Here is a 56,751-nt window from a genome sequence, read left to right on the forward strand (position 1 = left end):
GGCCGTGTAGAGCGTGGTATCGTTAAAGCCGGTGAAGAGATCGAGATCGTTGGTATTCGTGCGACGACCAAGACGACTTGTACCGGTGTTGAGATGTTCCGCAAACTGCTGGACGAAGGTCGTGCAGGTGAGAACATTGGTGCGCTGCTGCGTGGTACCAAGCGTGATGAAGTTGAGCGTGGTCAGGTACTGTGTAAGCCGGGTTCAATCAAGCCGCACACCAAGTTTGAAGGCGAAGTGTACGTGCTGAGCAAAGAAGAAGGTGGTCGTCATACACCATTCTTCAAAGGCTACCGTCCACAGTTCTACTTCCGTACCACTGACATCACTGGCGCGTGTGAGCTGCCAGAAGGTGTTGAGATGGTGATGCCGGGTGACAACGTACAGATGACTGTTACGCTGATCAACCCGATCGCGATGGAAGAAGGTCTGCGTTTTGCGATCCGTGAAGGCGGTCGTACTGTAGGTGCAGGCGTTGTTTCCAAAATCATCGAATAATTGATTTGATCAATTGATGACAGAAAACCCTCTTCGGAGGGTTTTTGCATTTTTGGCAGTAGTGAAAATGACTGGTTATTATTTGTACCGACAGGGTTGAACTCACTTGACTCAGTAAGTATAATTTGCGTCCCCTCATGTAAGGGGAGGTCGGCTATTGCCGTAACAAAATCAACAGGAAATGCGTGATCAGAATGCAGAACCAAAAAATCAGAATTCGTCTGAAGGCTTTTGATCATCGCCTGATCGACTCGTCCGCGCAGGAAATCGTAGAAACTGCAAAGCGTACGGGCGCACAGGTGCATGGTCCGATCCCACTTCCTACTCGCAAAGAGCGTTTTACCGTTCTGATTTCACCTCACGTGAACAAAGATGCACGTGATCAGTATGAAATCCGTACGCATAAGCGTGTTCTGGACATCGTTGAGCCAACTGAAAAAACAGTTGACGCACTGATGAAGCTGGACCTCGCTGCGGGTGTAGAAGTGCAGATCAGCCTGGGCTAATCAAGCTGCGCAGAATTAATAACGTTTAATGAAGCGCTATTTGAGGAATGCTCTGTAATGGGCAGCCATAGTGGGTGACAGCCCCGTACTCAACTGGCAAGAGGTATTAAAATGTCTGTAGGACTTATCGGACGTAAAGCGGGCATGACCCGTGTCTTCACAGAAGATGGCGTGTCCGTGCCAGTCACTGTCATCGAGGTGGATCCGAACCGCGTGACGTGCGTTAAAACCATTGAAACTGATGGTTACGCTGCTATCCAGGTGACAACCGGTACTAAGAAGGCTAATCGCCTGACTAAGCCGGAAGCCGGCAACTTCGCGAAAGCTGGAGTTGAAGCAGGTCGCGGTTTGTGGGAGTTCCGTCTCTCCGGTGATGAAGAAATCAATGTCGGCGATTCGTTGACAGTTGAGCGCTTCGAAGCAGGTCAGAAAATTGATGTGACCGGTCGTAGCAAGGGTAAGGGTTTTCAGGGCGGTGTTAAGCGCTGGAACTTCCGTACTCAGGATGCGACTCACGGTAACTCACTTTCTCACCGTGCTCCGGGCTCCATTGGTCAGTGTCAGACTCCGGGGCGTGTGTTCAAGGGCAAAAAGATGGCAGGTCACATGGGTGATGAGCGTTGCACAGTGCAGACTCTTGAAGTCGTGCGTGTAGATGCTGAACGCAACCTGCTGCTGGTCAAAGGTGCTGTTCCTGGCGCGACCGGCGGTGACGTCATCGTTAAACCTGCTGTAAAAGCACGCGGCTGAAGGGGTTAACATGAATATAAATCTGACAGGAGCCAACGGTTCGGTCGAAGTATCCGAGCTGATTTTTGGCAAAGAGTTTAACGAGTCCCTGGTGCACCAGGTGGTTACTGCTTACATGGCAGGTGGCCGTCAGGGTAGCAAGGCTCAAAAAAATCGTTCCGCAGTATCTGGTGGTGGCGCCAAGCCATTCCGTCAGAAGGGAACTGGTCGTGCCCGTGCGGGTACAATCCGTTCACCGCTGTGGCGCTCCGGTGGTGTGACCTTCGCTGCAAGTCCACGTGACTATTCGCAGAAGGTTAACAAGAAGATGTATCGCGCTGCCATGCGCTGCATCCTTTCTGAGCTGGTTCGTCAGGATCGTTTGGTGGTTGTTGAAGGTTTCCAGATGGATGCCCCGAAAACCAAGCAGTTCATCGCCAAGATGAAAGAGCTTGAGTTGAGCAATGCACTGCTGATCACTGAAGAAGTTGAAGCAAACCTGTATCTGGCTGCTCGTAACGTGCCACACGTTGATGTGCGTGACGTTGCTGCGATCGACCCGGTCAGCCTGATTGGCTTTGACAAAGTGGTTGTGACCGCTGCTGCTCTGAACAAAATCAATGAGGTGCTGGCATGAATCCGGAACGCATTTATAAAGTGTTGTTGGGTCCGCACATCTCTGAGAAAGCAACTATTGTTGCTGACGGATCACAGCAGGTCGTATTTCGTGTAGCGCCTGATGCTACCAAGCCCGAAATCAAAAAAGCCGTCGAGCAGTTGTTCAACGTAAAAGTTGAAGGCGTCAATGTGCTGAATATCAAAGGTAAGACCAAGCGTACAGCGCGTGGCCTGGGCAAGCGCAATGATGTGCGTAAAGCCTATGTTCGTCTGGCGGATGGCTCTGAAATTGATTTCATGGCTGGCGAATAAGAAGGGGTTAGATCATGGCAATCGTTAAATCAAAGCCGACCTCTGCCGGACGTCGTCACGTCGTTAAGGTAGTCAGTGCTGATCTGCATAAGGGTAAACCTTTTGCGGCACTGGTCGAAAAGAAGAGCAAGTCCGGTGGTCGTAACAACAATGGCCGTATCACTACGCGTCATATCGGTGGTGGTCACAAGCACCATTACCGTGTTATCGACTTCCGTCGTAACAAGGATGGTATTCAGGGTACTGTAGAACGTATCGAATACGATCCAAACCGTACTGCGCACATCGCTCTGATCAAGTATGCAGATGGTGAGCGTCGTTACATCATTGCACCGAAAGGTCTGCAGGCAGGTGCTGTTATCGTTTCTGGTGAAGCTGTCGATATCAAAGTCGGCAACACCATGACTCTGCGTAACATCCCCCTGGGTAGTACCGTACACTGTATCGAACTGAAGCCTGGTAAAGGCGCTCAGATGGCACGTTCTGCGGGTGCTTCTGCACAGCTGGTTGCGCGTGAAGGGGCTTATGCCACTCTGCGTCTGCGTTCCGGTGAAGTGCGTAAAGTGCTGGTAGAATGCCGTGCCACACTGGGCGAAGTCAGCAACTCCGAGCATTCCCTGCGTCAGCTGGGTAAAGCGGGTGCTAAGCGCTGGCGTGGTGTGCGCCCGACAGTTCGTGGTGTAGCAATGAACCCGGTCGATCACCCACATGGTGGTGGTGAAGGTCGTACCTCTGGTGGCCGTCACCCGGTTACTCCATGGGGCGTCCCGACTAAAGGTCATAAAACACGCAAGAACAAGCGTACCAATAAACTCATTGTACGCCGTCGTAGCGCTAAATAAGGGGATACAGCTGTGCCACGTTCACTGAAGAAAGGTCCATTTATCGACCTTCACCTGTTGAAGAAGGTAGAGGCTGCGATTGAAGCAAACGAAAAACGTCCGATCAAAACCTGGTCGCGTCGTTCCACAATTTTTCCGAACTTTGTGGGTTTGACAATTGCAGTACATAACGGCCGCCAGCACGTTCCAGTGTTTGTCACTGAGGACATGGTCGGTCATAAATTAGGTGAGTTTGCTGCTACACGTACATTCCGCGGTCATGCAGCCGACAAGAAGGCCAAGAAGAAGTAAGGGAGGATAGATGATGGAAGTAGTCGCCAAACATATCGGCGCCCGCATCTCCGCCCAGAAGGCCCGTCTGGTCGCTGATCAGATCCGTGGTAAGTCTGTGGGAGAAGCTCTCGATATCCTGACGTTCAGCAACAAGAAAGGTGCTGATCTGGTCAAGAAAGTGCTTAACTCTGCGATTGCAAATGCAGAGCACAATGAAGGTGCTGACGTAGATGAACTGCGTGTATCGGCCATCTTCGTTGATGAAGGTATGACCATGAAACGCATTCGGCCACGTGCCAAAGGTCGCGCAGACAGAATTCTGAAGCGCACCTCGCACATCACTATCAAAGTGGCTGACTAAGAAGCTGACGGCTAGGAGATTTCGAAATGGGTCAGAAAGTTAACCCAACCGGTATACGTCTCGGCATCGTCAAAGATCATACTTCTGTATGGTACGCTGACAAGTCAGACTATGCTGGTAAGCTGCTGAATGACCTCAAGGTGCGTAGTTTCCTTGAGGGCAAGCTGAAGAATGCGTCTGTAAGTCGCATTGATATTGAGCGTCCAGCTCAGAACGCCAAAATTACTATCCACACTGCTCGTCCCGGTATCGTGATTGGCAAGAAAGGTGAGGATGTTGAGGTGCTGCGCTCTGCGATTTCTGAAATGATGGGTGTGCCTGTGCACATCAACATTGAAGAAGTACGTAAGCCAGATCTGGATGCCAAACTGATCGCGCAGAGCGTTGCCAGCCAGCTGGAGCGCCGTGTTATGTTCCGTCGCGCCATGAAGCGTGCGGTACAGAACTCCATGCGTATCGGTGCCAAAGGTATCAAAATCCAGGTGAGCGGTCGTCTTGGCGGTGCCGAGATTGCGCGTACTGAGTGGTATCGTGAAGGTCGTGTACCTCTGCATACCCTGCGTGCTGACATTGACTACGCAACCTACGAGGCGCACACAACTTACGGTGTGATTGGCGTTAAAGTCTGGGTCTTCAAAGGTGAGATTTTCGGCGGTATCGAACAGGTACGTGCTGAGAAGAATGCGCCCAAGAAGAAAGGAACTAAGTGAGGTAAACGTCAATGCTGCAACCAAAACGACTTAAGTACCGCAAGGTGATGAAAGGCCGTAACCGCGGCCTGGCGCAGCGTGGCAGCAAGGTCAGCTTTGGTGAGTACGCGCTGAAAGCGACCGGTCGCGGTCGTATTACAGCGCGTCAGATCGAAGCGGCTCGTCGTACCATGACGCGTCATGTAAAGCGTGGTGGTAAGATCTGGATCCGGGTATTCCCGGACAAGCCGATCACGACTAAGCCCCTTGAAGTACGTATGGGTAAAGGTAAGGGTAACGTAGAATACTGGGTCGCTCAGATCCAGCCAGGTAAGGTGCTGTTTGAAATCAGCGGCGTCAACGAACAGTTGGTGTCTGAAGCCTTCGCTCTGGCTGCTGCAAAGCTGCCTGTAACTACAACCATAGTTAAACGGACGGTGATGTAATGAAAGCGACTGAACTGCGCGAAAAATCCGCAGAAGAGCTTCAGCAGACACTGCTGGATCTGTTGAAGGACCAGTTTAATCTGCGCATGCAAAAAGCGACCGGTCAGCTGGCTCAAAATCACCTTTTAGGCCAGGTGCGTCGTGATATTGCTCGCGTCAAAACTGTTCTTAAGCAAAAGGCAGGTGCATAAATGAGCGCAGAAAAACGTATTCGTACTGTGACCGGTAAGGTCGTCAGTGACAAGATGGATAAAACCATCACGGTGTTGGTAGAACGTAAAGAGAAGCATCCAATTTATGGGAAGTTCGTACGTCGTTCGACCAAGCTGCATGCTCATGATGCTGATAATGCTTGCCGTATCGGCGACCTGGTAACCATCCAGGAATCACGTCCTCTGTCTAAATCCAAGACATGGGTACTGGTTCGGATCGAAGAACAGGCAAATAAAGCATTAATGGCAGTTGAAGAGCCTGCCGCAGAGGTGTAAACTAGTGCGCCTTTGCTCCATTACGCCAGCTGTCATTAGATGGCTGGTTTAACAGTTTTGTGGGGTAGACCATGATTCAAACTGAATCGATGCTTGATGTTGCTGATAACAGCGGCGCCAAGCGCGTGATGTGTATTAAGGTCCTCGGCGGTTCTCACCGTCGCTACGCCGGAGTTGGTGATATCATCAAGGTGACCGTTAAGGAAGCCATTCCGCGTGGTAAAGTGAAGAAAGGTCAGGTTCTTAAAGCTGTCGTAGTACGTACCCGTAAAGGTGTTCGTCGTGCGGATGGTTCCATTATCCGCTTTGATGTGAATTCAGCAGTGCTGCTGAACAACAACGGCGCGCCAATTGGTACTCGTATCTTCGGCCCAGTAACGCGTGAGCTTCGTACTGAGAAGTTCATGAAGATCATTTCCCTGGCGCCTGAAGTGCTCTGATCTGACTGCTTTTTTGCGGTTGAATCTTCAAAACGCCATGCCCGTGAGGGTTTGGCGTTTTTGAGCATGAGAGGGTAGTAGGAAAGGAAGGTAACTAATGCGTAAAATTCGTCGCGACGATGAAGTCATCGTGATCGCAGGTAAAGATAAGGGCAAGCGTGGCAAAGTAATGCGCGTTCTGTCTGACGATCGCCTGATCGTATCCGGCATAAACATGATCAAGAAGCATGTTAAGCCAAACCCGATGCTGGGTCAGCAGGGTGGTATTGTTGAGAAGGAAGCAGCGATTGCCACTTCCAATGTCGCCATTTTTAATCCTGCTACCGGCAAGGGTGATCGTGTAGGCTTCAAGAAGCTTGAAGACGGCACCAAGGTACGCTTCTACAAGTCTAACGGCGAAGTCGTCGTTGGTGATAAGTAAGAGAGGTTGGTGCAATGTCTAGATTGAAAGCGCTGTACGAGAACGAACTGAAGCAGAGCCTGAAAGAAGAGTTGAACAGTCCTAACATCATGGCTGTTCCACGTGTCACCAAAATCACTCTGAACATGGGTGTAGGTGAAGCTCTGGGTGATAAAAAGCAGCTGGAAAACGCTGTTGCTGATCTGACTGCGATTGCAGGTCAGAAGCCTGTTGTTACCAAGGCACGTAAATCCATTGCGGGTTTTAAAGTCCGTGAAGGCTGGCCGATCGGTTGTAAAGTCACACTGCGCGGTGAGCGTATGTGGGAATTCCTTGATCGTCTGGTTGATGTATCTATCCCGCGTATCCGCGACTTCCGTGGTTTGAATCCGAAGTCATTCGATGGTCGTGGAAACTACAGCATGGGTGTTAAAGAGCAGATTATTTTCCCTGAAATCGATTACGATAAAGTGGATAAGCTGCGTGGTCTGGATATCACGATCACTACTACCGCCCAGACTAATGACGAAGGACGTGCACTGCTGACCGCTCTGCAGTTCCCGTTCCGTAAATAATCAGGGGTAGAAGATGGCTAAAATTTCAATGAAAAACCGTGAAGCGAAGCGTGAAAAGCTGGCTGCAAAATATGCTGCCAAGCGTGCTGAGCTGAAGGCAATCATCGTTAACCCAGAGAGCTCTGAAGAAGCGCGTTGGGATGCACAGGTCGCTTTGCAAAAGCTGCCGCGTGATGCCAGTCCGATTCGTCAGCAGCGTCGTTGCCAGGTAACAGGTCGTCCGCACGGTGTATACCGTAAGTTCGGTTTGTCACGCATCAAACTGCGTGAAGCTGCAATGCGCGGTGATGTTCCGGGTCTGAAAAAAGCAAGCTGGTAATCAGCTTGTCAATGGTAAGCACAGCGGTCTGGGCAGGAAACGGTTCCTGCTACCGCGCTGCGCTGCACAACTGAGGAAATAAGCATGAGTATGCAAGATACCCTCGCGGATATGTTTACCCGTATCCGTAACGGTAATATGGCTGAAAAGCCTGCTGTCTCCATGCCGTCTTCCAAGCACAAAGTGGCAATCGCCAAGGTGCTGAAAGAAGAAGGCTATATCACTGACTACAGTGTTGAAGGTGAAAGCAAGCCGGTACTGACTATCGAACTGAAGTATTTCGAAGGCAAGCCGGTTATTGAAGAGATCAAGCGTGTAAGCAAGCCTAGTTTGCGTATTTACCGCCATGTTGCAAAACTGCCAAAAGTTTCTGATGGCCTGGGTATTGCAATTATCTCTACCAGTAAAGGTGTCATGACCGATCGCGCCGCTCGTCAGGCTGGTATCGGTGGTGAAGTCATCTGTACGGTATTCTAAGGGGAGTTCTGATGTCACGTATAGCTAAGAATCCCGTTGTTGTACCTGCAGGTGTTGAGGTTAAAATCCAGGGGCAGCAAGTTGCTGTCAAGGGTAGCAACGGTCAGTTGAGTCTGGATGTACATCCTTCAGTTGTTGTTGAGCTGAATGATGGCAAGGTTACGTTTGTTGCTCGTGATGGCAGCAAGCAGGCTGTTGCCCTGTCCGGTACGACTCGTGCACTGGTTAACAACATGGTGACAGGTGTCAGCACTGGTTTTCAGAAAACCATGCAGCTGATCGGTGTTGGTTACCGTGCTGCTGTTAAAGGCGATGTTGTCAACCTGACGCTGGGTTTCTCACACCCGATCGATTACCAACTGCCTAACGGTGTTAAAGCAGAAGCTCCGAATAACACGACAATCATCCTGTCTGGTGCTGACAAGCAGCAGGTTGGTCAGGTTGCCGCTGAAATTCGTGCGTTCCGTCCACCTGAGCCTTACAAGGGTAAAGGTGTTCGCTATGCAGATGAGTTTGTACGCCGTAAAGAGGCTAAGAAGAAGTAAGGCTGGGTCATGAACGAAAAAAATCAAGCTCGAATTCGTCGTGCGCGCCGCTCTCGCCTTAAAATGCGTGAACTGGGTGCAGTACGTCTGTGCGTCAACCGCACACCACGTCACATTTATGCGCAAATCATTTCCGCTGATGGCGCAACAGTGCTTGCTTCTGCATCAACTGTTGAAAAAGATTTGCGTGCTGGTGCAACCGGCAACGTTGAAGCTGCCAAGAAAGTGGGTGCACTGATCGCAGATCGTGCCAAAGCAGCAGGCATTTCACAGGTGGCGTTTGATCGCTCCGGTTATAAATATCACGGCAGAGTCCAGGCTCTGGCTGATGCGGCCCGCGAAGGCGGACTGGAATTCTAAAGGTTTCTAATATGGCAAATCACGAACAGAAAGACGGTGAACTCCAGGAGAGACTGGTCCAGGTAAACCGCGTCGCTAAAGTGGTGAAAGGTGGCCGTATCTTCGGTTTTACTGCGCTGACAGTTGTTGGCGATGGTAATGGCCGTATCGGTTTTGGCCGTGGTAAGGCACGTGAAGTGCCCGTTGCAATTCAAAAGGCAATGGAGCAGGCGCGTCGTAACATGGTCAGCGTTTCACTGAACGCCCATACACTGCAGTATCCTGTTAAAGCTCAGCATGGCGCGTCTCGCGTTTACATGCAGCCTGCATCTGAAGGTACCGGTATCATCGCCGGTGGTGCGATGCGTGCGGTTCTTGAGCTGGCAGGTGTACAGAACGTACTGGCGAAGTGTTACGGCTCCACTAATCCGGTTAACGTTGTGCGTGCAACTGTTAAGGGTCTTGCGTCCATGAACGCGCCTGAAGACGTTGCTGCCAAGCGCGGCAAGACCGTTGAAGAGATCCTGGGGAACTAAGCGATGTCAAATACGATTAAAGTGACCCTGACCCGCAGCACTATCGGCACTCTGCCGAAGCACAAGCTGTGTGTCAAAGGGCTCGGACTGCGCCGCATCGGCCACGTTGTTGAAGTGGAAGATACTCCTGCAGTGCGTGGTATGATTAATAAAGTCAACTACATGGTCCGTGTGGTTGGTGAATAAAAGGAGTCACCCAATGCGTCTGAATACATTACGCCCGGGTGCCGGATCCAAACAGGCTCCCAAGCGTGTGGGTCGTGGTATCGGCTCCGGTCTGGGCAAAACCTGTGGCCGTGGTCACAAGGGTCTGAAATCCCGCTCCGGCGGAAGCGTGAATCCGGGTTTTGAAGGCGGTCAGATGCCTATCCAGCGTCGTCTGCCAAAATTCGGTTTCACATCACGTAAGTCGCGTTATGTTGCTGAGATTCGTTTGAACGAAATCAGCAAGATTACCGCTGACGTGGTTGATCTTGAAGCGTTAAAAAATGCTGACATCATCCGCGAGGAAATCAAAGTCGCGCGTGTGATCCTGTCAGGTGAAATCACAAAGCCTGTTACTGTTAAAGGTCTTAAAGTGACCAAAGGTGCTCAGGCGGCGATTGAAGCTGCTGGCGGTAAAGTCGAGGCATAAATGGCTAAGGTAGGACAAGTACCGGCAAGACAAAACGGACTGGGCGAGCTTTGGGCTCGTCTGCGTTTCGTTCTGATCGCGATCATTGTATACCGTATCGGTGCGCATATACCGGTACCGGGTATCAACCCTGATCGCCTTGCTGCACTGTTTGAGCAGAACCAGGGCACAATCCTGAGTCTGTTCAATATGTTTTCAGGTGGCGCACTTGAGCGTATGAGTATTCTTGCGCTGGGTGTTATGCCGTATATCTCTGCATCGATTATTATGCAGTTGATGACGGCGGTCAGTCCGCATCTGGAACAGCTGAAGAAGGAAGGTGAAGCGGGTCGTCGCAAAATCAATCAGTACACCCGTTATGGAACGGTGGTGCTGGCGACGATTCAGGCATTTGGTATGTCCGTAGGTCTTGCAAGTCAAGGCGTTGCGTTCGCAGCTGATGCCAGTTTCTATTTCGTTGCGGTTGTGACCTTTGTTGCAGGCGCGGTATTCCTGATGTGGTTGGGCGAGCAGGTAACAGAGCGCGGTATCGGTAATGGTATCTCCATTCTGATCTTCGCCGGTATTGTCGCAGGTCTTCCTGGAGCTATCGGTCAGTCCTTTGAGGCTGCCCGTCAGGGAGATCTGAATATCCTGGCATTGCTACTGATTGCTGTACTGGCCATGGCTACTGTCGGATTCGTTGTGTTTATGGAGCGCGGTCAACGCCGTATCACCATCAACTATGCGAAACGTCAACAGGGGCGCCGGGTCTATGCGGCTCAGAGCAGTCATCTGCCGCTGAAAGTAAATATGGCCGGTGTTATTCCGCCCATCTTTGCTTCCAGTATTCTGCTGTTCCCTGCTTCCATGGGACAGTGGTTCGGGCAGAGTGAAGGTCTCGACTGGCTTCAGGATATGGCACTGGCATTAGGCCCAGGTCAGCCGTTGCATATTCTGCTGTTCGGTATCGCTATCGTGTTCTTCTGCTACTTCTACACAGCGCTGATGTTTAATCCGCGTGAAGTGGCGGACAATTTGAAAAAATCTGGTGCGTTCATTCCGGGTATTCGACCCGGTGAGCAATCTGCCCGATACATCGACACTGTATTGTCGCGTTTGACACTGTTCGGCGCGCTCTATATTACGGCTGTATCACTGATGCCACAATTTCTGGTTGTGGCCTGGAACATTCCGTTCTACTTCGGTGGTACCTCTCTGTTGATCGTCGTGGTGGTTGTGATGGACTTTATGGCGCAGGTGCAATCACATCTGATGTCCCATCAATATGAATCACTGATGAAGAAATCGAATCTTAAAGGTGGCGCAGGTTCACTGCGTTAAACCTGTTAGAGGTGGATCATGAAAGTACGCGCGTCTGTTAAAAAGATTTGCCGTAATTGCAAGATCGTACGTCGCAACGGTTCCGTGCGCGTGATCTGTAAAGTGGAACCCCGTCACAAACAGCGCCAGGGTTAACCACAAATTAAAAGCCGTGGAGGCGCCCGACTTGATTTATTTTTGATCAGGTTGTATTATTGCGCGCCTTCCACGAACGATGAATGATTTGTCTCTGCTAATGAGCAGAGCATTAATATGGAGTAGATTGAATGGCCCGTATCGCTGGCGTCAATATTCCTGACAATAAGCATGCGGTAATTTCTCTGACTTACATTTATGGGATTGGCCGCACTACAGCCAAACAGATTTGCGCTGCAGTAGGTATCCTGCCGACCGTCAAGATCGGCGACCTGTCTGAAGAGCAGCTCGATAATGTTCGTGGTGAAATTACCAAGTTGACTGTCGAAGGTGACCTTCGTCGTGAAGTCAACATGAACATCAAGCGTCTTATGGATCTTGGTTGTTTCCGTGGTTTGCGTCACCGTCGTAACCTTCCGGTTCGCGGTCAACGCACCAAAACGAATGCGCGCACCCGTAAAGGTCCGCGTAAGCCGATCCGTAAGTAAGCGATAGGAATTTCCGAATATGGCAAAGCCAGGTAATCGCACACGTAAAAAGGTTAAAAAGCAAGTAGCGGATGGCCTCGCGCACATCCACGCTTCTTTTAACAATACCATCGTCACCATTACCGATCGTCAGGGAAATGCACTTTCTTGGGCGACTTCTGGTGGTTCAGGCTTCCGCGGCTCGCGTAAGAGTACGCCTTTTGCGGCACAGGTTGCTGCAGAGCGTGCTGGTCAGGCGGCCCTGGAGTATGGACTTAAGAACCTCGACGTGTTTGTTAAGGGACCGGGACCCGGTCGTGAATCCGCTGTTCGTGCACTGAACGGCTGTGGTTACAAAATTAACAACATCACGGATGTGACGCCCATTCCTCATAATGGATGTCGTCCGCCGAAGAAACGTCGTGTTTAATCAGGAGACGGTATAATGGCTCGATATCTTGGACCAAAGTGCAAGCTGTCCCGTCGTGAAGGCACGGATCTCTTCCTGAAGAGTGGTGTTCGCGCGCTGGATAGCAAGTGCAAAGCAGAAGTTGTACCCGGTGTGCATGGCGCACGCCGCGGCCGTCTTTCAGAGTACGGTTTGCAGCTTCGTGAAAAACAGAAAGTACGTCGTACCTACGGTGTGCTGGAGCGTCAGTTCCGTGGTTACTACAAAGAAGCCGCTCGTCGCAAGGGCGCAACAGGCGAAGTCCTGCTGCAGCTGCTCGAAGGGCGTCTGGATAACGTTGTATACCGCATGGGCTTTGGCTCAACACGTGCTGAAGCGCGTCAGGTGGTTTCTCACCGTCAGATTACTGTGAATGGACAGGTTGTTAACATCCCTTCATTCCAGGTAAGTGTTGGCGACAAGATTGCTGTACGTGAAAAAGCCAAGAACCAGTTGCGTATCAAACACGCTCTGGAGCTGGCTGGTCAGCGTGCACCGGTTGAGTGGATTGAAGTCGATGCTGCGAAAATGGAAGGCGAATTCAAAGCCCTTCCTGAGCGCGGTGATCTGGCTCAGGACATCAACGAACATCTGATCGTCGAGCTTTACTCGAAGTAATTCTTGAACTCTTGACTGGTGATACTATGCAGCGTTCTGTAAACGAGTTTCTTAGTCCACGTCATATTGACGTACAGGAAATCAGCAAAACTCGCGCTAAGGTAACTCTGGAGCCGCTTGAGCGTGGCTTCGGTCATACTCTTGGCAATGCGCTGCGCCGTATTTTGCTCTCTTCAATGCCTGGTTGTGCTGTGACCGAAGTCGAAATCGACGGTGTGTTACACGAGTACAGCAGCATTGAAGGGGTTCAGGAGGATGTCATTGAGATCCTGCTGAACCTGAAAGGTGTGGCTTTCACGCTCCATAATGGAGATGAGGCCACGCTGACGCTGAGCAAATCTGAAGCAGGCGTAGTAACCGCAGCTGATATCCAGCTGACACAAGATGTTGAGATTGCCAATCCCGAGCATGTGATTGCGCATCTTAACGGCAATAACAGCCTGAATATTCAGCTCAAGGTCACTCGTGGTCGCGGATATGTTCCGGCTGATGCACGTACGGCTGATGAAGATGAGAACCGTACAATCGGTCGCCTGTTGCTGGACGCCAGTTACAGCCCGGTTCTGCGTGTCTCTTATCAAGTTGAAAGCGCTCGTGTTGAGCAGCGCACTGACCTTGATAAGCTGATCATTGATATTGAATCCAATGGGACCATCGATCCTGAAGAGTGTATTCGTCGTGCAGCGACAATTCTTCATGAGCAGTTGGCGGTCTTTGTGGATCTTAAAGATGCCAGCCAGCAGTCGCGTACAGAGACTGACGATCCTGAGATCGATCCAGTACTGTTGCGTCCGGTGGATGATCTTGAACTGACAGTTCGCTCGGCTAACTGTCTAAAAGCAGAACAGATCTACTATATCGGTGACCTGATCCAGCGCACCGAAGTTGAACTGTTGAAGACTCCTAACCTGGGTAAGAAGTCGCTGACTGAAATCAAGGACGTATTGGCCTCTAAAGGGCTGTCACTTGGTATGCGTCTTGAGAACTGGCCACCTGCCAGCCTCAAAAATGACGATAAAGCGGCATCCTGAGTTAGCCTTCTGACACTAAGTTGTTAAGGATTTTGAATAATGCGTCATCGTAAATCAGGTCGTCACTTAAATCGTACAAGTGCACACCGCAAAGCGATGTTCAAGAATATGGCAGTGTCTCTGTTCGAACACGAACTGATCAAGACAACTCTGCCTAAAGCTAAAGAACTTCGCCGTGTGGCTGAGCCGCTTATCACTCTGGCCAAAACTGACAGTGTAGCTAATCGTCGTCTGGCGTTTGCTCGTACCCGCAGCGATGCCGCTGTAGGTAAACTGTTCGGTGAGCTGGGTCCGCGTTATGCAAATCGCCCAGGCGGTTATGTTCGCATTCTGAAATGCGGCTTCCGCAAAGGTGATAACGCACCTATGGCTTACGTTGAACTGGTTGATCGTCCACTGAACGTGGAAGCTGTTGAAGACAATAGCGAAGATTAATTAGTTTCTCGTGTACAAAAAACCCGGCTGATGCCGGGTTTTTTTTGCCTGTAGGAAAGTGCGCGCGAGACCTTATTCGTCATCTGGTGGTTATGCAGGTCTGGCAGTGATGTGCTTTTGCCAGACCTGCCTGCGTGAAAGGCGGTCAGTCGAATAGTGATTCGAGTACGCGATTGCCAGACTGTCCTGGCGTAGATGCACGACGTCGAGGCACTGTTTCTTCAGTAAAGTATTCAACAATGGAATCGGTTTGGCCATCATAGGCCAGAAGTCCGGTCGCTGGGTCTATACGTGCCTGAACGACTTTCTCGGGGCGCGGGGGAGTGGACTCAGGTTTGCCGTCGAGTGCAACGCGCATGAAATCAATCCAGACGGGCAGTGCTGCAGTACCGCCATATTCGCTGCGTCCGAGAGGGGCTGGCTGATCAAAACCGATCCAGGCCGTGGTCACCAGATCACGGTTATAGCCCGTAAACCAGGCGTCTCGTTGTTGGTTGGTTGTTCCGGTTTTACCCGCCAGATCACTGCGTCCCAGTGCTTGCGCGCGACGCCCTGTACCTCGGCGAATGACATCTGCGAGTACATCGTGAATGATGTAGGCAGTAGATGCCTCAATAATACGGAAATCCTCCGGCTCATCATGATTCAGACGACTATTGGTATGTTTGAAAGCATCGCCAGCCTGTTCTGGTAGCATCACTGGCTGTCCATTGACGAGTACTTCGTCAATAAACCAGGGGACAACGCGGTAACCACCATTGGCAAAGGCGGCGTAAGCGGTATTGACCTGAATGGGCGTGACATCCGCTGCACCAAGTGACAATGACAGGTTGGGCGGAGTGCGTTCAGCATCAAAACCGAATTTCAGTAGTTTGGGATAGGCTGTGTCGATACCTATATCGCGTAGCAGACGTATCGATACCAGGTTTTTGGATCGGTAGAGTGCCTCGCGCAGGCGTATAGGGCCTTCGAAGTCACGTGAATGGTTCTCCGGACGCCACTCACCTGCAAGGCTGACATCGTGAATCACGATAGGGGAGTCATTCACTATGCTTGCAGCTGTATAGCCTTGCTCTAATGCAACTGCATAGAGGAACGGCTTATAAGTTGAGCCAGGTTGGCGCCAGGCCTGATTCACCCGGTTGAAATTGTTGTGGTTAAAGCTGAATCCGCCCGACAGTGCGCGGATGGCTCCCGTATCGGGTTCCATTGCAACAAGGCCGCCTTGTACACGAGGGAGTTGTGTGAGACGCCAGGTGTTTTCGTCGCGTGACACAATGCGGATAATATCTCCGGGTGTCAGTACTTCGCTGGCGGTGCGTGGTACAGGACCCATCGCGTTAACTGAGCGATAGGCGCGCGCCCAGCGGATGTTATCCCAGGATAATTCGGCGGTGCTACCGTCTCTGAGGAGTATAGAGGCTGATTGATCCTGTACATCCGTCACCAGTGCCGGATGCATGTTTCCTAATAAGGGGTAGCCTGACAGCTGGGTTAATTGTTGCTCGGCTGTTAATCCGCTGATATCAATCTGTGCTTCAGGGCCGTGGTAGCCGTGGCGTTCATGATAGGCGATCAAACCATCACGTAGTGCAGCATCGGCTGCTTCCTGCATGCGACTATCGAGCGTAGTGGTGACGTGGAAGCCTTCAGTATAAGCAAGGTCACCGTACAGTCTGAACATTTCAGCACGAACCATTTCTGCAACATAAAAGGCAGACAGCTCGATGTCCGCTGTATGGTAACGAGCGTTCTCAGGTTCCTGAACGGCTTCATTAAACTCATCCTGAGTGATATAGCCCAGGCTCAGCATGCGGCCGAGAATCCAGTTACGCCGTTCCATGGAGCGCTGAGGGTTGCGAACCGGGTTGTTGGCAGACGGTGCTTTCGGCAGGCCTGCAATGGTGGCCATTTGTGCAAGCGTCAATTCGCTGATATCACGACCGTAATAAATATTAGCGGCAGCCTGAATGCCATAGGCACGCTGCCCCAGATAGATTTTGTTCACATACAGCTCAAGAATTTCTTCCTTGCTGAGTTCCTGTTCTATTTTCAGTGACAGCAGGATTTCGTTGAACTTCCGTTCGAAGGTGCGTTCCGGGGTTAAAAAGAAGTTTTTGGCAACCTGCATGGTAATTGTTGAGCCGCCTGTTTGAATCTCACCCGATGATGCCAGTTGAAATGCTGCACGACCCAGACCCTTAAGGTCGATGCCAAAATGTTCGTAAAAACGACTGTCCTCTGCGGCAAGTATTGCCAGGCGCATGGCATCAGGTATTTCAGCGTAGCTGATAGGGGTGCGGCGTTGCTCTCCATACTCGGCCATAAGCTTTCCGTCCGCCGAAAAAATTCGTAACGGAATCTGGAATCTTACCTCACGAAGCTCGTGTACATCGGGAAGATTAGGCTTATATTGATTCAAGGCAAAAAATGCGCCGCCGATAACCAGTAGAATGGCAAGAACCAAAAGGGCAAGAAACCACTTAAAAACTGTTAAAACTTTGCGCATGATCACCTTTTGGTCTAATTTCGGTCTAAAATGACTATTATATCTGTCGCGGCGCTTTACAGTATAGCTGACAGGCGTTTAAATTACTGAAAAGGTTTATCGCTGTTAACCTTCTGAGACTTCCGGTATCTGCGGAAAAGGAATGAAATGTGGTCAGCTTATTCGGAAAAAAAACATCGGGCTGGATCGGCATCGACATAGGGTCATCTTCAGTGAAGTTGGTGTCTATGTCCACTCATGGTAGTCAGCGACAGATCGACGCCTATGCCATAGTGCCTTTGCCTGCAACAGCTGTGATTGATGGTAATATCGAGGTCGTCTCCGAAGTCACTGCGGCTGTTCAGCGAGGACTGAAAATCTGTGGTGGTAAATATAGTGCCGCTGTTGTTGCTGTTCCTTCTTCAGCCGTGATAACCAAACGCATTCATTTAAGTAACCTGTTTGCCGGGATTGAGCTTGAAGATCAGGTGAAAATCGAAGCGGATCAGTTTATTCCCTACCCTCTTGAAGAAGTGGCGCTTGATTTTGAAGTCATAGGGCCGGTTGCCAAAGACCCCAATCTCAATGAAATTCTGTTGGTTGCCTGCCGTAAGGAGAGTGCGGATACGCGTGAAGATGCGGTAAATGCAGCGGGTGTTAAGTGCGAGATAGTGGATGTCGATACTTACGCTATGGAGCGCTTGCTGTCCCTGGTCGATCAGGCGCCTGATGATCAGTTGGTGGCGGTCGTTGATATTGGTGCATCTACGCTTTGTCTTAATGTGTTCATGAAAGGCAAAATCGCGTACAACCGTGAGCAGGCATTTGGGGGTAATGATCTGTCCCAGGCCATTCATCAGCAGCACGGGCTGTCAATGGAAGAGGTGGATCTGGCATTTCGTGAAAATACCCTGGATCCGGGTATTGTCGAGCAGATGGTGGTGCCCTTTACTGATACAGTTGTGCAACAGGTATCACGTGCGCTGCAGTTTTTCTATTCATCCGGTGTGCATGGTCAGCTAGGACGTGTTTATGTCTGTGGTGGTGTATCCGGGCTTCCTGATCTGGCAAAGCGCCTGACAGAAGAGCTGGAGATAGACACCCAGGTGCTTACACCATTTAATCATACCGCGGTTAATCGCAAGCTGAATCCCGAGCGTCTGGCGCGCGATGGGGCAGTCTTGGCCAAGGCCTGTGGTCTTGCGCTGCGAAGTTTTAATCAATAGGACTTGAGACTATGGCCCGAATTAACCTCAGACCCTGGCGCGAAGAACGGAATGCTCTGCATCAGAAACGCTTTGTTTCAAACTTGTTAGGCTCTGCTGTGCTGGCGGGCCTGGTGGTATTTGGGATCAGCTACTACTATGACATGCAGATGGAGCGCCAACAGGCCCGTAACGACTATTTACGTGCAGAGAATGCCCGTCTTGACCGGCAGTTGGCTGAAATCAACGAGCTCAATCGTATGCGGGCACAATTGTTGGAACGCCTGCAGGCCATAGAAGATCTGCAGGGTAGTCGACCCGTTATCGTTCGTAATTTTGATGAGCTGGTACGTGTATTGCCCGATGAGCTTTATTACACGGCAATCAGTCGTAGCGCTGATTCACTGACTATTGATGGTTACGCAACCCAAAACCGTGATGTTTCAGCGCTGATGCGCAACCTGAACAGTTCTGTCTGGTTTGGTGAGCCTAACCTGACGCGGGTCAGTACTTCGAACAACCTGCGGCAGTTCAACCTTTCTGTGCCTATGCGTCGTCCGGCTGAAGGAGGCAGTGCACAATGAATATGAATGGTTTGCAGAATGCGTTTCGTGGTTTTGACATTAATAACCTGGATTTTAAAACAGCAGGTAACTGGCCAATTGGCGTCAAGTTTATCTGTTATTTACTGGCGTTTGCTGCGGTCGTGGGTGCGGGTGTTCATTTTCTGATCACAGATAAACACCAATCGATTGAACGCGAAGTCGCCCGTGAGTCGGATCTTAAATCCCAATTTGAAGATAAGGCGTTCCGGGTAGCTAATCTGGATGCATTGCGCAGGCAGATGGCGGATGTTGAAGAGCGCTTCTCTGAAATACTGAAGCAGTTGCCAACCGATAAGGAAGTCCCCGGGCTGCTCGAGGATATATCCGATATTGGTCGTCAGGCGGGGCTGTCTATTGAGTCTATTGCCCTGCAGCCGGAAACCCGCTCACAGTTCTATATTGAGTTGCCCATTAATATCCAGGTCACCGGCAGTTATCATCAAATGGGTGAGTTTGTCAGCGGTGTCGCTGCCATAGAGCGTATTGTGACGCTGCATGATTACAGCATCCGTGCGGGCTCTGGCGACACCTTGTCTATGACCATCAATGCAAAGACCTATCGCTATGAACAGAACTGAACGACATAACGGAAATAGAGTATTGTTGTCTCCGCGCTTCTGGCTGGTTGCCTTGGTGGTCGTCTCTCTACAAGGTTGTATCTGGGTAGAAGACACAGCTGATCTGAGGGCATTTGTCGCTGACCGGTCTTCAAGACCTGTCGGTGAAGTGCCACCTTTACCTGAATTTAAACCTTACGAAGCGTTTGTATATGAAGGCTCAAGTCTGCGTAATCCATTCGGTGCCATGGTGCCAGAAGTATTGGAATTGCCTGAAGAAATCTCGGATGTATATCCGGATCCTGATCGGTTGAAAGATTATCTTGAACAATATGCCGTCGACAATCTGTTGATGGTAGGTACGATCACTTCGCCGCTGAACACTGACCAGCTGTATGCCTTGGTACGTGATCCGCGTGGAGAGGTGCATCGTGTACAGCTGGGCGATTATCTGGGGCTGGATAACGGTCAGGTAGTCGGATTGGATGAAAGACGGATTGAATTGTCCGAAATTGTTTCAAATGGCCGTGGCGGATGGATGAAGCGACCACGCACCATAGCGCTTCCCGAGTCCAACTAAGGGATACTGACCGTGAATAGAATCGATATGCATCAAAATAAGAGATCCTCCTTGCTGAAACGTTTTGGCAGTTGGCTGGTGATCCCGGTTGCTTTGCTCTTGTCCTCCCATCTGTTGGCACAGGAAGCGAAGCTTGTAAATACTGAGTTCGTTTCGTTGCCCGGCCAGGGTGTTGAGGTGCGGATGGAGTTTGATGTGCCACCGACGGCACCCAACAGCTACATGATTGACAGTCCGCCGCGTCTGGTAATGGACTTCAATGGTGTAACCAATGCCATGGGGCAGCGATCGGTTTCTGTTAATACGGGGATTGTCGACAGCGTGAACTTCGCTCAGGCGCAAGAACGTTTGCGAGTGGTTACTAACCTCTATGGAACGGCGACCCACGACGTACAGATGGATGGTCGTCTGCTGGTGATGCGCTTTCAGGAAGCTGCAACGGCACCTGCCCGAAGTGTGCGTCAGCCTGCAGCAACCAGTATGCCGGTACAGGATGTCGCTGGTCGTACACGTATTCAGTCGATTGATTTCCAGCGTGTAGAAGGCAACCAGGGTCGCGTCACTATCGGTATGTCAGATGATCGTGCGGCAATGGATATTATGCGTGAGGGTGGCAATGTTATCTTGAACCTGAGCGATGCGGTGTTGGACCCTTCGCTTGCGCGTCGTCTGGATGTGCAGGATTTTGCGACGCCCCTTGAGTTTATTGACAGCATGTCATCCGGAGCTGGTGCGACAATTTTACTGCGTCCGGGTAACAGTCCATTCGATTACATGGCATATCAGACCGGTAATCAGCTGATTGTCGATTTTAAACCACTGACAACCCGTGAGCAGGAAGCCCTGCGAGAGAGTCAGTTTCCTTACAGTGGTGAACGTATAGATCTGAACTTCCAGAATGTTGAAGTGCGTGCCGTGCTGCAAATTATTGCAGAAGTGGCCGAAATGAATCTGGTGGTCAGTGATAACGTCGGTGGTACCACAACCCTGCGATTGAAAAATGTGCCCTGGGATCAGGCGCTGGATATTTTGCTGAAATCCAAGGGGTTGGATAAGCGCGAAGTCGGTAATGTGCTGATGATTGGTACGGCGACAGAGATAGCAGAGCGTGAGCGTGTCGAAATGGAAAGTCAGCAGCAGGTTCAGGAGCTGGCACCTTTGGTCACAGAATTTATCCAGGTTGATTTCCGCCGTGCCTCGGACATGAGAGCGCGTCTGGAAGAGGCTCGCCTGATTTCAGACAGAGGCTTTATTCTGGCTGATGATCAGACCAACGTACTGATGATTCGTGAAACCTCGCGTCAGATGGAAGATATTCGTCGTACGCTGCGTCGTTTTGATGTCGAAGTGGCACAGGTACTGGTTGAGGCCCGCCTGGTCACTGCATCCACCGAGTTTGCTCGTGAGTTGGGCGTTCGCTGGGGGGCTGCAGGTAGCGCCAATACCCGTGTGTCAGTCGGTGGTGGTGCGGGTACTGTTCCAGCTATCCCTGGCATTGGCGGTGTTGCGCAGCCGAGTGTGCCTGGTATGGTTGATTTCGGTGTGGGTGACCCAACCTCAGCCATCCGTATCGGCTATTTGAGCAGTGGTTTGCTGTTGTCTGCTGAGCTGTCAGCACTGCAGAGTGACAGTAAAATCGAAATTGTTTCGCAGCCCAAGGTGATCACCACCAACGGACGTCCTGCTGTCATCAAGTCGGGTCAGGAAGTGGCGTATCAAACTGTTGAAAATGGTGAAGTTAACCTGGAGTTCAAGGAGGTTGTGCTCAGTCTTGAAGTCACACCTCAGATTAACCCGGGTGATCGTATTTCCATGGATCTGAAAGTGCTGCAAGACTCTCTCGATCCTAACCGTCTGGGTGGTGAGTTGCTGATCAATACCAACCAGCTGGAAACATCTGTCGTGGTGAATGATGGTGATACCATCGTGCTGGGTGGTGTTTTCCGTAACGACCTGGAGAACGTAGTGCGTAAAACGCCTTTGCTGGGTGATCTGCCCGTATTGGGCGGTCTTTTCCGCTACACGCGTGAAACGGAAACCAAGCGGGAGTTGCTGATCTTTATCACACCTACTATGATTCGGGAATCCTTAGCTATTCAGTAGGTTTTCCGCGTTGAATGTCTTTCTTGTTGGCCCTATGGGTGCTGGAAAAAGCACCATAGGGCGTCTCCTTGCTCAAGAGTTGAGCAGTACCTTTATTGACTCAGATAAAGTCATCGAAGAGCGCTCGGGTGCGGATATCCCCTGGATATTTGATGTCGAGGGCGAGGCTGGCTTTCGAGAGCGTGAAATGGCTGTTATTAGTGAGCTGACGCAGTTGAATGACTGTGTGTTAGCCACGGGTGGTGGTGTGGTGCTGCGGCCTGAAAACCGTGAGTGTCTTCAGAACCGGGGCGTTGTAGTCTATTTGCAGACATCGATTGAGCAGCAACTGGAACGTACAGCCCGGGACCGGAACCGGCCATTGTTGCAAACCGCCAATCCTGAAGAAGTATTGCGAAAGCTGCTGGAACAACGGGATCCGCTTTACAAAAGCTGTGCGGACATTATCATCCGTACGGACAAGCGCCATCCGCGTGCAGTGATTCAGGAAATTCTGCGTCAGCTCAAACAGTTGTCGAAACAGCCATCCTGATCCAAAGCCAGGCTGAATCTAAATTTCTGGAGTGTCCACCTATGCAAACCCTGACAGTCGATCTGGGCGATAGAAGTTACCCCATCTACATTGGTGCTGGTGTGCTGCAGCAGTCGTTACTCGCGCAGCATGTGCGCGGTAAGCAGGTCATGTTAGTGAGCAATGAAACGGTTGCCCCCTTGTATCGTGCAGCTGTTTGCCAGTCACTCTCGGAGTTTGAGGTGGATGAAGTCATTCTTCCGGATGGTGAAGCCTATAAGGATCTTGCACATTGGAATCAAATATTTGATCAGTTATTGCTGAAGCGTCATAACCGAACCACAACACTGATTGCGCTGGGAGGTGGTGTGATTGGTGATATGGCAGGTTTTGCGGCGGCCTGTTATCAGCGTGGGGTTAATTTTATTCAGGTTCCGACAACGCTGCTTTCTCAGGTCGATTCTTCGGTAGGTGGCAAGACCGGAGTCAATCATCCTGCAGGTAAAAACATGATCGGTGCTTTTCATCAGCCAGTAGCCGTCCTGGCGGATACTGGGGTGTTGAATACTTTGCCGGATGTTGAGCTGTCAGCCGGTTTGGCAGAGGTGATCAAGTATGGCCTGATTCATGATGCAGACTTTTTTACCTGGCTTGAAAATAATATGCAGGCTTTGCGTAGCCGAAATGCGGATGCGTTAGCCTATGCGATTTACCGCTCTTGCGAAATCAAGGCTGAAATGGTGGCGCTGGATGAGCGCGAAGCCGGGGTGCGAGCGTTGCTGAACCTGGGGCACACGTTTGGTCATGCCATTGAAACTCATGCTGGTTACGGTCAGTGGTTGCATGGTCAGGCTGTGGCGGCAGGCACCATGATGGCAGCAGATCTGTCCTGTCGCATGGGATGGATAAACGCTGACGATGTCGATAGAATAGAACGACTGTTTAAGGCCGCGGGCTTGCCAATCAAGCCGCCCGCGGATATGACACCGGCACACTTTAACGCCCTGATGTCGATTGATAAAAAAGTTCTGGATGGTCGTTTGAGATTGGTGCTGCTTGAGGCCATTGGCCAGGCGGTGGTTACAGATCAGTTCGATCAGGCCGCATTGATGCAAACCCTACAGGGAGTGCGCTGACCCTGTCGGATAACTCTTTAAGCAGGGAAACTAGCAGGGAAACTTCATGTCAGTCAATGACCACCTATACGTTGAACCCGCCTCCCGTATGCAACTGGCTGAGAAGCTTAGCCATTTGTCCAGCTATTCGGCTTTTCTGATTCTGCTGCTGGGTGATTCCGGCAGTGGGCGCTCCATGTTGCTGGATCAGCTGGAAGCGCTACATGAACCACGTACACAGCGTTTGGCCCGCATCCATCTGCAGCAGAAAACCGATGTCACCGGTCTGCTGAGTGTATTAATCGAGGCATTGGGACTGGACCCTGAGTTGCTGAGCGATAATCGCAAGCGCCTGGCTGCTGTTCATAAGCACATTAGGGCGCTGGCAGAAGTCGGAATCTCTCTGCATGTTCAGGTGGACAATGCAGATTACCTGTCCGATAACGCGCTTGAGTTGCTATTGAGTCTGTTTCAACTGGGTGAGTTGGCGCCGCATCTATTGCTGACAGCCTTACCCGAGTTTGAGCAACGGGCTGAAGAAAAGGGTGTGTTGGAACGTCTTGAAAACCGGGTGCACATTCAAAGGCTCATGCCTTTTACTGATGTTGAGGCAGAAGACTTTGTGCTGTCTCTATTGCCGTCCCAGGTAGAGCTTACGCCACGTCAATTGCGCAAGTTGCTGGATCTCAGTGATGGGCAGCCTGGGCAGTTAAAAATGGCGGTTGATACTCTGTTGCAGCAGAGTGGTGGCGATGAAATGTCTTCACGGAGTTTCCCGCTGCCGCCACTGCATATTGCCGCAGTTGTTACGGTTTTGTTGCTGATCACCGGTTTTGCTGTCTGGCACTATTTGCCCAAAAAGAACCCGGAACCTCAAGGTGTGGCAAGAATTCAAGTTGCACCTGAGCCTATTCGGATTGAAGCTCAGTCGTCATCAGTTGCTCAAATCGAAGCGCGGGATGTGTTGGCAGAGCGTCTTGCAGAGCAGGAGGCGTTGCAGGAGTCTGAGGTTTCATTGACTCCGTCAGCAGGTCTTCAGGTGTTGCAGGATATGGAAAGCATGTCTTCGGGTGTATCCGAAGAAGCGCCTGAGTTGCCAGTGCCTGAGGTGACTGCTCCAGAGCCGGTCGTAACATCTGAACCAGAGCTGCCGACTCAGTCTGAACCAGAACCTCAACCAGAGCCAGCAGCACCTCAGCCAGAGCCAGCACCTCAGCCAGAGCCGGCACCTCAGCCAGAGCCGGCACCTGCTGCACCTGCGCCCACACCTTCTGCAGAGCCTCGCCCTGCTCCTGCTCCTGCTCCTGCTCCGGCACCTGCTCCGGCACCTGCACCTGCACCTGCTCCAGTAGCAACTGCTGCGACTTCCGCGGCAGCAGGAACCCAGGCCGAGGTCTTGCTCAGTTGGCCGGATAACGGTTTTACATTGCAGATGCTGGGCGCGCGTTCTGAAGAAAGTGTGATAAGATTCATTCAGTCACAAGCCCAGCCGCAGCGTTTTTACCGTTTTAAAACGTTGCATCAGGGTGAACCCTGGCATGTAGTGGTTTATGGTCAGTACCCTACGCGTGCAGCGGCAACAGAAGCTGTCCGTGGTCTGCCCGCTGACCTGAGAGATCGTAATCCTTGGGCCAGAACGATTTCCAGTGTGAAAGAAGATATTAGAAAGATCGATCAGTAATCTGCCGGATTACTAGAATAGATTCGCCCCTGAGCGTATCACAGACGTGATTCCAACCGGTTCAGGGGCAAATACTGAGAAAATTTCAGTGCCCCGCATCAATGCCAGAAATTGTTCTTATCCCACAAGGGGTGTAGCATTAACACCCCTTTTTTGACTCCGGGATAAGGGTTTTTGATACTCAGTGTTATAAAGTTTTGATTTTATTGGTTTTTAGTGAGATTGGCTTATGAGCAATGGTCTGTACCGCCCAGGTGAATTCAAGGACAACTGTGGCTTTGGTCTGATGGTGCACATGCAGGGAACAGCAAGTCACGGTCTCCTGCAAAAGGCAATTCAGGCGTTAGCCTGTATGACGCACCGCGGGGGGATTGCAGCAGATGGCAAAACCGGCGACGGTTGTGGTCTGCTGATGCAGAAACCGGATGCATTTATGCGTGCGGTCGCGAAAGAAGCGCTCAAAACAGATTTAAGTGATCTGTATGCCGTCGGCATGGTTTTCCTGTCGCAGAACCCGGCTTTGGCGGACAAAGCCCGTCAGCAGTTGAATCAGGAACTGTCTGAATTGGGATTGCGTGTCAGGGGCTGGCGTGAAGTGCCGACTGACGATACCTGTCTCGGACCGATTGCCAAAGACACTCTGCCTCGTATTGAGCAGGTGTTTGTAGACACTGAAGAAAAATCTGAGCGCGAGTTCGTAATCAGCCTGTTTACCGCCCGCCGGAAAGCTGAAATCGCACTGAGTGATGATCCCGATTTCTATATCTGCAGCCTGTCAGACAAGGTCATCTCCTATAAAGGTCTGATGATGCCGGTCGATCTGCCGGTCTTTTATAAAGACCTCAGCGATGAGCGTCTGCAGACGGCTATTTGTACCTACCACCAGCGCTTTTCTACCAATACTGCGCCACGTTGGCCGCTGGCTCAGCCTTTCCGCTTCCTGGCACACAATGGTGAAATCAATACCATCGAAGGTAACCGTGCCTGGTCTCGTGCTCGCAGCACCAAGTTCGCCACGCCGTTGCTGCCCAACGTGGATGAGTTGCAACCGATCGTCAACACCACCGGGTCAGACTCTTCCAGTATGGATAACATGCTGGAGTTCCTGATGGTGGGCGGCATGGATATCTATCGTGCAGTTCGCATGATCGTGCCGCCTGCCTGGCAGAACGTTGAAACCATGGATTCAAACCTGCGGGCTTTCTACGAGTTCAACTCCATGCACATGGAGCCCTGGGATGGTCCTGCAGGCATGGTAATGACCGATGGCCGTTACGCCGTGTGTATGCTGGATCGAAATGGTCTGCGTCCGTCCCGCTGGGTGATGCTGAAAGACGGTCTGCTGTGTACCGCCTCAGAAATTGGTGTATTTGACTACGAGCCTTCCAGTATCGAAGCGCAGGGGCGTGTCGGACCTGGACAGATTCTGGTGGTCGATACCCAGACGGGTGATGTGCTGCATACCCCGGATGTCGATAACCTTTTGAAATCGCGTCAACCTTACCGTAAGTGGTTGCGTGAGCACTCGATTCCTCTGGAACAGACCATGAGCTTTGTGGAAGAGTCGACCTCTTTCCGCGAAATGAGCCCGGAAGAAACCCGCACCCACATGAAAATGTTCCAGGTCACCTTTGAAGAGCGTGATCAGGTGCTGAGACCGCTGGGTGAGTCGGGTATGGAAGCCGTAGGCTCCATGGGTGATGACAAGCCGATGGCGGTGTTGTCCGGACGTGTGCGTTCCGTCTATGACTACTTCCGGCAGCAGTTTGCTCAGGTCACCAACCCGCCGATTGACCCGCTGCGTGAAGCGATTGTCATGTCGCTGCAGACCTGTATCGGCCGTGAGAAAAATGTCTTCGAAGAGACGCCGGAACATGCACGTCGTATCGTGCTGAAATCCCCAGTCTTGTCGGCCAGTAAATTCCGTCGCCTGCGTGATATGAACATCGAAGGCTTCGAGTCTGAAACGCTCGACATGCAATACGATCCGGCTGTCGGCCTGAAGCAGGCGATTATCAATCTGTGTGAGCAGGCTGAAGCGGCGGCACGTCGTGGCAAGGTTATTCTGATTCTCAGTGATGCCTATATCAAACAGGGGCAACTACCGATTCATGCGGCGATGGCGACGGGTGCAGTCAACCAGCATCTGGTCTCCAAGGGGCTGAGAACCAGCGCCAACCTGGTTGTTGAAACCGCTACGGCACGTGACCCGCATCACTTTGCCGTACTGTTCGGCTTCGGTGCTACCGCGGTGTATCCTTACCTGGCTTACCGGGTACTGAATGATCTGTGCCGTACCGGTGAAATCACCGGTGAGCCTCTGCAGTCGCATGAGAATTTCCGTAAAGGGATCAACAAGGGTCTGCTGAAGATTCTGTCCAAAATGGGTATCTCTACCATTGCCTCTTACCGCTCAGCGCAGCTGTTTGAAGCGGTGGGACTGTCCAGCGAAGTTGTTGATCTGTGCTTTAAAGGCGTCACCAGCCGTATTGAAGGGGCGAAGTTCGATCACTTCCAGGCGGATCAGGCGTTACTGGCCGCTGAAGCCTGGAGCAACCGCAAGCCAATCCAGCAGGGTGGTTTGCTGAAGTATGTGCATGGTGGTGAATACCATGCCTATAACCCGGATGTTGTTACCAGTATCCATAAGGCAGTGACCAGCGGCGACTGGCGTGATTACCAGCGTTATGCCGATCTGGTGAACCAGCGTGGCGTGGCGACGCTGCGTGATTTGCTCGGTATTCGCAAGGATATTCAGCCGATTCCGCTGTCAGAAGTGGAGCCGGTCGAAAACCTCTTCCCGCGCTTTGACTCGGCCGCGATGTCTCTCGGTGCACTGTCACCTGAAGCACATGAGGCGCTTGCGGTCGCCATGAACGAATTGGGCGGACGCTCGAACTCGGGTGAGGGTGGTGAAGATCCTGCCCGTCATGGCACGATTAAGCGCTCCAAAATCAAGCAGATTGCCTCCGGTCGTTTTGGTGTCACACCTGAGTACCTGATGAGCGCCGATGTTATGCAGATCAAGGTGGCTCAGGGTGCCAAGCCCGGTGAGGGTGGACAGTTGCCAGGTGGCAAGGTCAACGCGCTGATCGCCCGGTTACGTTATTCAGTACCCGGTGTGACGCTGATTTCGCCACCGCCACATCATGATATCTACTCGATTGAGGATTTGGCACAGCTGATTTTCGATCTCAAGCAGATCAATCCCGAAGGTCTGGTGTCGGTCAAGCTGGTGTCGCGCCCCGGTGTTGGTACGATTGCCTGTGGCGTGGCGAAAGCCTATGCCGACCTGATCACGATTTCAGGTTACGACGGTGGTACTGCGGCCTCACCACTGACCTCGATCCATTATGCCGGTTCCCCCTGGGAACTGGGCCTGGCGGATGCGCATCAGTCACTGCGGGGTAACCAGTTACGTGGCAAAATCCGTCTGCAGACAGATGGCGGTCTGAAGACCGGTCTGGATGTGGTCAAGGCTGCGATGCTGGGAGCCGAGAGCTTTGGTTTCGGTACCATGCCGATGGTGGCACTGGGCTGTAAGTACCTGCGAATCTGCCATCTGAACAACTGTGCGACCGGTGTGGCCACTCAGCGTTCAGACCTGCGTGAAGAGCACTTCCGTGGCACCGTGGAAATGGTGAAGAACTTCTTCCGCTTTGTTGCTGAAGAAACACGTCAATGGATGGCGCTGTTAGGTGTGCGGACCATGGAAGAGCTGGTCGGCCGTACCGATCTGCTGGAAATACTGGCGGGTGAAACGGACCGTCAGCAGTCTCTGGATCTGTCGCCGTTACTGAGTCAGGCGAATATCCCGGCAGAAGCGCCGCACACGGTGCAGCAGCATCGCAATGAACCCTATGATCCGGGTGCGCTGAACAATGAAATGCTGGCGCAGGCCAAAGGTGCTATCCATGATAAAACCGGCGGTGAGTTCCTGTTCAAAATCACCAACTGCGATCGCTCTGTCGGTGCGCGTACCTCCGGTTTGATTGCCAAACTGCATGGCAACCTGGGCATGTCGGATACACCGGTGATCTTTAACTTTAAAGGCCATGCCGGACAGTCCTTCGGGGTCTGGAATGCCGGTGGCCAGTACCTGTACCTGGAAGGTGATGCGAACGACTACGTTGGCAAGGGTATGGCAGGCGGTAAAATCGTCCTGCGCGCATTCGACGATGTTGGCTATAAGACCCATGAAGCCTCAATCATGGGTAATACCTGTCTCTATGGTGCAACGGGTGGAAAACTCTTTGCGGCCGGTCAGGCGGGTGAGCGTTTTGCGGTGCGTAACTCCGGTTGCCACGCTGTCATCGAGGGTGCAGGTGATCACTGCTGCGAATACATGACCGGTGGTGTCGTCACTGTACTGGGTAAAACAGGCTATAACTTCGGTGCAGGTATGACCGGTGGCTTTGCCTATGTGCTGGATCTGGACAACAGTTTTGTGGATAAATACAACCACGAACTGGTGGACATCCACCGTATTGCGACTGAGCAGATGGAAGCACATAAGAACCACCTGCGCTCGACCATTATCGAGTTTACCCGTGAGACGCGCAGCGCCTGGGGACAGGAAGTGCTGGATAACTTCGATGACCTGATAGGTAAGTTCTGGCTGGTGAAGCCCTATGCAACCGGGATTAACGACCTGCTGAACAGCATCCGCAAGCGTCCTGAGTAACACCCTGACAGGTAATGATTAAGGTAGTGCCGGCCAAGTGCCGGCCTGCGAATGAGGTGTAAAGATGGCTGACCGTCTGAGTAATGATTTTCAGTTTATGGAAGTGGGCCGTAAAGGTCCGGAAAAAATCAGTGCAGCTGTACGTAAAAAACAGTTTGCCGAGATTTATGAACCGTTTAAACCCCGTAATGCATCCAACCAGGCACACCGCTGCCTGGAATGTGGTAACCCCTATTGTGAATGGAAGTGTCCGGTACACAACTTCATTCCCAACTGGCTGAAGCTGGTCTCTGAAGGCAATATTCTTGAAGCAGTAGAGCTGAGCCACCAGACCAACACCCTGCCTGAAGTCTGTGGTCGTGTTTGTCCACAGGATCGTCTGTGTGAGGGAGCCTGCACCCTGAATGATGGCTTTGGTGCCGTCACCATCGGTTCGGTTGAGAAATACATCACGGATACCGCCTTTGCGATGGGCTGGAAACCGGACATGTCCAACGTTGTCTGGACTGACAAAAAAGTGGCCATCATCGGTGCGGGTCCTGCGGGCCTTGGCTGTGCCGATATTCTGGTGCGTAATGGCGTCAAGCCGGTGGTATTTGATCGTAACCCGGAAATTGGTGGTCTGCTGACCTTCGGTATTCCTGAATTCAAGCTGGAAAAATCTGTCATGGTGCGTCGCCGGAAGATTTTCGAAGGCATGGGTATCGAGTTCCGACTGAACACCGAAATCGGTCAGGATATTACGCTGGAGCAACTGCTGGCTGAGTATGATGCTGTTTTCCTGGGTATGGGTACCTACACCTATATGAAAGGCGGCTTCCCGGGCGAAGATCTCCAGGGGGTCTATGATGCACTGCCATTCCTGATTTCCAACGTGAACCACTGCCTGGGTTATGAAAAAGACCCGTCTGACTATATCAACCTGAAAGGCAAGCGCGTGGTTGTGCTCGGTGGTGGTGATACCGCCATGGACTGTAACCGCACCTCTATCCGTCAGGGCGCCAAGTCAGTGACCTGTGCCTACCGTCGTGATGAAGCCAATATGCCAGGTTCCAAAAACGAAGTGGTCAACGCGCGCGAAGAAGGCGTCAAGTTCGTGTTTAACCGTCAACCGGTTGAAGTGATCGGCGAAGAGGGCAAGGTAACCGGCGTGAAAGTCGTCACCACACGCATGGGTGAGCCTGACGAGAACGGGCGTCAGCGTGCTGAAGTCGTAGAGGGTTCTGAAGAGATCCTCAAAGCGGATGCCGTGTTGATCGCGTTCGGTTTCCGTCCCAGCCCTGCACCCTGGTTTGCAGATTTCAATATCGGCTTGCACTCGGATGGCCGTGTTGACACCTCCGCACAGCCTAAAGAAGCAGGTCGCTTCGCGTTCCAGACCACCAACCCGAAAATCTTTGCCGGTGGCGATATGGTCAGAGGCTCTGATCTGGTTGTGACCGCAATCGATGAAGGGCGCAAAGCGGCTGAGGGAATATTGGATTATTTGGAAGTGTAAGGTTCAATCGTTGAATGAAAAAAGGCGCTACCTGTTCGAGGTAGCGCCTTTTTTATGTTCGTGCGGTATTGTATGTATGCAGGCGCACGGATGCGCTGGAGCGGTGTGTCAGTTACGCCAGCATTGGTCCAATGCGAGTGCTCCACTTCTGCCTTTTACGCCTGCATGATTTAGCGTCAGGTTACCGCACCCATCTCCAGCCATGGCCCCCTTGGGGGTTGCAGTCAGCGTGTAGGTATTTGCAGTTATGACTGTTAAAGACAGATCATAATACTTGTTTGCACCATCCTTGGGTGATTCGTCAAAAGGCAGAACTGGAGCCGAAGGTGGTGTAGTCGCAGCATTATTGTAACGATTATTGGCCGTATAATATCTTTCCATAAACTGCGCGAGCTCAAGTAAGTTGGCTTGCGCCTCAGCACGACGGCTTTTAGTGATAGAGTCCTGGTACGATGGATAAGCAATTGAAGCTAATATAGCTACGATTGCTACCACGATCATTAGCTCTATAAGGCTGAAGCCTTCTCGTTTTCTAAAGTGAAAATACTTTATTTTTAAGGTGTTTAAACTTATCGCAGTTGCTGCCATGATTGCCTTCCAAATTGTTGTCCAGTTCCCAGTATTTCTGTCAGTTCTTCGCCTTCTTCTAGTCCGCCTTCGAGTGTAAAGGCTCTACCTTCTTCATCACTGACAATAGTTGCAGATTCACCTGTATGAGAGCCACCGGTTAAACGGCTAACAACTTGACCATCAATCAAGTCACCATCACCGATTACTCCATCTTGATTCAGATCAAATACAGATAGCAAATTTCTGTCACCTGTTCCAATCATCAAATCTGTATAACGTCCTTCCACGCCACCTATGCATGGGTCCACTGCAGGTGCCATGGATGTAAAGAGCACTCGGTCTCTGCGGATTCCCGGTACAATGGTTGGTTTATTAATAACACGTTCTCCATCACTTACACCATCAATAGCTAAGTCCAAATACCAGCCTTTATAAATTTGAGTTGCACCGATAGAGTTGGTACTAGTTGACTGATAACCATTGGCTGAATCAGACCAAGTTATTTCTTGTTTAAGGAGCTGGTTTTTTAAAATTGTAGTCGAACTACTTATTTGTTCGAGTCCATAGAGGGTCTGAACCTGATAGTTAGTATCGGTGTCAGAGCTTCTGAAATAGCTGCCTGTACCGAATAAAAGCATAATGCTGGAGCTGGTGTTGGATTTAGATGCGATTAGTATTTGCGAAGTTATGGGTTGTGCAACACCGTCAGGATCTGTAGCTGAAAACACTAAGTTGACATTGTTTTTCCATTGGTTCTGGCTAACAGAAAGGTTAAATTTCCATACGTTACCCTGTAAGTCACCTGCGTATACGTTATTGATGGCCAGATTGTTAGCAGGCCAGTCTGATATAGAAACTGGTGACAGACCATTAGGTGAAGACGCGCTGCCTACACCAGTATCTAATTTTTCAATTAAGGTTCCGTCTTTTAGGTCTACAATAAACAGCATGGCACGGTTCGAAGCACTATTGTAGCCATTACTAAATACAGCTACCCATCGACAGCTAGTGCTTTGGCCTGATGTGACCGAAATGCAACCTATCTGTGGGTGGGTTACTCCATAGCCCAAATCTGGGTGTTGGAACTCCCATAAAACATCAGCAGAAGTAAAGTTTGTTGGGTTGCTGACATCCAGTGCGAAGATGCTTCTGCCTCCTGCCCCCATACTGCCAACTGCAACCGTTCTCCATTTTGCGGAAGTTTCTCCTGGGGCCTGGAAATACGCGTCATTTGTAGCAATAGTGCCGTCAACCATGTATTGATGATTGTCAGCATAGTCTATATCCATTAATCGATTTACTTTTGCTGCTGAGCCAGTGGTTGATTCAGGTTCAAGCAGTTCGCGTGGGATATAGGCAAACAGTTCTTTACCACCATCTGTACTATCAGCACTGGCATTGAAAGCGTGAACAAAGCCTGAGTTCGTTCCCACAAACAAAACGTTTGGTCTTGCTTTGTAGTTTGTCGAGTTCCTATAGTTGGAATAGCTTGCTGCTGCTGGGTCATTAAGTAAGCTGTATCCAAGATTGCTTTTACCCATAAACTGAGGGTCAGAGTTAATGATGGATCCAAGTAAGCGAACTCCACTTGCTGTTTGACGGCTTCTGAACGAGCTGTCTGCGGAGTCATTGCCACGAAGCCATGCTACACGCTGTGGTCCCAAGCCGTCAGCATTATTGCTTAGATCTTTATTTAAGGCTCCTTTTTGAGTATCACTGAGTTGATTAAAATCAAACTCAACGGGTTCTTGAGACCATTGTTCATCGTTTAGCACCAGCCGTGTTGTAAAAATGTTTCGGTTTACATTTGCTTGCGCCATTTCACGTAGCTTGCTCTCAGCATCCCAAACCATTGAGCCAACAGAGCCATTGGTATTCAAGCTGAATGCTTTTAGTTGGCCTGACCAGTCTTCGGGGCGAAATCCTGCTGTATAGGCAAGTGTTCCAGTTCTGAGTGATCCAGAGCTTACTGCAGCGGCGGTAGTAGATGGTTCCCCCAGAACCAAAATGGCTTCAAAAGCTGATGTCAGTTGCTGTTTTAAGTTTGAAGCATTGGTCACTAAAAAATAATTAGGTGAAGCTTCACCTGTGGATAGGTTTTCAGATCCTGCAGAGCCATATTTTGCTGCATACCAAAGTGGATCATTGAGAAGTGTAGCTGTAGATGTTGCACTGGGTGTAAAGGTGCGTGAAGCATAGAGAGGCAGTGAAGGCTTGTCAGGGCAGGATGCGGGACGTGTAGCGCCACTGCAGTCGCCTATCTCAAAACCTGGGGGTGTGTCCATAGGGAACCATGGATCATTTCCGGCTGATGTCGCTCTATCACGTACTTCTAAATAAACTCCATCCTTCGTTGTACCAGAGATAACATATCCCATGTGATGAATAATACCTCCAGCAGCATACTCAGAATCAAGTATTACAGTGATAGTATTATCATCGTTAACCTTAATGTCGTATCGAACGATAGCATCCATGTCATGATCGGCGCCCTGCTCAACATCTTCAAAGTTAATTCTGAATATGTAATGGCCTGGTTCGAATTTTTCTACAAAAAAATCAACTATAGTATTTGTTGGTTGAAAAGATCTTGATGCCCAACTGGTAGAGTCTTGTCCTACCGATTTTCCAAACGGTATTATTGTTACAATTTTTCCATCAACTGGAATTTCTATTTTAGGTAAAGGTGACGCAAGAGCTACAGCAAAGGTATTTATGTTTTGAGTGTTTGGAAGGTCTGAGCGTAAATCATTATTATAGGCATAATGAGTAACTGCTGCTGAATAGTATCCACCTTCTTTAGTCGGCTCAGCAGGGCTGAGACCTCTAATATTTCCGAAACCGGTTACTGTTTTTGCAGAGGGAACCCCATCACTTTCAGAGCCCGATACACCAATAAAGTGTAAGCTGCTACTACCATATTCTTTATTCCAAACCTTGTTTGCTTCAGACGTGGCATTAAAATTTAAACCACTAGGAAGGTCGCCGGAAAAGCTTGAATTAAAATAGCTTCCAGGAATATAGGTTGTGTCATAAGAAGGATTCACGTCACTAATGACCAACTGTGCGGCAGGTGTACACCATAAACGATCTTCGTAAGGATCTTCCCAGTCTGGAGCAGGAAGAAACATATGATTGGTTCCAGAGTGATGTCTCAGTGTCACCTTTTCACGTTTGTTGTCTAATGCTGGAGAAAATTGAGTAGTAGGAGAAGTCTTTCCGGAGAAATATCTCAGGCTTTCATACAGCATTTCGGCAACCGGATTACCCCAGTCAGGAAATTTTGTATCTGAATCTGACATGGGTTTATCTGTTAACCAGCCTCCGTGATACTGGAAGTTACCACCAGCATCAAAATCTACAATTCTAAGCTTACTGATAGTGTCAATAATTCCACTTGTTGTAGTAAATACACCAGTAGCAGAAACAATTTCATCAGAAATGCTGGCTATATTTTTTCTTAGAACCCCTCCCCTCATGTTGTAAGGATGGGTATAGGACCCAGTTATCAGGCCAAAAAGCATCTGGTCATTTTTACCAAATTCTTGGAGTAATCCGATGGGTTTATAATTGCCTTCTGGGTACTGCTGACAGTTTTCTTCCAGATATGGCGAGCTACATACTTCTACCCTGACAATGTAATCTGTCATGCTGGAAGCAGGTATAGTCGCATTTTTTGACCAGGTTGTAATGATAGGCGCTTTATTGGTTTCACTCTCGCTGGCGCGTAAAAGAGAGCTTGGCACAATTTCCCAGGATGTTTGTCCAGGACGCATGACTAGCAACTGCCAATTATCACCCCCAGTTTGCTCTTCATGTCTGAAAGTAAAGTCATGCCACCCTTGAGTTAAATTTATTTCACCAACATGCGCATTTGTTTCAGCAATTAAAGCTGTACCGATTTGCTGGGCTGTGCCTGTTTTATTTCCGTGCCCCCCATACCAGTAAGATACGACTGTACCATTAATTTCAAACTCTACAGCATCGTCACCGTTTACTGCAAATTTGTATGTTCCACTTTGTTGTGCATGAAACTGGCCAGTAATATTTGTTAAATAATAATCATGACTGCAATAGCTTGGTGCCGTGAAAGGATTGTTATTCGAGCCTGTTGTATCTATTCTGCCGTTGCTGACATGGCCGCTACCGCATTGAAAATCCTCTAAGGCTTGGCGCATCTGTAAGAAGTCTTGGTGACTATTAGCATGGCTTGTGGGCAGAGTTGTTGCGCCATATACACAAGGATTATTGTTGTTACCACCATGAATGCAGCGTGAACCCGCTACATGGCGTTCAATAGCTACCCACTCCCAAATCCGGTAACGTGAGTTCGTCAGAACGCGCATTAACGGCTCCATGTTTGCGCTTCTGTGTGGGCTTAGCACATCATCTTTTAATAAAGTTGTATTTGCAAATAGATGACGAGTTCCAGATGCGGGTAAGTCCAATGGAGTATATTTTCTAATATCGTATCCATCATGCTCAATACTTCTATACTCTTTTCCCCAACTGTGCGCATCTTGCGGTATATAGCTTCTTTCAAGAACCGTTTTTTCGGCAGTATCGGTTACTCGATTTCCACCGTATAGGACTTTTCTCAGGGCATCTATCCTGGCTGTAGTAATATAATTAAGAAAATCGCCACTCCAGCCAGAGGTGCATTGTTTGTTATTGGCTTCGGCAGAGGCCTTAAATTGATTGTCAGCGTATGAGTAGCAAAGCGTTGAGTCAAAATAGCCATAATAATCTACTTTGTCTGGTTCGTAACCTATATTTAAAATGCCGTCACCATTGAGATCGGAGGCATCATTATAGGCTTCATAGTAAAGGGTGTGGTCTCTGCCCATTACAATCATGTTTAAAGGTGGAACTGCTTCACCCCTGACAGAAAGAGGTACTTGAGATATGTCAATGCTAGCTATGGCATAGCTACTTGATATCAGTGTTATCAATATAAAAGCTGTTTTTATTGATAGTTTTTTTATGGTTTTGGAAATATTCATTTGAACCACCTAATTTTCAGCTTTTAAGTTTACTGAACAGGCCTAAACCTTGATTCAACAACTACAGTTGTTACGTCTGTGCCACCCCAGCCTATGGCATTCACTGGAAAAATATTATGAAATTCAGCGGGTAATTCACCTGGGTTAACACGATACAGACCGGGTTCACTCACAAAGTATCTTGGGTCCTGATGCAGCATGTTGCTTAGAGCGTGGGTTGTCCCAGCTTCTCCATCCCAGTCCTCTGGGTCTGTCAAACTATTAGCAAACAGGGCTTCATTGTCTGAGTTAGCTCGCACAAAATCCTCTCCACCACGCAGTGCCGCTTCAGCTGCTTGAAATGCCATATTTCGGTCACGCATATTGCCGGACATACGTTCCTGCATGGATGTAGTTTGAATGCCTGCGACACCTAAAATAGTCAGTATCAATAAAAAAAGTAAACTGACTATAAGTGCGCTGCCTGCCTGTTTGTATAAACTCATCATTTATTACTCACGGTAATTTATTACGTAATCCGATTGTTGTCGTAAATGCCTGATACATTCTCCGATCACCGGCGGGTGCATCAAATGTCCCTCCGTCAAAAGGAATGCCTGTCATATTGTTTGGTAATATATTGGCATGCTCACTGCGTGCCAACAGGCTGACTCTTACTGCGACAACGTCTTCCCAGTTGGCTACAGCGTCGGCGGAAACATAGTTGTCAACACGCTTGTTGTTATTTGTGTCTACACCGTAGCGGATCTGCATATTAATGATATTATCGACCAGTTCCTGATCTTCGCCTGCACCAGTACCACTAAAGCGTATTCTTCTTAGTGCGGTATTGTTTGGGTCTGCATCACTGGCGCCTATGTAGTAAAGGTCACTTTGAAACAGCATGATGCGCATGTTTTCAGAATAGGTTTTACTGAAGAGGTTGGAATTGTTTGGTGTTTTATTTCCTGGCCCTATGCCTTGACCTGGATTACCTCTATTTAGGTTATTTCCATTTTCGTTATTCGCTTTTTGAAATATGTCGCATGCATCATCCTCAGCTACTATTATTATCTGACCCCTAGGAATACCGTTGTCTGTCTGGTCGATAGTTATCGTTGCTGAATTTGCTAGCGTATTACCGTTGGCTGTGATCCCTGATCTCGTAGCCGCATGCTTTACCAGCAGTACATCTGTATTGGCAACATAGCCATTCATATTGCCTGCGTAAGCGGCGGGAGAAGCATTATTCCAGCCTTCTAATCCTGCACCTAGTGTATGTATCGCTTGATCATAATTAGCATCGGTTTCATCCAGAAGAATGTTAATATCGACATTCGTACCACAGCCGCCTTTATAGCCCGCCTGACGAATATTACGGCTCAATACTTCGGTGGCGTAACGACCGCTTTCCTGAATTCGCGACATGGCTTCCTGGGTGCGATAGGCTTGTTGAGTAGAGGCAAATACCTGGATGACACCGGCCAGTATCAATAAACCCAACACCATAGAGATCATCAGCTCTATCAGCGATAGCCCCGCCTGGTGTGTTTTGGTCTGTTTGGGATAGTGATTGAGTTTCATAAGTCAGTGACCATTGCAAAAGATTGCAGGGCTTCCGTTCCGCGACTGTCATCCCATTGCACGATAACGGTTACTGTTGTTCCATTCATTGCCACACTGCTATTGCCTGATGGCAGGGTGGCTTGAATGATTTGCCGCCACTCACGCAGGTCCTGCGCTGGTACTGAGTTTCCTGCGGGGTTGGCTGCGTCTATGGCTAGTTGATAATCACCATCCAGTGCGGCGCGCCGGTTGGCACGCATTCTGTCAGTTATATCATAAGACAGGTTAACAGCCTGGGTTCTCTGATACGCACTGTGATTCAACGACAGAGTGCGTGCTTGCAAGCCAGCCATGCCCAACAGGCCAACAGAGAGTATGACCAAGGCTATAAGTATCTCTATTAGGGATACGCCTTGTTGATTTCTGCTCTTAAATGTATTCATGATGTTCATTCATATTCATAAGCATGTTTAAGGACAAACAACTCTTGTTGCACTTATGCGGCCACTAGCGTTTATATTAATTGATCTGGCTTGGTCTCCGGTGCATCCTGAAAAGTGAGTGGATAGTGTCGTTGCGCCTCCACTAAGCTCACCCAAAGCATTAAAAGTGATGTCTCCAGCAGCACCTGCCTGGGCCATGACTACGCTGGCTGGCGGAGTTCCCCACACTCTGAGTGGATCTTCACCGGCGATATCCAGTGTCACTATCCATCCACTGCTTCCGTCCCAGGCGCCGTTACAGGTTGCCTGATTAGTACTTGCACAGACTTTCACGTCCCGAGCTCTTCTGACAGCTTCAGAGCGCGCTAAATTGAGTGCGGTCACTAGCTCATTAGCCAAAGCTGTGGAGCGACTGTTCTGAATAACATTGTTAAAACTTGGAACACCAATGCCCAGCAATATTGCCAACACAGCTATAGCCACAAGTAGCTCAATTAAAGTTATACCGGATGACTTATGTTTCATAATTTAGATTCATCTGATGAGTTTTATGCCACATTCGATCTAGCCATGCTCTGTAGTGAGCTTAGGATGTGTTGGGTGTCGTGAAAAGTACTTTAGTGCTCAACGGTCCGAAACTTCGGATAAGTGGTAGTCACGTTTGAGTTGTGAAGCCATTCGGCGGCTAATTTCAACTTTGTCTGATGTGCCAGAAATCTCAGCGAAATAACAGGCGTGCGCATCTTTTTTGATGCCGATCATGCGTGATTTATTGAGTACGCAGTTTCTGTGTACCCTCAAGACGAGCTGCCCATAATGCTGTTCAAGCTGCTTCAGACTCTGCTCAACAATCGCTTCTCCGCCATCAAATGCCATTTTGACGACTTTGTCTTCAGCCATAAAGTACTGCACTTTCTCGAAGCGAATGCGCCGGATGCTGTTGCCTATCTGATAGCTGATCCAGGGGTTCAGCTCATCATTTTTTTCCAGGTGTGCGCGGGTGTGGGTGCCCAGCCGATCCAGTGCGGCTTTAAGACGCTTTGGATCAACCGGCTTAAGCAGGTAGTCACTTGGACCGACTCGATAGGCGTCCAGTGCATGTTCAGGGTGTGCGGTGACCAGGATAATGGCAGGTGGAATCTGACGCTGGTTCAGGGTTTCGGCCAGCGATAACCCATCGCCACCCGGCATCTCAATATCCAGCATGACCAGGTCTGGATCGAGCTGTATGACTTTCTGCAGTGCTTCTGCTGCATCAGCGGCTTCACCGACCCACTCAAAGGCAGGGTGTTCGGCCAATAAACGCTTCAACCTGGCCCGGGCCAGGGGCTCGTCGTCTACGATCAGGGTGCGCATGCGTTCGTCTCTTGAAACGGAATCACCAGTTTGACGCGATATTCGCCTTCCACCTCACCGGTTGTCAGGCGCGCGCGGTCATCATACATCAGTGCCAGACGCTGGCGGATGTTTTCAATAGCCATGCCATTGCCCTTGAGCCTCTCTGCATCTGTAGCGGGCAGAGGGTTTTGAATCAACAGTGTCAGGTGTTTTTCACTCAGCAACACCTGAACCTGTATCGTCCCCGGTGACGGATTTGATTCGATACCATAACGTACGGCATTTTCCAGCAGAGGTTGCAGGGTGAGTGTGGGCAGGGGAATGTCCGGCAAGTGTTCGGGTATCTGGCGACTGACACTCAGCCGCGAGCCAAGCCGCCAGCTTTCCAGCGACAAATACGCATCGGCCAATTCCAGTTCCGCTTTCAGATGGCTGCTTTCACCGGCTTTCAGCGCCGCGCGAAACAGGTTGGACAGGTTCAGTAGTGCTTGTTCTGCAGCTTCAGGGTCCTGTCGCGTCAGTTCTGCGGTGGTATTCAGACTGTTGAACAGGAAGTGCGGACGAATACGTGCCTGCAGGGCGTCCAGTTCGGCGCGTGATTGTGCCGCTATGCGCTGGTGGCGTTCGAGGTGCATCAGGTAGAATTGTAAACCGATGACGCCGACGATACCCGCAATCAGCAGGTTGTGCAGGATAAACAGCCCGGGTTCAACTTGCGCTTCCCAGCCTTTACCGGTGAGCAGGCCATAAGCGACCAGGCTGACCAGAGCAGTGCAGCTCAGTAAAACGCTCAGAGCCAGAATGGCTAGTTGTTTGGGGGTCTGATGTGGCCAGCGCTTTTGTATCTGACACAGGATCATCAGTGACAGCAGTGTAACCCACTGCACGAACAGGGTGCTGAGGCCCAGTCGAAACCAGCGATCTTCCAGTGTGCCAGGTGCCAGTGCCAGCAGGATTGCAACGGCTTGCGCCAGTACCGTAGCTCGCAATACCAGTTTGCTACTGCACAGGGGAGGGCCATGTTGGGCTGTGTGTATTTTGAGCATATCCCGGCCGAAAGTGAGATCTCTGGATGTCCATAACTAATACAGAGCCTCAGTATAGAGCCAAGGCCTTGGCTATACAAAGGAGGATGCGGGTCTGATAGTATGGCTCCAGGTTGGCAGGATGCCAGGGTTTATTTTTTGAAAAGGATTTCAGATGACCTATCACGATAAAAGCTATAAACGCTTCTTTTCCGATCCCTTCATGGTACGCGAGCTGCTGACCGGATTTATCCATGAACCGTGGGTCGAGACCCTGGACTTCACCACACTGGAAACCGTTAAAAGTCAGTTCATCACCGATGACTTCCGCCAGCGGGAGGACGATATCATCTGGCGTGTCCGCAGCACAGAAGGCTGGGTCTATGTCTATCTGTTGATCGAATTCCAGAGCCGTATCGACCGCTTTATGGCGGTGCGGATGCTCACGTACGTGTCTTTATTGTATCAGGAGCTGATTCGTCAGAAGCAGTTTACAACAGCCGGGAAGTTACCTCCGGTGTTTCCCATTGTGCTCTACAATGGCGAGAGCCGCTGGCATGCGAGTGTGGATATTCAGGATTTGATCCAGACGGTAGGCGGTGGCTTAAGCCGTTATACGCCGAGTATGCGCTATCTGGTACTGGATGAGGGCCAGTGGGTTGCCCAATCACCCGGCAGGCAAAGCCAGGTCAACCTGGTTAGCGCACTCTTTCAGATGGAATACAGCCAAAGCCCGGAAGTGCTGGCTGAACTGGTTGGCTACCTGAATGACTGGTCAGCTGAACATCCCCGATTGAAAAAGGTCTTTCTGGGGTGGCTGAAACGGGTGTTATTGCCGAATCGCTTTCCGGGTGTAAAATTAGATCAGATAAACGATCTGGATGAGGTGAAGGATATGTTGGCCGAGCGGGTTAAAAACTGGACAGAAGAGTGGAAGCTGCAAGGGTTGCAAGAGGGTCTTGAGCAGGGACTGGAGCAGGGCCATGAACGTGCTCAGGTTCAGATTGCCCAGAAAATGCTGTCTCAGGGTCTGAGTGATACCTTGATTCTGGAACTGACCGGTATATCAGCAGAAGCGTTGAAGATTCTGAAACAGCAGCCATAACAGATTGGGTTATTTTTAGTGTTCTGATTCAGTCTGAATCTATCTGACCGTCTGCCACATGGAAGTGGCAGACGAATCTGCAAGGATGTATCTATGGCATATCAGATAGATTCAGGGGTATTCGTCATTCTTATTTCAGCTTACAACTCGGTACTACCCAGCTCCAACAGTGTTGCGTTACCGCCGACTGCGGTGGTGTTGATGGTGCGGGTGCGCTCAGTGACGAAGCGCAGCAGGTGATCCGGTTGCAGCAGGTGGCTGCAGCCTTGTGGATCGGTTTCACACACCAGCTGTACCAGCAGTCCATCACGCTGGGCCAATAGTCGGTTGATCTGGCGCGCCTGTTCGGTGGTGCAGACAGCTGCGACAACAGCCAGGCCATCTAGGGCCAGGGTGTGCTCCAGCGGGCTGTCTGGCAGGTGTTGAATCACTGCTTCTGGCAGGCCGAACATATGGGCTTTCTCAACCAGGTTGCGCACCCATTCACTCTGGCCAGGCCATTGCAGAACAACACAGTTACCACAGGCCAGCGCCGAGATCATCTGACCGATAAACGCGACTTCGCTGGCGCTGTCATCACCGATTACCAGCGTGACACCGCGTCCGTTCAGATACAGTTCGTTGGATTCCCCGGTGGGTCCGGGCATCACCTGGATGGGTTCCATGGTGATGCTGAGATCCAGCAAGGGGCGTAACAGTGCCTGTACCTGTGCATCGCGTAAGGGTGGCAGTTCACTGGCCAGCTTTTTCAGGCGTTCGCTGCGTTTGGTGAATCCCAGGTGATTCCAGGCTTCCCAGGCAGCCTGTGCCTGAGTGATACGAGGATCTTGAGTGCTCATCAGCGCATCTCCTGAACAGGGGTAAGTTGAGTGTAACGCATCAGGTAGTGAGGTCCACCGGCTTTGGGGCCGGTACCGGACAGTCCCTGCCCGCCGAACGGCTGCACGCCAACAGCAGCGCCTATCTGATTACGGTTGATATAACAGTTGCCGACGCGCACACGTGCTTCGATCTGTGAGGCGGTGCGTTCGTTACGGCTGTGAATGCCCAGAGTCAGACCATAGCCGGTGGCGTTGATCTGGTCGATCAGGTTATTCAACTGACTGGCTTTGTAGCGCAGCAAGTGAATGATGGGGCCAAACTGCTCACGTCCCAGCTCATCAATCGAGCGGATTTCAAAGGCTGTGGGTGGCACGAAGGTGCCCTGATCACAGTCGGCTGGCAACGGAGTTTGGGCGATCAAATGTGCGCTCGATTTCATCTTCTCGATATGCTCCAGCAGACCTGCCTGGGCTTCGCGGTCAATAACCGGGCCGACATCCGTGCTGTGCAAGCGAGGATCACCAACGACCTGCTCGGCCATGGCGCCTTTCAGCAGTTCAATAATGCGCTCTGCAATGTCTTCCTGAACACACAGGATACGCAGTGCCGAACAGCGCTGACCGGCAGACGCAAAGCCGGACAGAACAGCATCCTTGATCACCTGTTCTGGCAGGGCGGTTGAATCGACAATCATCGCATTCTGACCACCGGTTTCCGCAATAAAGGGAACCGGATCGCTGTCACGTTGTGCCAGTGAACGGTTGATCAGTTGAGCTGTTTCGGTGGAGCCTGTGAAGGCAACACCGGCGATACGTGGATCACGCGTCAGAGGTGCTCCGACGGTAGCGCCATCACCCGGCAGCAGGGTAAAGGCATTGCCAGGTACACCGGCGGCATAGATCAGTTCAGCGGCTTTGCTGGCGATCAGGCTGGTTTGTTCTGCCGGTTTGGCGATCACGCTGTTACCGGCGGCCAGTGCAGCAGTCACCTGTCCCAGGAAGATTGCCAGCGGGAAGTTCCAGGGGCTGATGCAGACAAACACACCTCGACCCTGACGCTGCCAGAGGCGTTGGCCGCCCTGCAGTTGGCTCAGGCTGATGGGACGGGCACAGTGATGCTCAGCCTGATTGGCATAGTAGCGGCAGAAATCCACGGCTTCACGCACTTCGTCAATGGCGTCCTGAATGGTTTTTCCAGCTTCCATGTGACAAATGGCACAGAGCTCTGCCAGATTGTCTTCCAGCAGGTCCGCCAGTTTGCGCAGTGCATCAGCACGCATTTTAACCGGTGTTTCATTCCAGCGCTGGAAGCCTTCTGCGGCCACTTCAATCGCCTGATTGACCAGTTCAGCATTGGCAAACTGTACTTCGCCAACCGTGATGCGGTGGTCATGTGGTGCCTGAATACTGTGTCCGGGCAAGCCATCCACTGCCTGTCCGTTCAGGTAGGGACGTCCAAGCCACTGTTGTTGACTGAAGCCGGTGACCGCTTCACTGAAGGGCAGCCACTGGGATTCAATCTCAATGTTGGGGCCCGTCGAGTTGGCGCGATCTTCAAAAATGGCACGCGGCAACGGAATGTGCGGGTTGTGCAGTGTTTTACGCTGGTTCAGTGTGACATAAGGGTGCTGTACCAGGTCGCTGACCGGGCAGCGTGCATCCACCAGACGATGGACAAACGAGCTGTTGGCTCCGTTTTCCAGCAGACGGCGTACCAAGTAGGGCAGCAGATCCTTGTGGCTGCCAACCGGTGCATAAATGCGCACGCTGACACCTGCCTCACGAATCACACGGTCATACAGCGCATCGCCCATACCGTGCAAACGCTGGAATTCGAATTCCTGGTGTTGTGCCAGGGTCATGATGCTGGCAACGGTATGTGCATTGTGGCTGGCAAATTGCGGCCAGATCACGCCCTTGATCTGCTCACTCAGCAGAAAACGTGCACAGGCCAGATAGGATACATCGGTCGCTTCTTTGCGCGTCCAGACCGGGTAACCACTCAGGCCTTTCTGTTGGCAGAGTTTGATTTCGCTGTCCCAGTAAGCACCTTTGACCAGGCGAACCGGAATCAGGTCACCCTGTTCTTTCGCCAGTGCAGCCAACCAGGCCAGTACCGCCAGTGCGCGTTTGGAGTAAGCCTGTACTACCAGGCCGAAGCCGCCCCAGCCCTGACAGGCGGGATCACGGTAGAGTTTGGCAAACAGATGCAGCGACATTTCCAGTCGATCCATCTCTTCGGCGTCGACTGTGATGGCAACATTCAGAGAGCGTGCTTTTTTGATCAGCAGCAAAACGCTGTTGTACAGCTCTTCCATCACACGTGCTTCCTGTCCGACTTCATAACGCGGATGCAGGGCAGACAGCTTGATGGAGATACTGGGGCGCGGACCTTTGGCTTTCTTGTCGACAAAGTTGCCGGTGAATTCAATCGCCTGCAGGTAATCGTTGAAATACTTCTGCGCATCCTTGGCGGTGAGTGCGGCTTCTCCGAGCATGTCAAACGAGTAGGTATAACCCTTCTGACGATAGTCACTGCCACGCTTCATCGCTTCATTGATGGTGCGACCCAGGACAAATTGATGCCCCATGATCTTCATTGCCTGCTGCATCGCTTTACGAATCACCGGCTCACTCATGCGATTGACCAGACGGTTGATGATACCGCTGGCAGAGCCATCTTCCTTTTCATCCATAGTCACTACTTTACCGGTCAGCAACAATCCCCAGGTTGAGGCGTTGACCAGCAGTGAATCACTGTTGCGCAAGTGCTTTTTCCAGTCGGCAACGCTGAGCTTGTCACGAATCAGTGCGTCTGCAGTCTCTGCATCCGGTACACGCATCAGGGCTTCTGCCAGACACATCAGCAGAATACCTTCTTTGGTGTCCAGGCTGTATTCCAGCAACAGCGCATCAATCATATGGATAGAATCGCCATCTGCACGTACGTCTTGAATCAGACGTGTGGCCCGTTCTTCGGCCTGCTTGAGCTCGGCATCGTCCGGCTTGGCCAGCGGCATAAGCTCACGCAGCCAGGTGTCTTCATCAATGGCGTAGAGTGGCGAGATCTCTTTCCAGAGCTCAGTGGTTGGACGCTCGATCCAGCTGGGGTCCAGAACGTCGTGTGGCTTGAACATAGTGCAGTCCTCAGTTTTGACTTCACGCAGAATTTTTATGATGGCATCACTGTAAGTATAAGAAGGCTGTGCCGTCTTGCAGGATTCTCCGGAGGTTTATTGAAATGCTCTTGTTGCAGAGGGTTTGTACGACAGGACGTGGCGTTGTGGCCTGAGTCTGAGTACACTCAGCAGCAACAAAAAACTGGCCGTGAGGAGTGACAGATGGAAATGCCGGTGAAAAAAATCACCTTTATCGGTGCTGGAAATATGGCCAGTGCCATATTCAAGGGTATGCTGGCGCAGGGGTATCCGCCTGAAGCCATTACGGCAACTGCACGTGAAGCCGACCATCTGGACAACTTGCGGCAGACCCTTCAGATTCATGTCAGCGGAGATAACGCAGTCGCTGTTGCTGACGCAGATGTGATTGTGCTGGCAGTCAAGCCTCAGGTTATGCAGGCAGTCTGCCGGGAAATAGCGGATCAGGTCTGTCAGACCCGTCCATTGATTATTTCCGTAGCGGCTGGTTTACAGGCCGAGACCCTGAATGCCTGGTTGGGTGGCGGTCATGCGGTGATTCGTTGTATGCCGAATACGCCTTCCCTGGTAGGGGCAGGTGCCAGTGGTCTCTACGCCTTGCCGGGTGTGCTGCCAGCACAGCGTGAGTTTGCAGATCAGTTGCTCAGCCGTGTCGGGCTGACAGAGTGGGTTGAGCAAGAGGCGCTGCTGGATGTGGTGACGGCGATTTCCGGCAGTGGCCCCGCGTACTTCTTTATGATCTTTGAAATGATGGAAAAGGCTGCTGTTGAATTGGGGATGCCTGCCGCTGAGGCGCGTCGTCTGATTCTGCAAACCGGTTTGGGAGCTGTACGCATGGCTCAGGAAACCGGTGAAGAACCTGCTCAGCTGAAACGAAACGTGATGTCACCCAACGGCACGACAGAGCGCGCCATTCACACCTTTGAACAGGAAGGTATGGAGGTCATGTTCCTCAAGGCGATGCAGGCCTGTGCCGATCGCGCGGCTGAAATGGCGCGAGAACTGGGTGGTTGAGTGTACTGTTCCCTAGCGACCACCCTGATTCGAAACCTGCTCCAGCAGGTACTGTGCCGTCATTAAGTCCAGGTGAGCACCGCCCCCATTCTTGTAGAGGGTAATGTCCTGGTCGTTTAAACGGCCAGGTGCGCCACGTACCAGATCATACAGATCCGCCAGAACATCGGCTTCAGTGATTGCACCTGATTCGATGGGCTTGATCAGCTCGCCGATCTCTCCCAGTGTGGTTTTGCGTGAATCGACAAAGACACGACTGACTTGCGTGGCCTGATCATCGGCTTCGCGCATATCCGGACGATAGGCGCCGATCAGATCCAGATGTGTACCAGGCTGTAACCAGGCGCCCTGAATAATAGGTTCGACACTGACGGTTGCCGAGCTGATGATATCGGCCTGGCGAACACCTTCTTCCAGAGATTCGATGGCTGTGCCGCCCAGCTGTCTGGCCAGTTTTTCTGCATTGGCATGGGTGCGATTCCAGACCAGCAGGCGTTTGATGGAAGGAAAGAGTGTCGGGTAGGCCTGTGCCAGTGTTGTGGCGATGGTGCCTGCGCCAACCAGAAGCAGGGTTTCACTCTCGGGTCGTGCGAGTAAGGACGCGCCCAGCAGTGAGTCGGCGACTGTTTTCCAGCGCGTGAGGGTTGCCCCGTCAATCAGCGCCCTGACCTGACCATCCTGATCATCGAAGAGTACGAACACGCCCTGGACGGTTGGCAAAGGGTCTGGACGGGAAGGGTTTCCGGGGAACACCGAGACAGTTTTCAATCCCACGCCCAACCCCGGAATCCAGGCGACACGATTGAGCATGCCGCCCTGATCCATCTTCAGATGCTGATCAGCAATAGTGGGGGCGGGGGTAAGATGCGCCTGTTTCAGTGCTGCGACCAGTCCAGGCCAGGTCAGTACACGATCTGCATCCTCGGCAGATATATAGCGTGGTATCGACATAATCTCTGAGTCTCCCTGTTCCATGATCACTGGATCATAACAGATCAACCCGGAAATGACAGACGCGTTACGAGTCGGCAGAAAGCTGGCTGGATTTACGGTAGCGGGCCGGGGAGATGTTCAGATATTGGGTGAACGCACGTGTCAGTGCACTCTGGTTGGTAAAGCCAAAGCGCCCTGCAATCTCGATCAGGGGGGCGTTGGAATTTTTCAGTGCTTCCTGGGCGCCTTTCAAGCGTTTATTGAGAATATAGTGCTGGGGGGTCATGCCGGTTTGCTGGCGGAAGCGGTCAAAGAACTGGCTGCTGCTGAGAAAGACCAGGCCCGCCAGTTCAGTGACCCTGATTTTGCGATCAATATGCAGATCTATGTAGTTGTTGATCACATCCATATTGATTTTGCCGGGGAGCCTCACCCGGTGATAGCCTGCCAGCTGTTGTTCAAGATGACGTTGCAGGGCGCAGACGATGGCGTTACTGCAGGCACTTTGCAGTAACGCATCATCCGGGTTTTTCTGCATCTCCCGGCTCAGTGCTGCAATCAGAACCTGCAGGTCGCTGCTGCAATGAATAAAGCGGGACTGGTTGAACAGCGCATCAATACGCGGTTGCAGCTGGTGATCTGCATGAACCGGAGCCAGGTTGACGACAACAATGCTGTTGTCTCCCACGCCCCAGAACGCATGATCGGTTTCACAGGGCAACAGACAGCCCATACCGGTACTCACAGGGCGTGTGTGTCCGGCAATATCGAATTCTGTAGCGCCTTCCAGACCAAATACCAGTTGATGATGGTGGTGGTCATGGTGCTCTGCACTTTGCGGAAGGCTGATAACTTCTGCCTGTTTAACCATGAATGACCATTGTTGCCTTGATCAGTGACTGTCAGTAGGTAGTGCTGACTTGATGCATCATAGCACAGCTGAAAAAACTCGCCGAGCACTGTGCACAGAGGCCGGAATTATTTTTTTGATCAGGGTACAATACGCACAATTTTCCTAAGTTGATAACAGGATCCGGAACCTATGGCCGAACTCAAGAATGATCGTTTTCTCAGAGCCTTGCTGCGACAGCCCGTCGATGTAACCCCCGTATGGATGATGCGACAGGCAGGCCGCTATCTGCCGGAGTACAAGGCTACCCGCGCCCAGGCCGGTGATTTCATGAGCCTGTGCAAGAATGCGGAACTGGCATGTGAAGTTACCTTGCAGCCGTTGGAGCGTTATGACCTGGATGCGGCCATTCTGTTCTCCGATATTCTGACCATTCCGGATGCCATGGGATTGGGTTTGTACTTTGAGACAGGAGAGGGGCCTCGTTTCCGTAAAATCATTCGTACAGAAGCTGATGTGGCTGCGTTGCCGGTGCCAGATGCCGCGCGGGATCTGGATTATGTGATGAATGCGGTAAAAACCATTCGCTCCGCATTGAATGGTCGTGTACCGCTGATCGGTTTTTCCGGCAGCCCCTGGACCCTGGCCACCTATATGGTTGAAGGTGGCTCCAGCAAGGATTTCCGTCATATCAAGCAGATGATGTATGCGACACCAGAAGTATTGCATCAGTTGCTGGATAAGCTGGCGCAGTCAGTCACCGATTACCTGAATGAACAGATACGTTGCGGTGCTCAGGCGGTACAGATTTTTGATACCTGGGGTGGCGTACTGAGTCCGCAAATGTATATGGAATTCTCATTGCGTTACATGCGCCAGATTGTCTCCGGACTGATCCGTGAGCATGATGGGCGTCAGGTGCCAGTGATCCTGTTTACCAAAAATGGTGGTCAGTGGCTGGAAACGCTGGCCGAAGCCGGTGCGGATGCGCTGGGTCTGGACTGGACCACGAATATTGATGATGCCCGCCGTCGTGTGGGTCACAAAGTCGCCCTGCAGGGCAATATGGACCCCTCTGTGCTCTATGCTCCTCCTGCGCGTATTCGTGCGGAAGTGGCGGATATTCTGGAGCGTTTTGGGCCGGGTGAAGGTCATGTCTTTAACCTGGGCCATGGTATTCATCAGTTTGTCGACCCGGAAAGTGCCGGGGTGTTTGTGGATGCGGTGCACGAACTCAGCGCCAAGTATCACCAGTAAGGATACGGGTTATGAAAAATTTGGCGCCCTTGTTTGAGAAGAACCGGGAGTGGTCCAGCCGGATCAATGCGGAAACGCCCGACTTTTTTCCGACCCTGTCTTCTCAGCAGGCTCCTGAGTATCTGTGGATAGGATGCTCGGACAGTCGGGTACCTGCCAATGAGATTGTGGACCTGCTGCCCGGTGAGCTGTTTGTTCACCGCAATGTATCCAATCTGGTCGTGCATACGGATATGAACTGCCTGTCGGTATTGCAGTATGCGGTGCAGGTGTTGAAGGTCAAGCATGTCATGGTGGTCGGGCATTACGGTTGTGGCGGCGTCAAAGCTGCACTGGACAGCCGTTCCAATGGTCTGATCGATAACTGGTTGGGCCATATCCGTGATGTGTATTTCAAGCATCGTCAGTTGGTGGGAGAGTGGTCCGCCACAGACGTTCAGTTTGATCGCATGTGTGAACTGAATGTGATAGAGCAGGCAGAAAATGTCTGTAACACCACTATATTGCGTGAAGCCTGGTCACGCGGACAGGATGTCACCGTGCATGGCTGGATCTACGGATTACAGAATGGACTGCTGACGGATCTCAACTTCTGTGTCAGTGCTGCCGAAGAAGTGGAACCCGAGTATGAACGGGCTATCGCCAGAGTACAGCGTCTGGCAGAGTAAATTGGTACTGCAGGGTGACGAGAGCGAATCTGGCTGACCGTCTGCCGCCAGGGATGGCGGCAGTCGAGCCCCCATGGATGGGTTCATGGCGTGTCAGCCAGGTTCGCTCTCGTCACCCATTCACGACCACACAGACTCTCATGTGGCCGTGAGTCTGGTCAAACCTTGCTAAGCGCCTGCTCCAGGTCAGCCAGCAAGTCATCAATATGCTCGATACCGATCGACAGACGTACCATCTCCGGTGAAACACCCGCTGATTTCAGTTCTTCATCATTCAACTGACGATGAGTGGTTTCAGCCGGGATCGATGCCAGGGATTTGCAGTCACCGATATTCACTAAGCGCAGGAAAATCTGCAACGCATCATAGAAGCGTCGAGTTGCTTCACGACCTGCCTTGAGACCAAAACTGAGAATGCCTGAGGCTTTGCCATTCATGTATTGCTGCGCCAGTGCATAGTCTTTATGCGAGGGCAGTCCGGCATAGTTGACCCAGGAAACAGCAGGGTGTGCTTCCAGGAACTGTGCCACCTTGGTGGTGTTTTCACAGATACGTTCCATTCGCAGGCTCAGCGTTTCCAGTCCCTGAATCAGCAAAAAGGCATTCATCGGTGACAGGGCTGCGCCCATGTTACGCAAGGGCACAACACGGCAGCGACCAATAAATGCTGCAGGACCAAAGGCCTCGGTGTACACCACGCCATGGTAAGACACATCTGGCGTGTTCAGCAGCGGGAAGCGCTCTTTGTGCTCAGCCCAGGGGAATTTTCCGGAGTCTACAATCACGCCACCAATCGAGTTGCCATGTCCTCCAATATATTTGGTGGCTGCGGTGACGATAATGTCGGCACCCTGCTCAATCGGTCGCCACAGAGCCGGGCTGGGAACCGTGTTATCCACAACCAGCGGAATGCCGTGACGGTGGGCAATTTCGGCCAGTTTGGCAATGTCGGAGATACCACCGGAAGGGTTGCCGACCGATTCGCAGTAGAGCATTTTGGTGCGCGAGTCGATCTGGGCTTCAATCGCAGCAAAATCATCCTTGTTAACGAAGCGTACCTGAATGCCTTGGCGAGGCAGGGTGTGTGCAAACAGGTTGTAGGTACCACCATAGAGTTCGCTGGTAGAGACAATATTATCGCCGCTTTCAGCCAGTGTCTGAATGGTGTAGGTAATTGCTGCCATCCCGGACGCAACGGCCAATCCGGCAATACCGCCTTCCAGTGCGGCGACGCGCTGCTCCAGTACATCAGTTGTTGGATTCATAATCCGGGTATAGATATTACCGGCCACTTTCAGATCAAACAGATCAGCGCCGTGCTGGGCATCGTCAAAGGCATAGGAGGTGGTCTGATAGATCGGTACAGCAACGGCTTTGGTGGTTGGATCGGGGCTGTATCCGGCATGTAGTGCGAGGGTTTCTAGTTTCATCTGGATTCTCGGAACCTTGTTGTTATTGAAAGCCTGATAACAGGCGGTGTTGCCAAAGGTAGCAGATTTTGGAATTGTTTGGCCATCTCGTTACAATGCGTTCAGACTCACTGACCCGATGGATGGAAAAAATGGCCAAAGCAAAATCTGCCTATGTCTGTAATGACTGTGGTGCTGACTACACCAAATGGCAGGGGCAGTGCAGTGCCTGTGGTGCCTGGAATACCCTGACTGAAGTGCGCCTGAGCACGGCTGCGTCCAGTAGCGGCAGCCGTGGTGCGCGATTTGAAGGCTATGCGGGAGAGGCGGCTGTCAGTGCGCACCAGCGGGTCGTCAGTCTGAGCGAGGTCGATTTGCAGGCCATGCCGCGCATTGCCACGGGAACCGGTGAACTGGATCGTGTTCTGGGTGGTGGTCTGGTGCCGGGGTCAGCTGTACTGATTGGCGGACATCCGGGTGCCGGTAAAAGTACGCTGCTATTGCAAACGCTTTGTCATCTTGCCGGACAGTACCCGGCGCTCTATGTGACGGGGGAAGAGTCCTTGCAGCAGGTGGCGATGCGTGCGGCGCGTTTGGGGTTGAAGGCAGATCATCTGAAAATGCTGTCGGAAACCTCTGTGGAAACCATTTGTGATGTGGCTCAGCAGCTGCAACCCAAGGTGGTGGTGATCGATTCGATTCAGGTGATGCACGTAGCCGATGTCCAGTCTGCTCCCGGTTCGGTGTCTCAGGTGCGAGAGTCGGCGGCCTACCTGACCCGCTTTGCCAAGCAGACCGGTACGGTGCTGTTTCTGGTGGGACATGTCACCAAAGACGGTACACTGGCCGGGCCAAAAGTGCTGGAACATATGATTGACTGCTCGCTGCAGCTGGAGGGTTCCTCTGACAGCCGTTTTCGGACGTTGCGCAGCCACAAAAACCGCTTTGGTGCCGTAAATGAACTGGGCGTGTTTGCCATGCTGGAAAGTGGCTTGAAAGAGGTGCGTAATCCCAGTTCTATCTTTCTGACACGTGGAGAAGAGCCCAGCTCTGGCAGTGTGGTCATGGTCGTATGGGAGGGTACGCGCCCTCTGCTGGTGGAGTTGCAGGCACTGGTGGATGAATCCCACTTATCGAATCCGCGTCGGGTAGCCGTAGGATTGGAGCAAAACCGCCTGGCCATGCTGCTGGCTGTTCTGAATCGTCATGGGGGGCTGATGACCGGCGACCAGGATGTGTTTGTCAATGTGGTCGGCGGCGTGCGGGTGCTGGAAACCAGTGCCGATCTGGCCTTGTTGCTGGCCATAGTATCCAGCTTCCGTGATCAACCTTTGTCGCAGGAACTGATTGTATTTGGCGAAGTGGGGTTGTCTGGAGAGATACGCCCGGTGCCGAATGGACAGGAGCGGATTCGCGAGGCAGCCAAACATGGCTTCAGGCGTGCGATTGTGCCCAAAGCCAATGTGCCGAAAGAGAAGTTAGCGGGTATCGAAGTTCTGGGTGTAGGAACCTTGTCAGAAGCGCTGGACCAGATCTAGATCAGTCGAGAACCATCTGTTCCAGTTCGCGCTCCAGCAAGGCTTCATCACCGAGATTCAGCTCCAGCAGGCGGCGCAGATGCGACATGCTGTCGAGATCGATCTCTTTGACAAAAAAGCCGTAACTGGGTGGCTCAGCATAGTTGAGCTGGGTTTTCATGCGGATCAGTACATCATTGGCCAGATAAATATTGACCTCTGCTTCACCGCCAATATCCAGCGCCAGAGGATGGTCAAACTTTAACAGCACCCCGCGCAGCGAGATGTCGACCAGTTGCATGACAAGCGCGCCACCCGCGTAATGGACTTCGCATTCGGCATCAAAGTGAATGCGGGTAAAGCGACGGCGGTCGGGTTCTGTGGTGTTCACGGTGTCTGTCCTCATCTGATGTCGCCGCTGACACGTATTGCCTATCTGTGGCGATGGTTCCATTTTAGTATAAGTTACCGCGCAGCGTTAATCCCATGATCTGGATTATGGTTTGTTGGCAGTGAGTCCGCTATGCTTTCAATAAATTACCACACACTGTCCAATGTTGTCTGTACACTCGGGCGGGAAAAGGAGTGAATTGATGTATCCCTTTCTGGAGTTGTTCTCAGCTCGCAGCCATACCCACTATTTTCAGCATACGCGCAGCTTTTATATCTACCGTCGTGTGCGTGTAATCGCGCTGTTATTGGCTGTGTTGCAGAGTGCCTGGATCTTTGTCGATCAATGGTTATTGCCAACCGGAGTGCAATGGCCGATTGCCATTGCCCGACTGGTCAGCAGTGTGCTGTTTCTGGGGTTGTTTTGCTGGTGGATTCGTCCTTACAGTCGACGGCTGGCCATGCTGCGCCTGTTGCTGCTGTTTATGGTGCTGACCGCTTTTCACTCATTCAGCAGTGCCACGTTGATTCTGCATGGTTATGAGCAGAGTGTGGCAGGCTATCAGTTCTTTCCGTTTATGATTATCAGCATGATGGCGATTTTTCCGCTGGCGATCATTGAAGTACTGGGATTGACCCTGCTGTTAACGCTCGTCGAGCTGGTGACACAGTTGTCACGGGGAAGTCTGGGTGATGTGGCATCGGTCAATAATCTGTGGTTATTGCTGGTGTTGGCGGTAGTCGCGGGCTGGGCATCTGTTAATCAGCTGAATATGCTGCTGGTACTGCACCGTCAGGCGACGCGTGACCCACTGACAGGTCTGGCGAACCGACGTCTGGTGCTGGAGCAGTTGGAGAATGATATGGCCAGTTGTCGGGATGATGACCAGCCCATTGCTGTGTTGCTGTTCGATCTGGATAAGTTCAAGGGCTTTAATGATAACTACGGCCATGCAGCGGGTGATATCGTCCTCAAAGAGTTTGCCGATATCCTGAAAAAACAGGCCCGCAAAAAGCTCGATCTGCCGGGGCGCTTTGGTGGCGAGGAGTTTCTGATGGTGCTGCCGGGGATGGATGCAAAGGCGGCATCGGCTGTAGCGGATGCGATCAACAACACTTGTCGTGGCGTCACCGTACAGGTACCCAGTGGTGAACGGGTCGGGTTCACGACCAGTATCGGTGTGGCTGTGTTGAAGCCGGGTGAAACCCAGTCAGAGCTGATCCGGCGCGCTGACGAGGCACTCTATCGTGCCAAGGACAGCGGCCGTGATCGGTACCAGCTAGCGGATTGATGTACTAAGGCAGTCGATCTATCTTCGGAGAATGATGGGGTCGTCAGGTCGATGTGGTCGGACCTGTCTGACACGCCATGAACTCATCCCTGAGGGCTCGCCTGCCGCCATCCCTGGCGGCAGACGGTCAGACAGGCCCGGCCACATCCCCCTCGGATAGCCCGCTGCCTCTCTCAGGCATGGATGGCCGCCTATGATGATATTCACTGAGTTGCAATGATGCAGTTCTCCGTCCGAGATCGCTGATCAATCTTACCTGTCGTTGTATATCGCGATGGCTGGTGAAAGCGCGCAGGCTTGATATATCTATCGTGTGATACCGTACTCAGAGGGGAGGTGGTAGCGCTGCCGAGGGACCGTCTGCCGCCAGGGATGGCGGCAGTCGAGCGGTCATGGATGACGAAAAGCGAGTCACACGGAAGCGGTACCACCGGACCGGGGTGGTACCTTATGCGATCAGATAGAGTGATTACCCTGTCAATTCATCCGCTTGTACTTGATACGCTCAGGTTGGTGATCTTTGCCGTAGCGCTTGCGATAGTCTTCGGCATAGTCGGTATAGTTGCCTTCAAAGAAAGTGACTTTGGAGTCCCCTTCGTAGGCAATCATGTGAGTACAGACTCGATCCAGGAACCAGCGGTCATGCGAGATCACCACGGCTGAGCCAGGGAAGGCCAGAATGGCTTCTTCCAGTGCTCGCAGGGTTTCAACGTCAAGGTCGTTGGTTGGCTCATCCAGCAGCAACACGTTGCCGCCTTCTTTCAGCAGCTTGGCCATGTGCAGGCGGTTACGCTCACCACCGGACAGGTCTTTGACAAACTTCTGCTGATCCGAACCTTTGAAGTTGAAGCGACCGCAGTAGGCGCGAGACGGGGTCTGATACGTGCCTACAGTGATCATAT

The 56,751-nt window shown here is 51.4% G+C and carries 61 protein-coding genes (1 of these 61 only partly in view); 45 read left to right on the forward strand and 16 right to left on the reverse strand.

Annotated elements, in window-relative coordinates:
* The 29 genes from ADINL_RS08455 to rplQ form a co-directional block, all read left to right on the forward strand.
* Nucleotides 1–498 (forward strand): EF-Tu C-terminal domain-related protein (locus ADINL_RS08455; protein ID WP_036546474.1); only part of this gene is annotated, 498 nt, incomplete at its 5' end.
* Between the two features lie 194 nt (nt 499–692).
* Nucleotides 693–1,004 carry a 30S ribosomal protein S10 gene (gene rpsJ, locus ADINL_RS08460; RefSeq protein WP_036511965.1) on the forward strand — a complete coding sequence of 104 codons (312 nt, stop codon included), beginning with the start codon at nt 693–695 and terminating at the stop codon, nt 1,002–1,004.
* Between the two features lie 111 nt (nt 1,005–1,115).
* The gene (gene rplC, locus ADINL_RS08465) at nt 1,116–1,754 is read left to right on the forward strand and encodes a 50S ribosomal protein L3 (protein ID WP_036546477.1); all 639 of its coding nucleotides are present in this window, start codon (nt 1,116–1,118) and stop codon (nt 1,752–1,754) included.
* Nucleotides 1,755–1,764: 10 nt separating this feature from the next.
* Entirely contained in the window at nt 1,765–2,370 is a 606-nt protein-coding gene (gene rplD, locus ADINL_RS08470) for a 50S ribosomal protein L4 (protein WP_036546479.1), read from the forward strand.
* Nucleotides 2,367–2,663: a 50S ribosomal protein L23 gene (gene rplW, locus ADINL_RS08475; RefSeq protein WP_036546482.1), complete on the forward strand. Its 297-nt coding sequence runs from the start codon at nt 2,367–2,369 to the stop codon at nt 2,661–2,663. Before rplD ends, rplW begins: the two co-directional genes overlap by 4 nt.
* Nucleotides 2,664–2,677: 14 nt before the next feature.
* Nucleotides 2,678–3,505: a 50S ribosomal protein L2 gene (gene rplB, locus ADINL_RS08480; RefSeq protein WP_036546485.1), complete on the forward strand. Its 828-nt coding sequence runs from the start codon at nt 2,678–2,680 to the stop codon at nt 3,503–3,505.
* Between the two features lie 12 nt (nt 3,506–3,517).
* Entirely contained in the window at nt 3,518–3,796 is a 279-nt protein-coding gene (gene rpsS, locus ADINL_RS08485; RefSeq protein ID WP_036524409.1) for a 30S ribosomal protein S19, read from the forward strand.
* A 10-nt stretch (nt 3,797–3,806) separates the two neighbouring features.
* Complete coding sequence (gene rplV, locus ADINL_RS08490) at nt 3,807–4,139, forward strand: 50S ribosomal protein L22 (RefSeq protein WP_462686723.1); 333 nt, start codon at nt 3,807–3,809, stop codon at nt 4,137–4,139.
* Nucleotides 4,140–4,165: 26 nt separating this feature from the next.
* The gene (gene rpsC, locus ADINL_RS08495; RefSeq protein WP_036546491.1) at nt 4,166–4,849 is read left to right on the forward strand and encodes a 30S ribosomal protein S3; all 684 of its coding nucleotides are present in this window, start codon (nt 4,166–4,168) and stop codon (nt 4,847–4,849) included.
* Nucleotides 4,850–4,860: 11 nt separating this feature from the next.
* Nucleotides 4,861–5,274, forward strand: coding sequence for a 50S ribosomal protein L16 (gene rplP / locus ADINL_RS08500; protein ID WP_036546494.1), 414 nt, complete (start codon nt 4,861–4,863; stop codon nt 5,272–5,274).
* A complete protein-coding gene (gene rpmC, locus ADINL_RS08505) occupies nt 5,274–5,465 on the forward strand; it encodes a 50S ribosomal protein L29 (RefSeq protein ID WP_036546497.1) in 192 nt (63 codons plus the stop codon). The genes rplP and rpmC overlap by 1 nt, the downstream gene beginning before the upstream one ends.
* The gene (gene rpsQ, locus ADINL_RS08510; protein WP_036546499.1) at nt 5,466–5,762 is read left to right on the forward strand and encodes a 30S ribosomal protein S17; all 297 of its coding nucleotides are present in this window, start codon (nt 5,466–5,468) and stop codon (nt 5,760–5,762) included.
* Nucleotides 5,763–5,833: 71 nt separating this feature from the next.
* Nucleotides 5,834–6,202, forward strand: a complete 369-nt coding sequence (gene rplN / locus ADINL_RS08515; protein WP_036546502.1) for a 50S ribosomal protein L14 — start codon at nt 5,834–5,836, stop codon at nt 6,200–6,202.
* Between the two features lie 97 nt (nt 6,203–6,299).
* Nucleotides 6,300–6,623 (forward strand): 50S ribosomal protein L24, encoded by a 324-nt coding sequence (rplX, locus tag ADINL_RS08520; RefSeq protein WP_036546505.1) that lies wholly within the window; start codon nt 6,300–6,302, stop codon nt 6,621–6,623.
* Nucleotides 6,624–6,637: 14 nt separating this feature from the next.
* On the forward strand, nt 6,638–7,177 hold the full coding sequence (rplE, locus tag ADINL_RS08525; RefSeq protein ID WP_036546508.1) for a 50S ribosomal protein L5: 540 nt from the start codon (nt 6,638–6,640) through the stop codon (nt 7,175–7,177).
* 13 nt (nt 7,178–7,190) lie between these two features.
* Nucleotides 7,191–7,496 (forward strand): 30S ribosomal protein S14, encoded by a 306-nt coding sequence (rpsN, locus tag ADINL_RS08530; protein ID WP_036546510.1) that lies wholly within the window; start codon nt 7,191–7,193, stop codon nt 7,494–7,496.
* Between the two features lie 84 nt (nt 7,497–7,580).
* Nucleotides 7,581–7,973 carry a 30S ribosomal protein S8 gene (rpsH, locus tag ADINL_RS08535; protein WP_036546511.1) on the forward strand — a complete coding sequence of 131 codons (393 nt, stop codon included), beginning with the start codon at nt 7,581–7,583 and terminating at the stop codon, nt 7,971–7,973.
* An 11-nt stretch (nt 7,974–7,984) separates the two neighbouring features.
* Nucleotides 7,985–8,518 (forward strand): 50S ribosomal protein L6, encoded by a 534-nt coding sequence (gene rplF, locus ADINL_RS08540; RefSeq protein WP_036546513.1) that lies wholly within the window; start codon nt 7,985–7,987, stop codon nt 8,516–8,518.
* A 9-nt stretch (nt 8,519–8,527) separates the two neighbouring features.
* Nucleotides 8,528–8,878, forward strand: coding sequence for a 50S ribosomal protein L18 (gene rplR / locus ADINL_RS08545; RefSeq protein ID WP_036546516.1), 351 nt, complete (start codon nt 8,528–8,530; stop codon nt 8,876–8,878).
* A gap of 11 nt (nt 8,879–8,889) precedes the next feature.
* Nucleotides 8,890–9,393 (forward strand): 30S ribosomal protein S5, encoded by a 504-nt coding sequence (gene rpsE, locus ADINL_RS08550; RefSeq protein ID WP_036546519.1) that lies wholly within the window; start codon nt 8,890–8,892, stop codon nt 9,391–9,393.
* 3 nt (nt 9,394–9,396) lie between these two features.
* Nucleotides 9,397–9,579 carry a 50S ribosomal protein L30 gene (rpmD, locus tag ADINL_RS08555; RefSeq protein ID WP_036546522.1) on the forward strand — a complete coding sequence of 61 codons (183 nt, stop codon included), beginning with the start codon at nt 9,397–9,399 and terminating at the stop codon, nt 9,577–9,579.
* A gap of 13 nt (nt 9,580–9,592) precedes the next feature.
* On the forward strand, nt 9,593–10,027 hold the full coding sequence (gene rplO, locus ADINL_RS08560) for a 50S ribosomal protein L15 (RefSeq protein WP_036546525.1): 435 nt from the start codon (nt 9,593–9,595) through the stop codon (nt 10,025–10,027).
* The gene (gene secY / locus ADINL_RS08565; protein WP_036546527.1) at nt 10,028–11,350 is read left to right on the forward strand and encodes a preprotein translocase subunit SecY; all 1,323 of its coding nucleotides are present in this window, start codon (nt 10,028–10,030) and stop codon (nt 11,348–11,350) included.
* 18 nt (nt 11,351–11,368) lie between these two features.
* Entirely contained in the window at nt 11,369–11,485 is a 117-nt protein-coding gene (gene rpmJ / locus ADINL_RS16235) for a 50S ribosomal protein L36 (protein WP_007021200.1), read from the forward strand.
* 131 nt (nt 11,486–11,616) lie between these two features.
* The gene (rpsM, locus tag ADINL_RS08570; protein WP_036546529.1) at nt 11,617–11,973 is read left to right on the forward strand and encodes a 30S ribosomal protein S13; all 357 of its coding nucleotides are present in this window, start codon (nt 11,617–11,619) and stop codon (nt 11,971–11,973) included.
* A gap of 19 nt (nt 11,974–11,992) precedes the next feature.
* The gene (rpsK, locus tag ADINL_RS08575) at nt 11,993–12,382 is read left to right on the forward strand and encodes a 30S ribosomal protein S11 (protein WP_036546531.1); all 390 of its coding nucleotides are present in this window, start codon (nt 11,993–11,995) and stop codon (nt 12,380–12,382) included.
* Nucleotides 12,383–12,397: 15 nt separating this feature from the next.
* Nucleotides 12,398–13,018 carry a 30S ribosomal protein S4 gene (gene rpsD, locus ADINL_RS08580; RefSeq protein WP_036546535.1) on the forward strand — a complete coding sequence of 207 codons (621 nt, stop codon included), beginning with the start codon at nt 12,398–12,400 and terminating at the stop codon, nt 13,016–13,018.
* 26 nt (nt 13,019–13,044) lie between these two features.
* Entirely contained in the window at nt 13,045–14,049 is a 1,005-nt protein-coding gene (locus ADINL_RS08585; protein WP_036546538.1) for a DNA-directed RNA polymerase subunit alpha, read from the forward strand.
* 39 nt (nt 14,050–14,088) lie between these two features.
* Complete coding sequence (gene rplQ / locus ADINL_RS08590) at nt 14,089–14,484, forward strand: 50S ribosomal protein L17 (protein ID WP_036546541.1); 396 nt, start codon at nt 14,089–14,091, stop codon at nt 14,482–14,484.
* A 145-nt stretch (nt 14,485–14,629) separates the two neighbouring features.
* Here the strand turns inward: rplQ and ADINL_RS08595 are convergent, their stop codons facing one another.
* The gene (locus ADINL_RS08595; RefSeq protein WP_239644357.1) at nt 14,630–16,810 is read right to left on the reverse strand and encodes a penicillin-binding protein 1A; all 2,181 of its coding nucleotides are present in this window, start codon (nt 16,808–16,810) and stop codon (nt 14,630–14,632) included.
* 332 nt (nt 16,811–17,142) lie between these two features.
* On the opposite strand from ADINL_RS08595, the gene pilM reads away from it, so the two are divergent.
* The 10 genes from pilM (at nt 17,143) to ADINL_RS08645 (ending at nt 31,511) form a co-directional block, all read left to right on the forward strand.
* On the forward strand, nt 17,143–18,198 hold the full coding sequence (gene pilM, locus ADINL_RS08600; protein WP_036546544.1) for a type IV pilus assembly protein PilM: 1,056 nt from the start codon (nt 17,143–17,145) through the stop codon (nt 18,196–18,198).
* A gap of 11 nt (nt 18,199–18,209) precedes the next feature.
* Nucleotides 18,210–18,761 (forward strand): PilN domain-containing protein, encoded by a 552-nt coding sequence (locus tag ADINL_RS08605; protein WP_036546547.1) that lies wholly within the window; start codon nt 18,210–18,212, stop codon nt 18,759–18,761.
* Nucleotides 18,758–19,360: a type IV pilus inner membrane component PilO gene (locus ADINL_RS08610; RefSeq protein ID WP_036546550.1), complete on the forward strand. Its 603-nt coding sequence runs from the start codon at nt 18,758–18,760 to the stop codon at nt 19,358–19,360. The genes ADINL_RS08605 and ADINL_RS08610 overlap by 4 nt, the downstream gene beginning before the upstream one ends.
* Nucleotides 19,347–19,919, forward strand: coding sequence for a pilus assembly protein PilP (locus tag ADINL_RS08615; protein WP_051632671.1), 573 nt, complete (start codon nt 19,347–19,349; stop codon nt 19,917–19,919). Before ADINL_RS08610 ends, ADINL_RS08615 begins: the two co-directional genes overlap by 14 nt.
* Before the next feature lie 51 nt (nt 19,920–19,970).
* Nucleotides 19,971–22,022, forward strand: a complete 2,052-nt coding sequence (locus ADINL_RS08620; protein ID WP_239644359.1) for a type IV pilus secretin PilQ — start codon at nt 19,971–19,973, stop codon at nt 22,020–22,022.
* Nucleotides 22,023–22,032: 10 nt separating this feature from the next.
* Nucleotides 22,033–22,554, forward strand: a complete 522-nt coding sequence (gene aroK / locus ADINL_RS08625) for a shikimate kinase AroK (protein WP_275574406.1) — start codon at nt 22,033–22,035, stop codon at nt 22,552–22,554.
* Between the two features lie 41 nt (nt 22,555–22,595).
* Nucleotides 22,596–23,669: a 3-dehydroquinate synthase gene (gene aroB / locus ADINL_RS08630; RefSeq protein ID WP_036546558.1), complete on the forward strand. Its 1,074-nt coding sequence runs from the start codon at nt 22,596–22,598 to the stop codon at nt 23,667–23,669.
* Nucleotides 23,670–23,715: 46 nt separating this feature from the next.
* Complete coding sequence (locus ADINL_RS15955) at nt 23,716–25,329, forward strand: AAA family ATPase (RefSeq protein WP_051632673.1); 1,614 nt, start codon at nt 23,716–23,718, stop codon at nt 25,327–25,329.
* A 229-nt stretch (nt 25,330–25,558) separates the two neighbouring features.
* Complete coding sequence (gltB, locus tag ADINL_RS08640) at nt 25,559–30,013, forward strand: glutamate synthase large subunit (protein ID WP_036546559.1); 4,455 nt, start codon at nt 25,559–25,561, stop codon at nt 30,011–30,013.
* A gap of 64 nt (nt 30,014–30,077) precedes the next feature.
* The gene (locus ADINL_RS08645) at nt 30,078–31,511 is read left to right on the forward strand and encodes an FAD-dependent oxidoreductase (RefSeq protein ID WP_036546561.1); all 1,434 of its coding nucleotides are present in this window, start codon (nt 30,078–30,080) and stop codon (nt 31,509–31,511) included.
* A 108-nt stretch (nt 31,512–31,619) separates the two neighbouring features.
* Here ADINL_RS08645 and ADINL_RS08650 read toward each other — a convergent pair whose 3' ends face one another.
* The 8 genes from ADINL_RS08650 to ADINL_RS08680 form a co-directional block, all read right to left on the reverse strand.
* Nucleotides 31,620–32,099 (reverse strand): type IV pilin protein, encoded by a 480-nt coding sequence (locus ADINL_RS08650; protein ID WP_084154453.1) that lies wholly within the window; start codon nt 32,097–32,099, stop codon nt 31,620–31,622.
* A complete protein-coding gene (locus ADINL_RS08655) occupies nt 32,081–37,084 on the reverse strand; it encodes a pilus assembly protein (protein WP_051632674.1) in 5,004 nt (1,667 codons plus the stop codon). The genes ADINL_RS08650 and ADINL_RS08655 overlap by 19 nt, the downstream gene beginning before the upstream one ends.
* A 29-nt stretch (nt 37,085–37,113) precedes the next feature.
* A complete protein-coding gene (locus tag ADINL_RS08660) occupies nt 37,114–37,572 on the reverse strand; it encodes a pilus assembly PilX family protein (protein ID WP_036546564.1) in 459 nt (152 codons plus the stop codon).
* A 7-nt stretch (nt 37,573–37,579) separates the two neighbouring features.
* Nucleotides 37,580–38,647 carry a PilW family protein gene (locus ADINL_RS08665; RefSeq protein ID WP_051632675.1) on the reverse strand — a complete coding sequence of 356 codons (1,068 nt, stop codon included), beginning with the start codon at nt 38,645–38,647 and terminating at the stop codon, nt 37,580–37,582.
* Nucleotides 38,644–39,072, reverse strand: a complete 429-nt coding sequence (pilV, locus tag ADINL_RS08670; protein WP_036546803.1) for a type IV pilus modification protein PilV — start codon at nt 39,070–39,072, stop codon at nt 38,644–38,646. Before pilV ends, ADINL_RS08665 begins: the two co-directional genes overlap by 4 nt.
* Before the next feature lie 27 nt (nt 39,073–39,099).
* Nucleotides 39,100–39,597, reverse strand: a complete 498-nt coding sequence (locus tag ADINL_RS16855) for a GspH/FimT family pseudopilin (RefSeq protein ID WP_084154454.1) — start codon at nt 39,595–39,597, stop codon at nt 39,100–39,102.
* Between the two features lie 99 nt (nt 39,598–39,696).
* A complete protein-coding gene (locus ADINL_RS08675; protein WP_036546567.1) occupies nt 39,697–40,428 on the reverse strand; it encodes a LytR/AlgR family response regulator transcription factor in 732 nt (243 codons plus the stop codon).
* Nucleotides 40,416–41,456, reverse strand: coding sequence for a sensor histidine kinase (locus ADINL_RS08680; protein WP_051632676.1), 1,041 nt, complete (start codon nt 41,454–41,456; stop codon nt 40,416–40,418). Before ADINL_RS08680 ends, ADINL_RS08675 begins: the two co-directional genes overlap by 13 nt.
* Nucleotides 41,457–41,610: 154 nt before the next feature.
* Between ADINL_RS08680 and ADINL_RS08685 the strand changes: the two genes are divergently transcribed.
* Nucleotides 41,611–42,540 (forward strand): Rpn family recombination-promoting nuclease/putative transposase, encoded by a 930-nt coding sequence (locus tag ADINL_RS08685; protein WP_036546570.1) that lies wholly within the window; start codon nt 41,611–41,613, stop codon nt 42,538–42,540.
* Between the two features lie 140 nt (nt 42,541–42,680).
* On the opposite strand, the gene ADINL_RS08690 is transcribed toward ADINL_RS08685, so the two are convergent.
* Complete coding sequence (locus ADINL_RS08690) at nt 42,681–43,379, reverse strand: hypothetical protein (protein ID WP_036546574.1); 699 nt, start codon at nt 43,377–43,379, stop codon at nt 42,681–42,683.
* Entirely contained in the window at nt 43,379–46,498 is a 3,120-nt protein-coding gene (putA, locus tag ADINL_RS08695; protein ID WP_036546577.1) for a bifunctional proline dehydrogenase/L-glutamate gamma-semialdehyde dehydrogenase PutA, read from the reverse strand. The genes ADINL_RS08690 and putA overlap by 1 nt, the downstream gene beginning before the upstream one ends.
* Before the next feature lie 204 nt (nt 46,499–46,702).
* Between putA and proC the strand changes: the two genes are divergently transcribed.
* Nucleotides 46,703–47,533 (forward strand): pyrroline-5-carboxylate reductase, encoded by an 831-nt coding sequence (gene proC / locus ADINL_RS08700; protein WP_239644360.1) that lies wholly within the window; start codon nt 46,703–46,705, stop codon nt 47,531–47,533.
* A gap of 12 nt (nt 47,534–47,545) precedes the next feature.
* Here the strand turns inward: proC and ADINL_RS08705 are convergent, their stop codons facing one another.
* Together ADINL_RS08705 and ADINL_RS08710 are read right to left on the reverse strand one after the other, a co-directional pair.
* Nucleotides 47,546–48,484, reverse strand: a complete 939-nt coding sequence (locus ADINL_RS08705) for an ornithine cyclodeaminase family protein (RefSeq protein ID WP_036546809.1) — start codon at nt 48,482–48,484, stop codon at nt 47,546–47,548.
* Nucleotides 48,485–48,551: 67 nt separating this feature from the next.
* A complete protein-coding gene (locus ADINL_RS08710) occupies nt 48,552–49,337 on the reverse strand; it encodes a helix-turn-helix domain-containing protein (RefSeq protein ID WP_036546580.1) in 786 nt (261 codons plus the stop codon).
* 171 nt (nt 49,338–49,508) lie between these two features.
* On the opposite strand from ADINL_RS08710, the gene hemE reads away from it, so the two are divergent.
* Nucleotides 49,509–50,573, forward strand: coding sequence for a uroporphyrinogen decarboxylase (gene hemE, locus ADINL_RS08715; protein WP_036546583.1), 1,065 nt, complete (start codon nt 49,509–49,511; stop codon nt 50,571–50,573).
* Nucleotides 50,574–50,584: 11 nt separating this feature from the next.
* A complete protein-coding gene (can, locus tag ADINL_RS08720; RefSeq protein ID WP_036546588.1) occupies nt 50,585–51,241 on the forward strand; it encodes a carbonate dehydratase in 657 nt (218 codons plus the stop codon).
* Nucleotides 51,242–51,399: 158 nt separating this feature from the next.
* On the opposite strand, the gene ADINL_RS08725 is transcribed toward can, so the two are convergent.
* Nucleotides 51,400–52,671: an O-acetylhomoserine aminocarboxypropyltransferase/cysteine synthase family protein gene (locus ADINL_RS08725; protein ID WP_036546591.1), complete on the reverse strand. Its 1,272-nt coding sequence runs from the start codon at nt 52,669–52,671 to the stop codon at nt 51,400–51,402.
* 131 nt (nt 52,672–52,802) lie between these two features.
* Here ADINL_RS08725 and radA point away from each other — a divergent pair, with 131 nt between their 5' ends.
* Entirely contained in the window at nt 52,803–54,188 is a 1,386-nt protein-coding gene (gene radA, locus ADINL_RS08730; RefSeq protein WP_036546593.1) for a DNA repair protein RadA, read from the forward strand.
* Nucleotide 54,189: 1 nt separating this feature from the next.
* On the opposite strand, the gene ADINL_RS08735 is transcribed toward radA, so the two are convergent.
* Nucleotides 54,190–54,558, reverse strand: coding sequence for a PilZ domain-containing protein (locus ADINL_RS08735; protein WP_036546595.1), 369 nt, complete (start codon nt 54,556–54,558; stop codon nt 54,190–54,192).
* 202 nt (nt 54,559–54,760) lie between these two features.
* On the opposite strand from ADINL_RS08735, the gene ADINL_RS08740 reads away from it, so the two are divergent.
* A complete protein-coding gene (locus tag ADINL_RS08740) occupies nt 54,761–55,849 on the forward strand; it encodes a GGDEF domain-containing protein (protein ID WP_036546597.1) in 1,089 nt (362 codons plus the stop codon).
* 477 nt (nt 55,850–56,326) lie between these two features.
* On the opposite strand, the gene ettA is transcribed toward ADINL_RS08740, so the two are convergent.
* A protein-coding gene (gene ettA, locus ADINL_RS08745; protein WP_036546599.1) for an energy-dependent translational throttle protein EttA crosses the window boundary here: on the reverse strand, nt 56,327–56,751 show its end. It continues 1,234 nt past the right edge of the window; the window shows 425 of its 1,659 coding nt (coding positions 1,235–1,659); its start codon lies off the right edge, out of view; it ends in the stop codon at nt 56,327–56,329.

The organism is Nitrincola lacisaponensis (assembly GCF_000691225.1).
Lineage (GTDB): Bacteria > Pseudomonadota > Gammaproteobacteria > Pseudomonadales > Balneatricaceae > Nitrincola > Nitrincola lacisaponensis.

Bases quoted from the DNA above. Each gene is read 5' to 3' on its own strand.
- rpsJ (WP_036511965.1), top strand. From the start codon at position 693: ATGCAGAACCAAAAAATCAGAATTCGTCTGAAGGCTTTTGATCATCGC.
- rplC (WP_036546477.1), top strand. From the start codon at position 1,116: ATGTCTGTAGGACTTATCGGACGTAAAGCGGGCATGACCCGTGTCTTC.
- rplD (WP_036546479.1), top strand. From the start codon at position 1,765: ATGAATATAAATCTGACAGGAGCCAACGGTTCGGTCGAAGTATCCGAG.
- rplW (WP_036546482.1), top strand. From the start codon at position 2,367: ATGAATCCGGAACGCATTTATAAAGTGTTGTTGGGTCCGCACATCTCT.
- rplB (WP_036546485.1), top strand. From the start codon at position 2,678: ATGGCAATCGTTAAATCAAAGCCGACCTCTGCCGGACGTCGTCACGTC.
- rplV (WP_462686723.1), top strand. From the start codon at position 3,807: ATGATGGAAGTAGTCGCCAAACATATCGGCGCCCGCATCTCCGCCCAG.
- rpsC (WP_036546491.1), top strand. From the start codon at position 4,166: ATGGGTCAGAAAGTTAACCCAACCGGTATACGTCTCGGCATCGTCAAA.
- rplP (WP_036546494.1), top strand. From the start codon at position 4,861: ATGCTGCAACCAAAACGACTTAAGTACCGCAAGGTGATGAAAGGCCGT.
- rpmC (WP_036546497.1), top strand. From the start codon at position 5,274: ATGAAAGCGACTGAACTGCGCGAAAAATCCGCAGAAGAGCTTCAGCAG.
- rpsQ (WP_036546499.1), top strand. From the start codon at position 5,466: ATGAGCGCAGAAAAACGTATTCGTACTGTGACCGGTAAGGTCGTCAGT.
- rplN (WP_036546502.1), top strand. From the start codon at position 5,834: ATGATTCAAACTGAATCGATGCTTGATGTTGCTGATAACAGCGGCGCC.
- rplX (WP_036546505.1), top strand. From the start codon at position 6,300: ATGCGTAAAATTCGTCGCGACGATGAAGTCATCGTGATCGCAGGTAAA.
- rplE (WP_036546508.1), top strand. From the start codon at position 6,638: ATGTCTAGATTGAAAGCGCTGTACGAGAACGAACTGAAGCAGAGCCTG.
- rpsN (WP_036546510.1), top strand. From the start codon at position 7,191: ATGGCTAAAATTTCAATGAAAAACCGTGAAGCGAAGCGTGAAAAGCTG.
- rpsH (WP_036546511.1), top strand. From the start codon at position 7,581: ATGAGTATGCAAGATACCCTCGCGGATATGTTTACCCGTATCCGTAAC.
- rplF (WP_036546513.1), top strand. From the start codon at position 7,985: ATGTCACGTATAGCTAAGAATCCCGTTGTTGTACCTGCAGGTGTTGAG.
- rplR (WP_036546516.1), top strand. From the start codon at position 8,528: ATGAACGAAAAAAATCAAGCTCGAATTCGTCGTGCGCGCCGCTCTCGC.
- rpsE (WP_036546519.1), top strand. From the start codon at position 8,890: ATGGCAAATCACGAACAGAAAGACGGTGAACTCCAGGAGAGACTGGTC.
- rpmD (WP_036546522.1), top strand. From the start codon at position 9,397: ATGTCAAATACGATTAAAGTGACCCTGACCCGCAGCACTATCGGCACT.
- rplO (WP_036546525.1), top strand. From the start codon at position 9,593: ATGCGTCTGAATACATTACGCCCGGGTGCCGGATCCAAACAGGCTCCC.
- secY (WP_036546527.1), top strand. From the start codon at position 10,028: ATGGCTAAGGTAGGACAAGTACCGGCAAGACAAAACGGACTGGGCGAG.
- rpmJ (WP_007021200.1), top strand. From the start codon at position 11,369: ATGAAAGTACGCGCGTCTGTTAAAAAGATTTGCCGTAATTGCAAGATC.
- rpsM (WP_036546529.1), top strand. From the start codon at position 11,617: ATGGCCCGTATCGCTGGCGTCAATATTCCTGACAATAAGCATGCGGTA.
- rpsK (WP_036546531.1), top strand. From the start codon at position 11,993: ATGGCAAAGCCAGGTAATCGCACACGTAAAAAGGTTAAAAAGCAAGTA.
- rpsD (WP_036546535.1), top strand. From the start codon at position 12,398: ATGGCTCGATATCTTGGACCAAAGTGCAAGCTGTCCCGTCGTGAAGGC.
- ADINL_RS08585 (WP_036546538.1), top strand. From the start codon at position 13,045: ATGCAGCGTTCTGTAAACGAGTTTCTTAGTCCACGTCATATTGACGTA.
- rplQ (WP_036546541.1), top strand. From the start codon at position 14,089: ATGCGTCATCGTAAATCAGGTCGTCACTTAAATCGTACAAGTGCACAC.
- ADINL_RS08595 (WP_239644357.1), bottom strand. From the start codon at position 16,810: ATGGCCGAGTATGGAGAGCAACGCCGCACCCCTATCAGCTACGCTGAA.
- ADINL_RS08605 (WP_036546547.1), top strand. From the start codon at position 18,210: ATGGCCCGAATTAACCTCAGACCCTGGCGCGAAGAACGGAATGCTCTG.
- ADINL_RS08610 (WP_036546550.1), top strand. From the start codon at position 18,758: ATGAATATGAATGGTTTGCAGAATGCGTTTCGTGGTTTTGACATTAAT.
- ADINL_RS08615 (WP_051632671.1), top strand. From the start codon at position 19,347: ATGAACAGAACTGAACGACATAACGGAAATAGAGTATTGTTGTCTCCG.
- aroB (WP_036546558.1), top strand. From the start codon at position 22,596: ATGCAAACCCTGACAGTCGATCTGGGCGATAGAAGTTACCCCATCTAC.
- ADINL_RS15955 (WP_051632673.1), top strand. From the start codon at position 23,716: ATGTCAGTCAATGACCACCTATACGTTGAACCCGCCTCCCGTATGCAA.
- gltB (WP_036546559.1), top strand. From the start codon at position 25,559: ATGAGCAATGGTCTGTACCGCCCAGGTGAATTCAAGGACAACTGTGGC.
- ADINL_RS08645 (WP_036546561.1), top strand. From the start codon at position 30,078: ATGGCTGACCGTCTGAGTAATGATTTTCAGTTTATGGAAGTGGGCCGT.
- ADINL_RS08650 (WP_084154453.1), bottom strand. From the start codon at position 32,099: ATGGCAGCAACTGCGATAAGTTTAAACACCTTAAAAATAAAGTATTTT.
- ADINL_RS08655 (WP_051632674.1), bottom strand. From the start codon at position 37,084: ATGAATATTTCCAAAACCATAAAAAAACTATCAATAAAAACAGCTTTT.
- ADINL_RS08660 (WP_036546564.1), bottom strand. From the start codon at position 37,572: ATGATGAGTTTATACAAACAGGCAGGCAGCGCACTTATAGTCAGTTTA.
- ADINL_RS08665 (WP_051632675.1), bottom strand. From the start codon at position 38,647: ATGAAACTCAATCACTATCCCAAACAGACCAAAACACACCAGGCGGGG.
- pilV (WP_036546803.1), bottom strand. From the start codon at position 39,072: ATGAATACATTTAAGAGCAGAAATCAACAAGGCGTATCCCTAATAGAG.
- ADINL_RS16855 (WP_084154454.1), bottom strand. From the start codon at position 39,597: ATGAAACATAAGTCATCCGGTATAACTTTAATTGAGCTACTTGTGGCT.
- ADINL_RS08675 (WP_036546567.1), bottom strand. From the start codon at position 40,428: ATGCGCACCCTGATCGTAGACGACGAGCCCCTGGCCCGGGCCAGGTTG.
- ADINL_RS08680 (WP_051632676.1), bottom strand. From the start codon at position 41,456: ATGCTCAAAATACACACAGCCCAACATGGCCCTCCCCTGTGCAGTAGC.
- ADINL_RS08685 (WP_036546570.1), top strand. From the start codon at position 41,611: ATGACCTATCACGATAAAAGCTATAAACGCTTCTTTTCCGATCCCTTC.
- ADINL_RS08690 (WP_036546574.1), bottom strand. From the start codon at position 43,379: ATGAGCACTCAAGATCCTCGTATCACTCAGGCACAGGCTGCCTGGGAA.
- putA (WP_036546577.1), bottom strand. From the start codon at position 46,498: ATGTTCAAGCCACACGACGTTCTGGACCCCAGCTGGATCGAGCGTCCA.
- proC (WP_239644360.1), top strand. From the start codon at position 46,703: ATGGAAATGCCGGTGAAAAAAATCACCTTTATCGGTGCTGGAAATATG.
- ADINL_RS08705 (WP_036546809.1), bottom strand. From the start codon at position 48,484: ATGTCGATACCACGCTATATATCTGCCGAGGATGCAGATCGTGTACTG.
- ADINL_RS08710 (WP_036546580.1), bottom strand. From the start codon at position 49,337: ATGGTTAAACAGGCAGAAGTTATCAGCCTTCCGCAAAGTGCAGAGCAC.
- hemE (WP_036546583.1), top strand. From the start codon at position 49,509: ATGGCCGAACTCAAGAATGATCGTTTTCTCAGAGCCTTGCTGCGACAG.
- can (WP_036546588.1), top strand. From the start codon at position 50,585: ATGAAAAATTTGGCGCCCTTGTTTGAGAAGAACCGGGAGTGGTCCAGC.
- ADINL_RS08725 (WP_036546591.1), bottom strand. From the start codon at position 52,671: ATGAAACTAGAAACCCTCGCACTACATGCCGGATACAGCCCCGATCCA.
- radA (WP_036546593.1), top strand. From the start codon at position 52,803: ATGGCCAAAGCAAAATCTGCCTATGTCTGTAATGACTGTGGTGCTGAC.
- ADINL_RS08740 (WP_036546597.1), top strand. From the start codon at position 54,761: ATGTATCCCTTTCTGGAGTTGTTCTCAGCTCGCAGCCATACCCACTAT.